The sequence below is a fragment of the Roseivivax sp. CAU 1761 genome (assembly GCF_054482755.1).
On the sequence record NZ_JBTLRM010000029.1, the window covers coordinates 1 to 48008 of the forward strand.

The 48008-nt window shown below is 72.2% G+C and carries 49 protein-coding genes, 1 tRNA gene, 1 pseudogene and 1 riboswitch; of the genes and pseudogenes, 24 read left to right on the forward strand and 27 right to left on the reverse strand.

Annotation, left to right across the window (positions count from 1 at the left end):
• Window positions 1-156 precede the first annotated feature (156 nt).
• Window positions 157-1032, reverse strand: a complete 876-nt coding sequence (ttcA, locus tag ACXYMW_RS15335; protein ID WP_459036203.1) for a tRNA 2-thiocytidine(32) synthetase TtcA — start codon at window positions 1030-1032, stop codon at window positions 157-159.
• 118 nt (window positions 1033-1150) lie between these two features.
• On the opposite strand from ttcA, the gene ACXYMW_RS15340 reads away from it, so the two are divergent.
• Window positions 1151-2278 (forward strand): superoxide dismutase family protein, encoded by a 1128-nt coding sequence (locus ACXYMW_RS15340; RefSeq protein ID WP_459036204.1) that lies wholly within the window; start codon window positions 1151-1153, stop codon window positions 2276-2278.
• A gap of 20 nt (window positions 2279-2298) precedes the next feature.
• On the opposite strand, the gene yidD is transcribed toward ACXYMW_RS15340, so the two are convergent.
• Genes yidD through rpmH form a run of 3 tightly spaced genes read right to left on the reverse strand, consistent with a single transcriptional unit; the run spans window position 2299 to window position 3160 of the window.
• Window positions 2299-2586: a membrane protein insertion efficiency factor YidD gene (gene yidD / locus ACXYMW_RS15345; RefSeq protein ID WP_459036205.1), complete on the reverse strand. Its 288-nt coding sequence runs from the start codon at window positions 2584-2586 to the stop codon at window positions 2299-2301.
• On the reverse strand, window positions 2583-3005 hold the full coding sequence (rnpA, locus tag ACXYMW_RS15350; RefSeq protein WP_459036206.1) for a ribonuclease P protein component: 423 nt from the start codon (window positions 3003-3005) through the stop codon (window positions 2583-2585). Before rnpA ends, yidD begins: the two co-directional genes overlap by 4 nt.
• A 17-nt stretch (window positions 3006-3022) precedes the next feature.
• Window positions 3023-3160: a 50S ribosomal protein L34 gene (rpmH, locus tag ACXYMW_RS15355; RefSeq protein ID WP_459036207.1), complete on the reverse strand. Its 138-nt coding sequence runs from the start codon at window positions 3158-3160 to the stop codon at window positions 3023-3025.
• A 669-nt stretch (window positions 3161-3829) separates the two neighbouring features.
• Here rpmH and ACXYMW_RS15360 point away from each other — a divergent pair.
• From ACXYMW_RS15360 to ACXYMW_RS15380, 5 genes are all read left to right on the forward strand, one after another.
• Window positions 3830-4588: a TVP38/TMEM64 family protein gene (locus ACXYMW_RS15360; protein ID WP_459036208.1), complete on the forward strand. Its 759-nt coding sequence runs from the start codon at window positions 3830-3832 to the stop codon at window positions 4586-4588.
• A gap of 3 nt (window positions 4589-4591) precedes the next feature.
• Window positions 4592-6016 carry a dihydrolipoyl dehydrogenase family protein gene (locus tag ACXYMW_RS15365; RefSeq protein WP_459036209.1) on the forward strand — a complete coding sequence of 475 codons (1425 nt, stop codon included), beginning with the start codon at window positions 4592-4594 and terminating at the stop codon, window positions 6014-6016.
• A gap of 8 nt (window positions 6017-6024) precedes the next feature.
• On the forward strand, window positions 6025-7407 hold the full coding sequence (locus tag ACXYMW_RS15370; protein ID WP_459036210.1) for a sensor histidine kinase: 1383 nt from the start codon (window positions 6025-6027) through the stop codon (window positions 7405-7407).
• Between the two features lie 59 nt (window positions 7408-7466).
• Window positions 7467-7543, forward strand: a tRNA-Arg gene (locus ACXYMW_RS15375).
• Between the two features lie 188 nt (window positions 7544-7731).
• On the forward strand, window positions 7732-8073 hold the full coding sequence (locus ACXYMW_RS15380; protein WP_459036211.1) for a hypothetical protein: 342 nt from the start codon (window positions 7732-7734) through the stop codon (window positions 8071-8073).
• Window positions 8074-8623: 550 nt separating this feature from the next.
• Here the strand turns inward: ACXYMW_RS15380 and ACXYMW_RS15385 are convergent.
• Both ACXYMW_RS15385 and hemC read right to left on the reverse strand, forming a co-directional pair.
• Window positions 8624-9121 carry a metallophosphoesterase family protein gene (locus ACXYMW_RS15385; protein WP_459036212.1) on the reverse strand — a complete coding sequence of 166 codons (498 nt, stop codon included), beginning with the start codon at window positions 9119-9121 and terminating at the stop codon, window positions 8624-8626.
• A 198-nt stretch (window positions 9122-9319) separates the two neighbouring features.
• Window positions 9320-10267 carry a hydroxymethylbilane synthase gene (hemC, locus tag ACXYMW_RS15390; RefSeq protein ID WP_459036213.1) on the reverse strand — a complete coding sequence of 316 codons (948 nt, stop codon included), beginning with the start codon at window positions 10265-10267 and terminating at the stop codon, window positions 9320-9322.
• A gap of 287 nt (window positions 10268-10554) precedes the next feature.
• Between hemC and hemE the strand changes: the two genes are divergently transcribed.
• From hemE to ACXYMW_RS15410, 4 genes are all read left to right on the forward strand, one after another.
• Entirely contained in the window at window positions 10555-11583 is a 1029-nt protein-coding gene (gene hemE / locus ACXYMW_RS15395) for a uroporphyrinogen decarboxylase (RefSeq protein WP_459036214.1), read from the forward strand.
• A gap of 204 nt (window positions 11584-11787) precedes the next feature.
• Window positions 11788-14529 (forward strand): type I DNA topoisomerase, encoded by a 2742-nt coding sequence (gene topA, locus ACXYMW_RS15400; RefSeq protein ID WP_459036215.1) that lies wholly within the window; start codon window positions 11788-11790, stop codon window positions 14527-14529.
• A gap of 148 nt (window positions 14530-14677) precedes the next feature.
• Window positions 14678-15382 carry a CoA transferase subunit A gene (locus ACXYMW_RS15405; RefSeq protein WP_459036216.1) on the forward strand — a complete coding sequence of 235 codons (705 nt, stop codon included), beginning with the start codon at window positions 14678-14680 and terminating at the stop codon, window positions 15380-15382.
• Window positions 15382-16011, forward strand: coding sequence for a CoA transferase subunit B (locus ACXYMW_RS15410; protein WP_459036217.1), 630 nt, complete (start codon window positions 15382-15384; stop codon window positions 16009-16011). Before ACXYMW_RS15405 ends, ACXYMW_RS15410 begins: the two co-directional genes overlap by 1 nt.
• Before the next feature lie 61 nt (window positions 16012-16072).
• Here the strand turns inward: ACXYMW_RS15410 and ACXYMW_RS15415 are convergent, their stop codons facing one another.
• The 7 genes from ACXYMW_RS15415 to ACXYMW_RS15445 form a co-directional block, all read right to left on the reverse strand.
• The gene (locus ACXYMW_RS15415; RefSeq protein WP_459036218.1) at window positions 16073-17107 is read right to left on the reverse strand and encodes a glycosyltransferase family 2 protein; all 1035 of its coding nucleotides are present in this window, start codon (window positions 17105-17107) and stop codon (window positions 16073-16075) included.
• The gene (locus ACXYMW_RS15420) at window positions 17104-17670 is read right to left on the reverse strand and encodes a class I SAM-dependent methyltransferase (protein WP_459036219.1); all 567 of its coding nucleotides are present in this window, start codon (window positions 17668-17670) and stop codon (window positions 17104-17106) included. The genes ACXYMW_RS15415 and ACXYMW_RS15420 overlap by 4 nt, the downstream gene beginning before the upstream one ends.
• Entirely contained in the window at window positions 17667-18380 is a 714-nt protein-coding gene (locus ACXYMW_RS15425; protein WP_459036220.1) for a PIG-L deacetylase family protein, read from the reverse strand. The genes ACXYMW_RS15420 and ACXYMW_RS15425 overlap by 4 nt, the downstream gene beginning before the upstream one ends.
• A complete protein-coding gene (locus ACXYMW_RS15430; RefSeq protein WP_459036221.1) occupies window positions 18377-19408 on the reverse strand; it encodes an acyl-CoA dehydrogenase in 1032 nt (343 codons plus the stop codon). Before ACXYMW_RS15430 ends, ACXYMW_RS15425 begins: the two co-directional genes overlap by 4 nt.
• A 1-nt stretch (window position 19409) precedes the next feature.
• Window positions 19410-19907, reverse strand: a complete 498-nt coding sequence (locus ACXYMW_RS15435) for a DUF421 domain-containing protein (protein WP_459036222.1) — start codon at window positions 19905-19907, stop codon at window positions 19410-19412.
• Window positions 19900-20946 carry a glycosyltransferase gene (locus ACXYMW_RS15440; RefSeq protein ID WP_459036223.1) on the reverse strand — a complete coding sequence of 349 codons (1047 nt, stop codon included), beginning with the start codon at window positions 20944-20946 and terminating at the stop codon, window positions 19900-19902. The genes ACXYMW_RS15435 and ACXYMW_RS15440 overlap by 8 nt, the downstream gene beginning before the upstream one ends.
• A gap of 205 nt (window positions 20947-21151) precedes the next feature.
• Window positions 21152-22120 carry a YihY/virulence factor BrkB family protein gene (locus ACXYMW_RS15445; protein WP_459036224.1) on the reverse strand — a complete coding sequence of 323 codons (969 nt, stop codon included), beginning with the start codon at window positions 22118-22120 and terminating at the stop codon, window positions 21152-21154.
• A 282-nt stretch (window positions 22121-22402) separates the two neighbouring features.
• On the opposite strand from ACXYMW_RS15445, the gene ACXYMW_RS15450 reads away from it, so the two are divergent.
• Genes ACXYMW_RS15450 through ACXYMW_RS15460 form a run of 3 tightly spaced genes read left to right on the forward strand, consistent with a single transcriptional unit; the run spans window position 22403 to window position 24787 of the window.
• On the forward strand, window positions 22403-23188 hold the full coding sequence (locus tag ACXYMW_RS15450; RefSeq protein WP_459036225.1) for a hypothetical protein: 786 nt from the start codon (window positions 22403-22405) through the stop codon (window positions 23186-23188).
• Window positions 23188-23622, forward strand: coding sequence for a phage holin family protein (locus ACXYMW_RS15455; RefSeq protein ID WP_459036226.1), 435 nt, complete (start codon window positions 23188-23190; stop codon window positions 23620-23622). The genes ACXYMW_RS15450 and ACXYMW_RS15455 overlap by 1 nt, the downstream gene beginning before the upstream one ends.
• Before the next feature lies 1 nt (window position 23623).
• A complete protein-coding gene (locus ACXYMW_RS15460; RefSeq protein ID WP_459036227.1) occupies window positions 23624-24787 on the forward strand; it encodes a DUF3618 domain-containing protein in 1164 nt (387 codons plus the stop codon).
• A gap of 78 nt (window positions 24788-24865) precedes the next feature.
• Here the strand turns inward: ACXYMW_RS15460 and dapA are convergent, their stop codons facing one another.
• On the reverse strand, window positions 24866-25741 hold the full coding sequence (gene dapA, locus ACXYMW_RS15465) for a 4-hydroxy-tetrahydrodipicolinate synthase (protein WP_459036228.1): 876 nt from the start codon (window positions 25739-25741) through the stop codon (window positions 24866-24868).
• A 220-nt stretch (window positions 25742-25961) separates the two neighbouring features.
• Here dapA and ACXYMW_RS15470 point away from each other — a divergent pair, with 220 nt between their 5' ends.
• The 3 genes from ACXYMW_RS15470 (at window position 25962) to ACXYMW_RS15480 (ending at window position 29722) form a co-directional block, all read left to right on the forward strand.
• Window positions 25962-27839 (forward strand): lytic transglycosylase domain-containing protein, encoded by a 1878-nt coding sequence (locus ACXYMW_RS15470; RefSeq protein ID WP_459036229.1) that lies wholly within the window; start codon window positions 25962-25964, stop codon window positions 27837-27839.
• 198 nt (window positions 27840-28037) lie between these two features.
• Window positions 28038-28796: an electron transfer flavoprotein subunit beta/FixA family protein gene (locus ACXYMW_RS15475; protein ID WP_459036230.1), complete on the forward strand. Its 759-nt coding sequence runs from the start codon at window positions 28038-28040 to the stop codon at window positions 28794-28796.
• Entirely contained in the window at window positions 28796-29722 is a 927-nt protein-coding gene (locus ACXYMW_RS15480; protein ID WP_459036231.1) for an electron transfer flavoprotein subunit alpha/FixB family protein, read from the forward strand. The genes ACXYMW_RS15475 and ACXYMW_RS15480 overlap by 1 nt, the downstream gene beginning before the upstream one ends.
• A gap of 81 nt (window positions 29723-29803) precedes the next feature.
• On the opposite strand, the gene ACXYMW_RS15485 is transcribed toward ACXYMW_RS15480, so the two are convergent.
• Complete coding sequence (locus ACXYMW_RS15485; protein WP_459036232.1) at window positions 29804-30649, reverse strand: DUF6473 family protein; 846 nt, start codon at window positions 30647-30649, stop codon at window positions 29804-29806.
• Window positions 30650-30802: 153 nt separating this feature from the next.
• Here ACXYMW_RS15485 and ACXYMW_RS15490 point away from each other — a divergent pair, with 153 nt between their 5' ends.
• The gene (locus ACXYMW_RS15490) at window positions 30803-31678 is read left to right on the forward strand and encodes a 3-hydroxybutyryl-CoA dehydrogenase (protein WP_459036233.1); all 876 of its coding nucleotides are present in this window, start codon (window positions 30803-30805) and stop codon (window positions 31676-31678) included.
• On the opposite strand, the gene ACXYMW_RS15495 is transcribed toward ACXYMW_RS15490, so the two are convergent.
• A complete protein-coding gene (locus ACXYMW_RS15495) occupies window positions 31645-32388 on the reverse strand; it encodes a DUF1194 domain-containing protein (RefSeq protein WP_459036250.1) in 744 nt (247 codons plus the stop codon). The two genes, ACXYMW_RS15490 and ACXYMW_RS15495, sit on opposite strands and share 34 nt — an antisense overlap.
• Window positions 32385-32819 (reverse strand): VOC family protein, encoded by a 435-nt coding sequence (locus tag ACXYMW_RS15500; protein WP_459036251.1) that lies wholly within the window; start codon window positions 32817-32819, stop codon window positions 32385-32387. Before ACXYMW_RS15500 ends, ACXYMW_RS15495 begins: the two co-directional genes overlap by 4 nt.
• Before the next feature lie 212 nt (window positions 32820-33031).
• Between ACXYMW_RS15500 and thyX the strand changes: the two genes are divergently transcribed.
• Window positions 33032-33958, forward strand: coding sequence for an FAD-dependent thymidylate synthase (gene thyX, locus ACXYMW_RS15505; protein WP_459036234.1), 927 nt, complete (start codon window positions 33032-33034; stop codon window positions 33956-33958).
• Window positions 33959-34057: 99 nt separating this feature from the next.
• Here the strand turns inward: thyX and ACXYMW_RS15510 are convergent, their stop codons facing one another.
• Together ACXYMW_RS15510 and ACXYMW_RS15515 are read right to left on the reverse strand one after the other, a co-directional pair.
• The gene (locus ACXYMW_RS15510; RefSeq protein ID WP_459036235.1) at window positions 34058-34498 is read right to left on the reverse strand and encodes a response regulator; all 441 of its coding nucleotides are present in this window, start codon (window positions 34496-34498) and stop codon (window positions 34058-34060) included.
• Window positions 34495-35547, reverse strand: a complete 1053-nt coding sequence (locus ACXYMW_RS15515) for a sensor histidine kinase (RefSeq protein WP_459036236.1) — start codon at window positions 35545-35547, stop codon at window positions 34495-34497. The genes ACXYMW_RS15510 and ACXYMW_RS15515 overlap by 4 nt, the downstream gene beginning before the upstream one ends.
• Window positions 35548-36026: 479 nt before the next feature.
• On the opposite strand from ACXYMW_RS15515, the gene ACXYMW_RS15520 reads away from it, so the two are divergent.
• Complete coding sequence (locus ACXYMW_RS15520) at window positions 36027-36386, forward strand: hypothetical protein (RefSeq protein WP_459036237.1); 360 nt, start codon at window positions 36027-36029, stop codon at window positions 36384-36386.
• A 123-nt stretch (window positions 36387-36509) separates the two neighbouring features.
• Here the strand turns inward: ACXYMW_RS15520 and miaB are convergent, their stop codons facing one another.
• Window positions 36510-37832, reverse strand: a complete 1323-nt coding sequence (gene miaB, locus ACXYMW_RS15525; protein WP_459036238.1) for a tRNA (N6-isopentenyl adenosine(37)-C2)-methylthiotransferase MiaB — start codon at window positions 37830-37832, stop codon at window positions 36510-36512.
• 113 nt (window positions 37833-37945) lie between these two features.
• Between miaB and ACXYMW_RS15530 the strand changes: the two genes are divergently transcribed.
• Window positions 37946-38815: a glycosyltransferase family 2 protein gene (locus ACXYMW_RS15530; protein WP_459036239.1), complete on the forward strand. Its 870-nt coding sequence runs from the start codon at window positions 37946-37948 to the stop codon at window positions 38813-38815.
• 37 nt (window positions 38816-38852) lie between these two features.
• On the opposite strand, the gene ACXYMW_RS15535 is transcribed toward ACXYMW_RS15530, so the two are convergent.
• Window positions 38853-39848 carry a TRAP transporter substrate-binding protein gene (locus ACXYMW_RS15535; protein ID WP_459036240.1) on the reverse strand — a complete coding sequence of 332 codons (996 nt, stop codon included), beginning with the start codon at window positions 39846-39848 and terminating at the stop codon, window positions 38853-38855.
• A gap of 521 nt (window positions 39849-40369) precedes the next feature.
• Between ACXYMW_RS15535 and ACXYMW_RS15540 the strand changes: the two genes are divergently transcribed.
• From ACXYMW_RS15540 to ACXYMW_RS15555, 4 genes are all read left to right on the forward strand, one after another.
• On the forward strand, window positions 40370-41350 hold the full coding sequence (locus tag ACXYMW_RS15540) for a glycosyl transferase family protein (RefSeq protein ID WP_459036241.1): 981 nt from the start codon (window positions 40370-40372) through the stop codon (window positions 41348-41350).
• Window positions 41340-42629 carry a chromate efflux transporter gene (chrA, locus tag ACXYMW_RS15545; protein ID WP_459036242.1) on the forward strand — a complete coding sequence of 430 codons (1290 nt, stop codon included), beginning with the start codon at window positions 41340-41342 and terminating at the stop codon, window positions 42627-42629. Before ACXYMW_RS15540 ends, chrA begins: the two co-directional genes overlap by 11 nt.
• 54 nt (window positions 42630-42683) lie before the next feature.
• A riboswitch (cobalamin riboswitch) is annotated at window positions 42684-42890 on the forward strand.
• Between the two features lie 34 nt (window positions 42891-42924).
• On the forward strand, window positions 42925-43107 hold the full coding sequence (locus ACXYMW_RS15550) for a CbtB domain-containing protein (RefSeq protein ID WP_459036243.1): 183 nt from the start codon (window positions 42925-42927) through the stop codon (window positions 43105-43107).
• 4 nt (window positions 43108-43111) lie between these two features.
• Window positions 43112-43813 carry a CbtA family protein gene (locus tag ACXYMW_RS15555; RefSeq protein WP_459036244.1) on the forward strand — a complete coding sequence of 234 codons (702 nt, stop codon included), beginning with the start codon at window positions 43112-43114 and terminating at the stop codon, window positions 43811-43813.
• A gap of 2 nt (window positions 43814-43815) precedes the next feature.
• Here the strand turns inward: ACXYMW_RS15555 and ACXYMW_RS15560 are convergent, their stop codons facing one another.
• The 6 genes and pseudogenes from ACXYMW_RS15560 to ACXYMW_RS15585 form a co-directional block, all read right to left on the reverse strand.
• A complete protein-coding gene (locus ACXYMW_RS15560) occupies window positions 43816-44169 on the reverse strand; it encodes a DUF1636 family protein (RefSeq protein ID WP_459036245.1) in 354 nt (117 codons plus the stop codon).
• The gene (gene cobF / locus ACXYMW_RS15565) at window positions 44166-44906 is read right to left on the reverse strand and encodes a precorrin-6A synthase (deacetylating) (protein WP_459036246.1); all 741 of its coding nucleotides are present in this window, start codon (window positions 44904-44906) and stop codon (window positions 44166-44168) included. The genes ACXYMW_RS15560 and cobF overlap by 4 nt, the downstream gene beginning before the upstream one ends.
• Entirely contained in the window at window positions 44899-45639 is a 741-nt protein-coding gene (gene cobA, locus ACXYMW_RS15570) for a uroporphyrinogen-III C-methyltransferase (protein ID WP_459036247.1), read from the reverse strand. Before cobA ends, cobF begins: the two co-directional genes overlap by 8 nt.
• Window positions 45636-46955 carry a cobyrinate a,c-diamide synthase gene (locus ACXYMW_RS15575; protein WP_459036248.1) on the reverse strand — a complete coding sequence of 440 codons (1320 nt, stop codon included), beginning with the start codon at window positions 46953-46955 and terminating at the stop codon, window positions 45636-45638. Before ACXYMW_RS15575 ends, cobA begins: the two co-directional genes overlap by 4 nt.
• Window positions 46956-47066: 111 nt before the next feature.
• Entirely contained in the window at window positions 47067-47861 is a 795-nt protein-coding gene (gene cobM / locus ACXYMW_RS15580) for a precorrin-4 C(11)-methyltransferase (RefSeq protein WP_459036249.1), read from the reverse strand.
• A pseudogene (locus tag ACXYMW_RS15585) lies at window positions 47858-48008 on the reverse strand (cobalamin biosynthesis protein); the annotation flags it as partial. The pseudogene ACXYMW_RS15585 and the gene cobM, both read right to left, overlap by 4 nt.

Below are 48008 nucleotides of genomic sequence, written 5' to 3' on the forward strand. Positions count from 1 at the left end.
GCCGGGGCCCGGCCGGGGGCGCGGGACCGCGGGCGCCGCTGCGCCCCGGGCCGCGGCGCGGGGCGCGGTGCGCGAGAAACCGGACCATTCTGGCACTCCCCACGAAGGCAGCTCGGGACACCGGGCGAGCCTAATCCGCAGGTGGTGAGCGAAGCGTTAACGCAGGCGCGGCGGCGCGGACTGCGCCGCCTCCGGCGCGGCGTCGCCGGCGCGGCGGGCGAGATTGGCGAAGTCGAACAGCGCCGGGTCGAGCAGGTGCGAGGGCCGCGCGTTCATCAGCGCGCGGAACATCACCTGGCGGCGGCCGGGGCTGTTCTTCTCCCAGCCGTCGAGGATCTGCTTGACCTGCTGGCGCTGCAGCCCGTCCTGCGACCCGCAGAGGTCGCAGGGGATGATCGGGTAGTCCATGGCGCGGGCGAAGCGCTCGCAATCGGCCTCGGCGACATGCGCCAGCGGGCGGTAGACGAAGAGGTCGCCCTCCTCGTTGACCAGCTTCGGCGGCATCGTCGCCAGCCGGCCGCCGTGGAACAGGTTCATGAAGAAGGTTTCGAGGATGTCGTCGCGGTGATGGCCGAGCACCACCGCCGAACAGCCTTCCTCGCGCGCGATGCGGTAGAGATGGCCGCGCCGGAGCCGCGAGCAGAGCGCGCAATAGGTGCGCCCGGCCGGCACCTTGTCCTTCACCACCGAATAGGTGTCCTGGTACTCGATGCGGTGCGGCACGCCCATCTTCTCGAGGAAGGCCGGCAGCACCGTGGCCGGAAATCCCGGCTGGCCCTGGTCGAGGTTGCAGGCGAGGATCTCCACCGGCAGCAGGCCGCGCCATTGCAGCTCGTGCAGGATGGCCAGAAGGGTGTAGCTGTCCTTGCCGCCCGACAGGCAGACCAGCCAGCGCGCGCCGCGCTCCACCATGCCGTATTGCTCCACCGCCTCGCGCACGGATTGCACCAGCCGCTTGCGCAGCTTCTTGAACTCGGTGCTCCGGGGGGCGCCGTGGAACAGCGGGTGAATGTCGTCGGCATCGTCGAGCATGGCCGCTGCAATACGCCCGCAGGGGAGCGGCGGCAAGTGGCGCAGCGGCGCGGCGCGGCGGAACGGCTGCGCCGGTCCCGGTGTTGGCCGGAAGGACAAGTCGGGAAGGAGACAGACGATGTTTGGCAGGACAATGACCGCGATCGGGTTGTGCAGCGCGCTTGCGGCGCCCGCCTTCGCCGATTCGCACGGCGCGCAGATGTCCGAGGAGACGATGCAGGCCCAGGAAGCCGAGAGCGACGGCGCCGCCACCGTGCCGGTGCAAGGCGAGACCCGGCTGCGCGACGGCGCCAGCAGCGTCGACGGCGGCACGGCCGGCCAGGGCGAGGCCTCGACGACCTCGGCCACCGAGGGCGCCACCGCACAGGCACAGGGCGAGAGCGACGCGACCATGACCGACGCGGGCGAGGGCGACAGCGACGCGGCTGCGGAGGGTGACGCCGCTGCCGAAGGCGACGCGGCCGCCGAAGGCGACGCCGCTGCCGAGGGCGACGCGGCCGCCGAGGGCGGCAGCGCCGGCGAGAGCGACGCGGCTGCCGGCGAGGCCGCCGACAGCGATGCCGCTGAGGGCGAGGCCGCCGACAGCGACGCGGCCGAGGGTGCGGCTGCCGAGGGCGACGCCGCCGAGGGCGAGGCTGCCGAGAACGAGGGCGCCGAGGCGGAGACCGAGGAGACGACAGCCGAGGACGCATCCGAGGCCGAGGCGGCCCCGGCGGACGCGCCGCAGGACGCCGCGGCAGAAGAGCAGCAGGCCCCGGCCGAAGAGCCGGCCTCCGAGGAGCAATCCGCGGGCGAGATGGCGCCGCGCGCGGTGGCCGTGCTGGTCGACCAGAGCGGCACCGAGACCGGCGAGGTGCGGATCTTCGAGACCCAGGACGGGCTGCTCTTCAGCCTCGCCGCGACCGGCGTGCCGGAAGGCGGGCACGGCTTCCACGTGCACGAGACCGGCGAATGCTCCGGCGACTTCACCTCGGCGGGCGACCATTACGCACCCGGCGGCACCAGCCACGGCCTGATGGCCGAGGGCGGCCCGCACGAGGGCGATCTGCCGAACGTCTTCGCCAGCGCCGACGGCAACCTGCGCGCCGACGTCACCAGCACCATGCTGACGGTGGAGGGCGGCGACGCGCCGCTGTTCGACGATGACGGCTCCGCCTTCATCCTGCACGAGATGCCCGACAGCTACGGCGCCGAGGCCGGCGCCGGCTCGCGCATCGCCTGCGGGGTCATCGAGCCCGCCTCCTGACCTGAGGGAGGCGCCGCGCGCTACGTCTTGGTCCGGCCGTCCGCAGCCCCGCGGGCGGCCGGTTCGCTTGCGGCGTCGGGGCCGTCGCTGCTGGGCACCGGGTCGAGGCCCGCCGCGCCCCAGGGATGGCAGCGCAGGATGCGGCGCAGCGCCAGCCAGCCGCCGCGGCCGGCGCCGTGCCGCTCCAGCGCCTCGAGCGCATAGGCCGAACAGGTGGGGTGGTAGCGGCAATGGTGGCCGACCCAGGGCGAGGCCAGGAGCCGGTAGGCGCGGACCGGCCAGGCCAGGGCGCGCGCCGCCGGGGTCATTTGCGGTGCAGGCGCCGCAGAGCGGTCGCCAGATCGCCCTTCAGCGCCTCGAAGGGGCGGCCCTCGGTGGCGCCGGCGCGGCCGATCAGCACGTAATCCCAGCCCGGGCGCCCCTGGAGGGCGAGCACCGCGCGCGCGGCCTCGCGCAGCCGGCGCTTGGCGCGGTTGCGGCGCACCGCGTTGCCGACCTTCTTGGAGCAGGTGAAGCCGACGCGGACGGCGTCGCTGCCGTCGTCGCGGCGGCGCGCCTGAACCAGCATCGAGGGCGCTCCCTGACGGGCCGCCCGCGCCGCGGCGAGGAAGTCGCGCCGCAGCTTCAGCGTCTCCAGCGGGGGGCCCCGCCGGCGCTCGTCCGGACGCGCGGAAGCCGCCGGATCACCGGCCCCCAGCGCATGTGCGGGAGCCTCCGGCGGCGTCATCTGCGGTCCGGTCCGGATCAGGCGCTGAGGCTCTTCCGGCCGCGGGCGCGGCGGGCGTTCAGGATCTTGCGGCCGGCCTTGGTCGCCATGCGGGCGCGGAAGCCGTGGCGGGCCTTGCGAACGTAGTTCGACGGCTGAAAGGTGCGCTTGGTCATCGCGGTTCGTCCTTCGTCTCGGGGTCCTCGGCGGACCGAAAGGCCCGGGCGCATCGGGCGCGCGGGCCGAACATGTCTCTTCGAAGCTGCGCCTTAGCGAAGCCCGCCGCGCGAGTCAAACGCCGTCTCGGGGCCGGGGCAACAAATCCCCGGCCGCGGCGGGAAATCGGCGCGCCCGGGCCGGGCGGACGGGTCCCCTCCGGCGGCGGCGCAGTCTTCGGCGCGGGACCGTCGCCCGCTGGCTGCCGGTGCGCGCGATGTTCCTTCCGCCCGCGCGGACCTGTGGCCGCCCCGGCCGGGGCGGGGCGCATCCGGCCTCTGCCAAGGTTGGCACGCCGGGTCGATGCCCCTCCGGGGGCGGCGCGCCCCGGATGACCCGGCCGCGGCGTGGAACTGTGCCCGCCGCGGCCGGCCGGACGGAGCCGGTCCCGCATCGGCGCGGGTCCCCCGCGCGGGCGCAGCGCCGGGCCGCGGACGGTGTAACAAACCCGCCGGGACCTGCGGGGAATTGTTACAGCCCTGACGGGCCGGGGCCGGCGACGCGGGGCTGGGGGCTCACCCGGCATCAAGGCGGCGTGATGCGCCTATCCCCGCGGCGCCGGAACCCGCATGTTGAAGGGCAGCCCATGGGCGGTCCGCGACGGCCGCCGCAGCCCGGAAAGGACCACCATGACGGATGCCACGCCCCGGACGCCCCCGAAGGCCGCGGAGGAGCCAGGGCGCGGCAGGCTCGTGCGGCACCTGCCGCTGGCGCTGATCCTGATCGGCGCGGTGGTGGGGTTCTTCACCCTCGGCGATTTCCTGAGCTTCGAGACCCTGCGCACCCACCGCGCGGCGCTGCTCGCGTTCCGCGATTCCCACTTCGTGGCGCTGCTCGCCGCCTATGCCGCGATCTACGTGGCGATGGTGGCCTTTTCGCTGCCCGGCGCCACCGTGGCGACGGTCACCGGCGGCTTCCTGTTCGGGCTCTGGACCGGGGCCGGGGTCGCCGTGGTCGCGGCGACGCTCGGCGCGGTGCTGATCTTCCTCGCCGCGCGCGCCGGGCTCGGCCGGGCGCTGGCGGCGCGCATCGATGCCTCCGACGGCGCCGCGCGGCGGCTGCGCGACCGGCTGCACGACAACGAGATCCCGGTGCTGTTCCTGATGCGGCTGATCCCGGTCGTGCCGTTCTTCGTGGCCAACCTCGTGCCGGCGCTGGTCGGGGTCCGGTTCCGCAACTTCCTGCTGACCACGGCGCTGGGCATCGTGCCCGGCACGCTGGTCTTCACCTCGATCGGGGTGGGGCTGGGCGAGGTCTTCGACCGCGGCGGCACGCCCGATCTCGACCTGCTCTGGACGCCGCAGGTGATCGGCCCAATTCTCGGCCTGATCGCGCTGGCGGCGCTGCCGCTGATCCTGAAGGCGTGGCGCGGGCGCAGGGGGCTCTGAGACATGCAGGTACTGACACCCGACCTCCTCGTCATCGGGGCCGGTTCCGGCGGCCTGTCGGTCGCCGCCGGAGCGGTGCAGATGGGCGCCTCGGTGGTGCTGGTCGAGCGCCACAAGATGGGCGGCGACTGCCTGAATTACGGCTGCGTGCCCTCCAAGGCGCTGATCCGCAGCGCCAAGACCGCCCATGCCATGCGCCACGCCTCGCGCTACGGCATCGCCGACGTGGTGCCCGAGATCGATTACGCCGCGGCCAAGGATCACGTCGCCGACGTCATCGCCTCGATCGCGCCGCATGACAGCGTCGAGCGCTTCGAGGGGCTGGGCGTGACGGTGATCCAGGACGAGGCGCGCTTCGTCTCCGAGGCGCCCGAACTGGTCGCGGGCGGCCACCGGATCCGGCCCCGCCGGGTGGTGCTGGCCACCGGTTCGCGGCCGCTGGTGCCGCCGATCCCGGGGCTCGACCGGGTGCCCTACCTGACCAATGAAACGCTCTGGGACCTGCGCGAGCTGCCCGAGCACCTGATCGTCATCGGCGGCGGGCCGATCGGCATGGAGATGGCGCAGGCGCATCTGCGGCTCGGCAGCCGGGTGACGGTGATCGAGGGCTCGAAGGTGCTGGGCAAGGACGATCCCGAACTCTCCGCAATCGCCGTCGGGGCGCTGCGCGCCGAGGGGCTGGAGATCCTCGAGGGCTCGGATGCCGGCGCGGTGCGCGGCGGCGAAGGGGCGCTCGAGGTCGAGACCAAGGACGGTCAGGTGGTGCGGGGCTCGCACCTGCTGGTGGCGGTGGGCCGGCGCGCCAATACCGAGGCGCTCGACCTCGACCGCGCGGGCATCGGCACCACCAAGTCCGGCATCCGGGTCGATTCCGGCCTGCGCACCACCAACCGCAAGGTCTACGCCATCGGCGATGCCGCCGGCGGGCTGCAATTCACCCATGTCGCCAATTACCATGCCGGAGTGGTTATCCGCTCCGCCCTCTTCGGGCTGCCGGCCAAGGCCAGCACCGCGCATCTGCCTTGGGTCACCTACATCGATCCCGAGCTCGCCCATGTCGGTCTGACCGAGGCCGAGGCCCGCAGCGAACACGGCGCCGAGAACATCGACGTGGCGCGCTTCGACTATGCCGAGAACGACCGCGCCCGGGCCGACCGGAACACCATTGGCATGATCAAGGTGGTGGTGCATCGCGGCCGCCCGGTCGGCGCCTCGATCGTCGGGCACCAGGCCGGCGAGCACATCGCGATTTGGGCGCAGATGCTGGCCACCGGGGCGAAGATGAAGGCGGTGAGCGACATGGTCGCGCCCTATCCCACCTATGCAGAACTTAACAAACGCGCCGCCGGGGCCTATTTCTCCCCGAAACTGTTCGAAAGTCCGGCAGTCAAGCGTGTCGTGGGCCTGATCCAGCGCTGGCTGCCCTGAAAGGGGCCATGCTGAATTCCCTCTCCGGGCGCTTCCTGATCCTCACCACGGTGTTCGTGATGCTGGCCGAGATCCTGATCTTCGTGCCGTCGGTCGCGCGCTTCCGCGAGGATTACCTGCTGAACCGCCTGGAGCGGGCGCAGATCGCGTCGCTGTCGCTGCTGGCCGCCGACACCATCGACCCGGCGCTCGAGGAGGAGCTGCTGCTGACCGCCGGGGTCTACAACGTCGTGCTGCGCCGCGACGAGGCCCGGCAGCTGGTGCTGTCCTCGCCGATCCCGGGGGAGGTCGCCTATACCTACGATCTGCGCGATGCCTCGGCGCTCGCCCTGATCGGCGACGCGCTGACCCGGCTGGTCACCGCCGAGCCGCAGCTTATCCGGGTGATGGGCAGCCCCTCCCAGGATGCCGGCCTGATGATCGAGGTGGTGATGGACAGCACCGATCTGCGCGCCGCGATGATCGAATACGGGCTGCGCATCCTGGTGCTGTCGGCGGTGATCTCGGTGATCACCGCGTTCCTGCTGTTCCTGGCGGTGCGCCGGCTCTTGGTGAAGCCGATCGCTGCGGTGGTCGGCGCCATGCAGCGCTACGCCGCGGCGCCCGAGGATGCCCGGCGCATCATCCAGCCCTCGGCCCGGGTCCGGGAGATCCGCGCCGCCGAGGCGGCGCTGCAATCGCTGCAGACCCAGCTCACCCAGGCGCTGCGCCAGAAGGAGCGGCTGGCCCAGCTCGGCGGCGCGGTGGCGCGGGTCAGCCACGACCTGCGCAACATCCTGACCTCGGCGCAGCTCTTCACCGACCGCATCGAGACCTCCGAGGACCCGATCGTCAAGCGCATGGCGCCGAAGCTGGTGAACTCGATCACCCGCGCCGTGTCGCTCTGCGAATCGACCCTCGCCTTCGGCCGCGCCGAGGAGCCGGCGCCGGCGCTGATCCCGGTGGCGCTGGCCAACCTGGTCGACGACGTGCTGGCCGCCGAGCGGCTGGCGGTGGGCGAGCACGACGTCTCGTTCTCCGCCGACGTGCCGGCCAACCTCGTGGTGCGCGCCGATCCCGAGCAGCTCTACCGGACGCTCACCAACCTGGTGCGCAATGCCCGCCAGGCGATCATCGGCACCGGCGCCCCGGGCGAGATCGCGGTGGCGGCGCGGGCCGAGGACACCGAATGGGTGATCGAGGTCAGCGATACCGGCCCGGGCCTGCCCGCCAAGGCGCGCGAACACCTGTTCCAGCCCTTCCAGGGCGGCGCCCGCAAGGGCGGCACCGGGCTCGGCCTCGCCATCGTCGCCGAACTGGTGCGCGGCCATGGCGGCCGCATCGAGCTCGACACTCCCGAGGGCGGCGGCAGCCGCTTCGTCATCCGCCTGCCGATGGGCGAGATCGACTGAGATTTTTTGCCCCCCGGCCCTTGCATCCCCCTCCGCGCAGGGGTAGATGCTCGCCCAACGGACCGATAGCTCAGCTGGATAGAGTACCTGACTACGAATCAGGGGGTCGGGGGTTCGAATCCTCCTCGGTCCGCCACCACCCCTCCCAGACCTGCCGTGATTGCGCTGAGTTTCAGCGCCGCTGTCTGAGGGTTTTCGAGCCCTGGACAATCCGACCTGCGTCGTCTGCTGCGTCTTTGACCTCCCCTGGCCGGATCGTCGCCGGGCTGGAGCGCGCCTTCGCCGCCCGCGGCGTCGCCGAACCCGGCGTCGAGGATCTGCGCGATGGGGCCGGCGTCTGCCCTCTGCACGTTCTGCAAATACCTGCCGTCGCGCGCCAACATGGTGCTGGCGGCACCGGAGCATCGCCCGGGGCGCGGCCTCTCGCACCTGGTCGACGCCTGCCGGATGCGCCGGAAGCTGCCCGAGCGGGTCGGGGCCTCGATGGCGACCGAGCCCTCGCATGGCTGCCTGTTCCCCGGCGCGGTCGCCGCGGACCCCGGCAGGGACGCGCTGCGCGGGGTGCTGGCGCGACACGAGGCCGAGATGGCCCGACGCGCCGCCGGCACGCCCGGACCCGGCGTCCGCGAGATCGATCCGCCGGTAATCCTGGAAGGTTTCAAGTAGGCTTGGTCGCCGCACCACGCCACCGCCGGGACCCGCGAGCAGCGGCTGGGGCGCGGCCTGCGGCAACGCAAGGCTGCGCGCCGGCGGAGTTCCCCCGGTGGATGCTAAATCATCTGGGCGCAACCGACCCAGCGACCCGCCTGATGCGCGCCGTGGCACGGGTTTGCGCAGACGTCATCCCGAATCCCAAGGACGACAGCGGCGCCACGACCCGACAGGTTCCCTATGGCCGTCCGCGAGGGCGATCCACGGCGGCACCATCTGGGCCGCTGACATGCGCTCGCGTCACCGGGATCGCCTTAACGCGAGATGCCGGACGTCAGCATCGCGGCGACCGGTTCCGGTCCGGGCCGGGCCGCGAGTGCAAAATCTACATGCGGTAAGGCTGCCGGCCGGCATGGTGACACGCGCCCGGCTCTCCCCGAGAGCATCGCGGCCTTCGCGAATGTCGCCCGCGGCACGCGCCCGGGACCTGGCTGACCGTTGCGGGCCGGCAGCGGCCGCTGCAGAACCGGCCCGGGGCCGCAAGGGCGCTGCGCTCAAACCTCGGTCACACAGGCAACGGGTGGATCGCAGCGCGGGGACGGCCGCCCTCATTCCACAGGAAGGCCAGCGTGATCGGCAGGCGGAAGCGGCGGGGGCCGGCAGCGCCGGGGTTCAGCCAGAGGAGGGTGCCCGTGTCCTCGATGCCGGGCCTATGGGAGTGCCCCGCGATCACCACATCCCAGCCCGCGGCTTCGGCATCGGCCTGCAAATCCTTGCGGTCGTGGATCATGTGGATGTGCAGGCCCGCAATCGTCAGGCTCACCGTCTCGGGCAGGCGATCGGCCCAGCTGCCCCGGTCGATGTTGCCGCGGATGGCCGTGACCGGGGCGAGGCGCGCCAGCTCCTCGAGATGCCCGGGATCGCCGATATCGCCCGCGTGCAGGATATGTCCGACGCCCCGGAGGGCCCTCAACGCCTCGGGCCGGAGCAGGCCGTGGGTGTCGGAGATGACGCCGATACGCTCTCCGGGAGGGCGGTGCACCGGGCCGTGGTCGTCGGTCATGGCAAATCCTCTCCGCACCCTGCCAGAGCCCGCGCATCCGGCCATGGCCGCTCTCGCGTGGGCCGTGATCGGTCTTTCCGCCGGGCAACGGCCCGGCATCGCCCGCCCGGATCGCGGCCCGCGGGCGCGGCGCCGGAGGGTTCACCCGCGCTGCGCCGACCTGCGCGACTCGGAGGCGTGGCGCCGGGCGCCGCCCCCTCAGCCGATCCAGTCGAAGAAGTTCGCCCCGGCGCGGCCCAGCAGCTCCTGCGCCAGGTCGCGGCCCATCGCCGCGCCGTCGGAGATCGCGCCGCGGCGCTCGCCGGCATGCGCCTCGGAGCCGTCGGGGCGCAGGATCTCGCCGCGCAGCCGCAGCCCGTCGCCGTCATGCTCGGCGAGGCCCGCGATCGGCGTCTCGCAGGACCCGTCGAGGGTGGCGAGGAAGGCGCGTTCGGCGGCCAGCCGCTCGCCGGTGGCGCGGTCGTGCAGCGGCGCCAGCAGCCCGGCCACCCGGTCGTCGTCGCCGCGCCGCTCGATGCCGATGGCGCCCTGTGCCACCGCCGGCAGCATGTCCTCGGGCGCGACCGGGGTCTGCGGCACCTCGGCCATGCGCAGCCGGTTCAGCCCGGCGCAGGCCAGGAAGGTGCAATCGGCCACCCCGTCGGCGAGCTTCTTCAGCCGCGTCTGGACATTGCCGCGGAACTCCACCACCCGGCAATCGGGCCGCCGGACCAGCACCTGCGCCCGGCGCCGCAGCGACGACGAGCCCACCACCGCGCCCCTGGGCAGGTCGCGGATCGAGCTCAGCGCAGACGCGATGAAGGCGTCGCGCGGATCCGCGCGCGGCAGGTAGCAGTCGAGGACCAGCCCCTCGGGCTGCAGCACCGGCATGTCCTTCATCGAATGCACCGCGATGTCGATGTCGCCCGACAGCATCGCCGCCTCGATCTCGCGGGTGAACAGGCCCTTGCCGCCGATCTCCTTCAGCGGCCGGTCGATGATGCGGTCGCCGGTGGTCTTGATCGCCACCACCTCGAAGGCCTCGTGCGGCAGGTCCCAGGCGGCGGCCAGGCGGTCGCGGGTCTCGTTGGCCTGGGCCAGCGCCAGCGGCGAGCCGCGGGTGCCGATGCGCAGCGGTTTGTCGGGGGCGGGAAGGGGCTGTGTCATGCGCGGATCCTTAGACCCCGCCCCGGGCGCTGGCAATGCCCGCCCATGCCCGCCCTCGACCGCGCGCGGCCCCGGTCTCCGCGCGTGGGGGGCCCGGCCCGCAACCGCCCCGGGCCTCCGCTCGGCATCCCCCGCCGCCGTGCCGCCGCCGCGCCGGCCCGCGCCCGGCAGCGGCGCGGTCCTGTCGGCGCCCCCGACCGCCGCGCCCCCTCCGCTGCGGCACTCTCCTTGACACTCCGGGGCGGAGCGGTGACCACGGGCGCCTGAGCGATCCCGGGGAGGCTTTCATGACCAAGACGATCCTGCGCGCGCTGGCCGGCGAACGGCTCGACACGCCGCCGATCTGGATGATGCGCCAGGCCGGGCGCTACCTGCCGGAATACCGCGCCACGCGGGAGAAGGCCGGCGACTTCCTGTCGCTGTGCTACAACCCCGAACTGGCCGCCGAGGTGACGCTGCAGCCGCTCCGGCGCTACGGCTTCGACGCCGCCATCCTGTTCGCCGACATCCTGCTCCTGCCGCAGGCGCTGGGCGCCGATCTGTGGTTCGTGACGGGCGAGGGGCCGCGGCTCTCCACCGTGACCTCGGAGGAGGATTTCCGCCGCCTGAAGCCGGTCCACGCCATCGACGAGACCCTGGCGCCGGTCTACGAGACGGTGCGCATCCTGGCGCGCGAACTGCCCCGCGACATCACCCTGATCGGCTTTGCCGGCGCGCCCTGGACGGTGGCCACCTACATGATCGCCGGCCGCGGCACCCCCGACCAGGGCCCGGCCCATGCGCTGAAGGACGGCAACCGCGCCGTCTTCGACGCGCTGATCGGCAAGATCACCGAGGGCACGATCGAATACCTGTCGCGCCAGATCGAGGCCGGCGCCGAGGCGGTGAAGCTGTTCGACAGCTGGGCCGGCTCGCTCACCGGCGAGGATTTCCAGCGCTACAGCGTCGAGCCCGCCCGGATCGTCACCGAGGCGCTGAAGCGCCGCCATCCCGGCATCCCGGTGATCGCCTTCCCGCGCCAGGCCGGCCAGGGCTATGTCGGCTTCCACCAAGCCACCGGCGCCGATTGCGTCGCGGTGGATGACAGCGTGAGCCCGGAATGGGCCGCCGAGCACGTGCAGGTCTCGGGCTGCGTGCAGGGCAACCTCGCCTCGCGCCACATGGTCACCGGCGGCCCCGAGCTCGTCGCCGAGACCCGCCGCATCGTCCGCGCCTTCGCCCGGGGCCCGCACATCTTCAATCTCGGCCACGGCATCACCCCGGACGCCGATCCCGACAACGTCGCGCGCATGATCGACGCCGTCCGCAGCGCCTGAGACCGCCCCAACCCCTTCTTCTGAGAGGAAATATCCCGGGGGGAATTGGCCTCCCCCTGCGGCCGAGAGGGGCAGCGCCCCTCCTCCGCGGCGGGTCCCGGCGGCCCGGCCCGCGCCGCCCATCCGGATTGACATTCCCCCCCGATACCCCACATGCCCTGACGCCATATCGCGCCCCTGATTGCCCGAAAGGTGATTGCCCCCATGCCCGTCGTCGTCGTCGAGTCCCCGGCCAAGGCCAAGACCATCAACAAGTACCTCGGCTCCGACTACACCGTGCTGGCCTCCTACGGGCATGTCCGCGACCTGCCGCCGAAGGATGGCAGCGTCGATCCCGAGCACGATTTCGACATGACCTGGGAGGTCGGCGCCGACAGCCGCAAGCACGTCAAGGCGATCGCCGACGCGCTGAAGGACGACAACGCGCTGATTCTCGCCACCGACCCCGACCGCGAGGGCGAGGCGATCTCCTGGCACCTCAAGGAGGCGCTGACCAAGCGCAAGTCGATCAAGAAGGACACCGAGGTCCGCCGCGTCACCTTCAACGCCATCACCAAGGCGGCGGTGACCGAGGCGATGCAGAACCCGCGCGAGATCGACGCGCCCCTGGTCGAGGCCTATCTGGCGCGCCGCGCGCTCGACTACCTGGTGGGCTTCAACCTCTCCCCGGTGCTCTGGCGCAAGCTGCCCGGCGCGCGCTCGGCCGGCCGCGTGCAATCGGTCTGCCTGCGCCTCATCGTCGAGCGCGAGATGGAGATCGAGGCCTTCCGCCCGCGCGAATACTGGTCGGTCAAGGCGCTGCTCTCCACCCCGCGGGGGCAGGAGTTCGAGGCAAGGCTGACGGTGCTCGCCGGCAAGAAGCTCGACCGCTACGACCTCGCCAACGAGACCCAGGCCGAGATGGCGGTGCAGGCGGTGGCGAGCCGGGCGCTGCACGTGGCCTCGGTGGAGGCCAAGCCGGCCAGCCGCAACCCCTCCGCGCCGTTTATGACCTCGACCCTGCAGCAGGAGGCCAGCCGCAAGTTCGGCATGGGCGCCAAGCAATGCATGGCGGCGGCGCAGCGCCTCTACGAGGCCGGCCACATCACCTACATGCGGACCGACGGCATCGACATGGCGCCCGAGGCGGTGCATGCCGCGCGCGACGCGATCAAGGAGCGCTTCGGCGCCGATTACGTGCCGTCGAGCCCGCGCATGTACAAGAACAAGGCCAAGAACGCGCAGGAAGCGCATGAATGCATCCGGCCGACCGACATGCGCCGCGACGCGCCCTCGCTGAAGCTCACCGATGCCGACCAGCGCAAGCTCTACGACCTGATCTGGAAGCGCACCCTGGCCTGCCAGATGGCTGCCGCGCGGATGGAGCGCACCACGGTGGAGATCGCCTCCAAGGACGGCGAGGTGGGGCTGCGCGCGACCGGTCAGGTGGTGCTGTTCGACGGCTTCCTGAAGGTCTACGAGGAGGGCCGCGACGACGTCGTCGAGGATGACGACCGCCGCCTGCCGCAGATCTCCGAGGGCGACGCGGCGAAGTTCGCCGGCACCTCGCTGCAGCCCGAGTTCGACAAGGCGGGCGAGAAGGAGGGCGCGACCCCGGCCCGCGACGGCCGCAACGGCGCCGCGGTGCTGGCCGGGAACGGCGCCGTGCTGGCGCTGCAGCACCACACCCAGCCGCCGCCGCGCTACACCGAGGCGACGCTGGTCAAGCGCATGGAGGAGCTGGGCATCGGCCGGCCCTCGACCTATGCCAGCGTGATCTCGACGATCCAGGACCGCGAATATGTCCGCAAGGACAAGAACCGCCTGATCCCCGAGGACAAGGGCCGGATCGTCACGATCTTCCTGCTGAACTTCTTCAAGCGCTACGTCGAATACGACTTCACCGCCGCGCTCGAGGAGGAGCTCGACGACGTCTCCGCCGGTAGCCGCGACTACAAGGAGCTCTTGGCCAAGTTCTGGCGCGACTTCTCTGCCGCCATCGCCGAGACCTCGGAGCTCCGGATCTCCGAGGTGCTCGACGTGCTCGACGACGCGCTGGCGCCGCAGCTCTACCCGCCCAAGGAGGATGGCAGCGACCCGCGCACCTGCCCGCTTTGCGGCGAGGGCAGCCTGCATCTCAAGACCTCGCGCTCGGGCGGCTTCGTGGGCTGCTCGCGCTACCCCGAATGCCGCTACACGCGGCCCATCGGCGGCGATGCCGCGGAGCAGGGCGACCGGGTGCTGGGCGTCGACCAGGGCGACGAGATCACCCTGCGCTCGGGCCGCTTCGGACCTTACGTGCAGCGCGGCGAGGCGACCGCCGAGCAGCCCAAGCCGCCGCGCGCCAGCCTGCCCAAGGGCTGGGCGCCGGATGCCATGGACCTCGAGAAGGCGCTGACCCTGCTGAGCCTGCCGCGCTTCATCGGCAGCCATCCCGAGGATGGCGAGCCGATCGAGGCCGGGATCGGGCGCTACGGGCCCTACGTCAAGCACAACCGTCTCTACGCCAACCTCAAGGAGGTCGACGAGGTCTTCGAGATCGGCATCAACCGCGCCGTCGACGTGCTGGCCGAGAAGGCGTCGAAGCGCGGCGGCGGACGCGCTGCGGCGAAGGCCCTGAAGGAGCTCGGCGAGCACCCCGAGGAAGGCGGCGCGGTCAATGTCATGGAGGGCCGCTACGGGCCTTACGTGAAGTGGGACAAGGTCAACGCGACCCTGCCCAAGGACACCGACCCGGCCGATGTCACCATGGACATGGCGGTGGCGCTGATCGCCGAGAAGGCGGCCAAGAAGGGCCCCAAGAAGAAGGCCGCGGTTAAGAAGCCGGCGGCCAAGAAGACCGCTGCCAAGACCGGCACCGCGAAGAAGGCCGCGGCGAAATCCTCCGGCAATGCCAAGACCGCGGCGAAGAAGCCGGCGGCGAAGAAGACCGCTGCCAAGGCCTCGGCCAAGACCGCGGACGAGTGAGCGCGGCCAGGCGGGCGCCCGGCCGGGGCGCCTGTCTGGCGGGCCGGGCGGGGGATCTCCCCCGATACCCCGGGTTAGCGCTGCCACGGTTTGACTTCGCTGCAGTGCCGCGTCACAAGGTCACGCATCACCGAGAGGGGAGAACTCCATGAAGAAGGTCTACGGATCGGCGGCCGAGGCGCTTGACGGGCTGCTGTTCGACGGCATGACCATCGCCGCCGGGGGCTTCGGTCTCTGCGGCATTCCGGAACTGCTGATCGCGGCCATCCGCGAGGCGGGCACCAAGGATCTGACGGTGGCGTCGAACAATGCCGGCGTCGACGGCTTCGGCCTCGGCGTCCTGCTGGAAAGCCGCCAGGTCAAGAAGATGATGTCCTCCTATGTGGGGGAGAACAAGGAATTCATGCGCCAGTATCTCGGCGGCGAACTCGAACTCGAGTTCAACCCGCAGGGCACCCTGGCCGAGCGCATGCGCGCCGGCGGCGCCGGCATTCCGGGCTTCTACACCAAGACCGGCTACGGCACGCAGATCGCCGAGGGCAAGGAAGTGAAGGAGTTCGACGGCGAGAACTACATTCTCGAGCGCGGCATCTTCGCCGACATCTCCATCGTCAAGGCGTGGAAGGCCGACACCACCGGCAATTGCATCTTCCGCAAGACCGCCCGCAACTTCAATCCGCCGGCGGCGATGTGCGGCAAGGTCTGCATCATGGAGGTCGAGGAGATCGTCGAGCCCGGCACCCTCGATCCCGACCACATCCACCTGCCCGGGATCTACGTGCACCGCCTGATCCAGGGCGAGCACGAGAAGCGGATCGAACAGCGCACCGTGCGCAAGCGGGAGGAAGCCTGATGCCCTGGGATCGCAACCAGATGGCCGCACGCGCGGCGCAGGAGCTCGAGGACGGCACCTACGTGAACCTCGGCATCGGCATCCCGACCCTGGTGCCGAACTACATCCCCGAGGGCGTGCACGTCACGCTGCAATCGGAGAACGGCATGCTGGGCATGGGCCCGTTCCCCTATGAGGGCGACGAGGATCCCGATCTCATCAATGCCGGCAAGCAGACCATCACCGAGCTGCCGCACACCTCGTATTTCGACAGCGCCACCAGCTTCGGGATGATCCGCGGCGGCAAGATCGCCATGGCGATCCTCGGCGCCATGGAAGTGGCCGAGAACGGCGATCTGGCGAACTGGATGATCCCCGGCAAGCTGGTCAAGGGCATGGGCGGCGCCATGGACCTCGTGGCCGGCGTCAAGCGGGTGATCGTGGTCATGGACCACACCAACAAGGCCGGCGAGGCGAAGCTCCTGAAGGAATGCACGCTGCCGCTGACCGGCACCGGCGTGGTCAACCGGATCATCACCGATCTCGGCGTCATGGACGTGGTCGAGGGCGGTCTGAAGATCGTCGAGCTGGCCCCCGAGGTCACCGAGGAGGAGCTGCGCTCCAAGACCGAGGCGACGATCGTCTCCTGACCGGATGAAGACCGGCCGCGCGGGTGCCGCCCGCGCGGCCTTTTTTGCACCGGCGGCGCGCCTAGAGCAGCGGCGCCGAGCCCGCCATGTCGGCCGCCGTCTCGACGCTGTCCGCCGGCGGGCCGCCGGCGAGGGCCCGCAACATGGTCCAGCGCGGTTCCCCGGGCGGCAGCGCCCGCAGGCGGTGCACGCAGGCATCGAGCCGCGGCAGGTCGGCCCGCGCCTGCGCCACGGTGAGCCGCGGCGGCGCGGTGGTCAGGCAATCGGGCGCCACCAGTTCCAGCAGCAGACGCTCGAAGGGCCGCAGCGAACTGTCGAGCGGGTCGTCCTCGGCGCCGCGGCGCAGGCGCAGCGTCTCGGCCATGCCGCCCGGCGCCCGTCCGTCGCGGCGGCAGGAGGCATGGACCACCGCCCGCGGCACCCAGGCCACGCGGTGCCCGGCGCCGCGCAGCCGCGCCACCAGCGTGCGGTCCTCCTGGCTCGGCAGGTGCGGCACGCCGCCCACCGCGGCGAGGATCTCCGGGCGGAAGCCCATATTGGCGCCGCCCACCTGCATGTCGTGGACCTCGCCCGGGCGGCGCAGGTCGAGCAGTTCCAGAAGCCGCCGGGTCTGCCGCGCGTAGCGGCTCTCGACCTCGATGGGCGGGTAATCGCCGCCGGTCGCCTCGAGGTCGTCGGCGGCGCCGAGGATGCGCCCGCAGGCCGCCGGGGCGGTGGTCAGCGCCGCCGCCATGCGCGCGGCCCAGGCCGGGTCTGCGACGCAGTCGGCATCGCTGGTCAGCACGATGTCGAGCGCGGGGCAGGCGGCCCGCGCGGCCTGCACGCCAAGATCGCGGGCGCGCCCGACGCCGCCCTTGCCCACCCGGCGGGTCAGGACACGGCCCGGCAGGCCCAGCCGGTGCAGCGCCGCGCGCGCCACCGGCGCGGTCTCGTCGGTGCAGCCATTGGCCACCACGAAGACGCCGAGGCCGAGCGCCGCGCGGTCCTCCTGCGCGGCCAGCGCCGCGAGGCATCGGGTGATGCGCTGGGCCTCGTTGCGGGCCGGGATCACCACGGCAAGCCGCAGGTCGGGCAGGATCGGGAAGGGGGCGGTCACGGCGCCGCTCCGGGCTCGGCACGCAGATCGATGCGGTAGCCCTCCGCCTGCCGGTGGCAGCGCCACGGCCCGCGCGTGGCCCGGCGCAGCGCGTCGAGCGCCTCGCCGCCCTGCAGCGGATTGCCGGTATCGCCGAGCCAGGTGACCACGGCGAGCCGGGCGCAGGGGCTCGCCGCGTCGAGGGCGCGGCCCAGCCGGGCGATGCCCGGGGCGTCGAGGAAGTAGAGGATCTCCGACAGGATCACGAGGTCGAACCGGCCCGCCGGCAGGTCGTCCGGCAGCCAGCCCTGCACGAAGCGCGCCCCGGGCACCGCGGCGCACGCCGCGTCGAGCGCCCGCGGCACCGCGTCGAGCCCGGTATAGGCGTCGCAGAGCGGCGCCAGGTGGCGCGCCAGCTCGCCGTTGCCGCAGCCCAGTTCCAGCGCCCGCAGCCAGCGCCGGTCGTCGAGCGCGGCGCGGGTGGCGCGGAACTTCTCCTGCTCGTAGGCGCTGGTGCGGAACACCCAGGGGTCGTCGGTCGCGGCATAGAGACGGTCGAGCGCCGCCGGCGGCACCGCGCTCATCGCGGCACCTCGTAGAAGCATTCGTCCTGATCGAGGAACATCCGGATGAAGTCGCGCGGCAGCACGAAGCCGTCGGCGTCGTCGCGCACCACCTTGCCGCGCTGGCTGCGATGCGCGGCCAGCGCATGCGCCTTGCGCCGCCGCGCCGGCGGGGCGGGCAGGCGGTGGCAGGGCGCGGCGCCCAGGCGGTCGCGGTAATCCGGGGCGGCCCAGCGCGACCAGACCGGGTAGAAGAACAGCCGCGCGCCGGTCTCCGCCGCCGCCAGCCGGGCGATGGCGGCGGAGGCCTGGTGGTCGCAATGCGGGTCGGTCGGCGCGGTGACGAAGATGCTTTGCGCGCCGATCCGCCGGGCGCGTTCGGCGATGCGGCTTGCAAGGGCCGGGAAGCGCTCGGGCCGCACCATGCCGCCATCGGGTTCCCCGAGAAAGCTCACATCCTGCGGGCCGCCGCCCAGCCGGGCCACGGCGCGGCGCATCTCCTCGGCGCGCAGCGCCGCCAGCCTATGCGGCGGCCATTCGGCGGAGCCGGGATGCGAGGCGGCGCCGTCGCTCATGCAGACGACATGCGCGCCGGGCCCGGCGAAGGCCGCCGCGAGCAGCGCGCCGCAGCCCAGCGTCTCGTCGTCGGGATGCGGTGCCAGGACGAGGATCGGCGCCGCGCCGATCAGGCAGTCGCGGCAATCGTCGGCGGCGCAATCCGGCCCGCTCATCGCGCGCCCCCGAGAAGCGGCCGCCCGTCCAGGAGGAAATGCTGCGCCACCCGGCGCAGGAAGGCGTCGCGCGCCACCTGCCGCATGTAGCAGGCGAGATCGCGCGCCGCCTCGCCGACCGGGTGGCCGCGGGCGAACATCTCGAGCCCGACGCTTTGCTCGACGGCCGGGATCGCCGCCTGGCCGATCTCCTCGGTCAGCAGTCGGCAGGCCGCCGACCCCGCCGCCGCGGCCTCGGGGTCGGCGCCGCCCGCGGCCCCGTCGGCGCGCTCCGCCGCGGCGGCGATGGCGGGCAGCGCGGCGCGGGCGCGGATCAGCACCGGGGTCAGGCGGATCAGGTGCGGCTCGGCCTCGAGATGGCCGCGGCCGCGCAGCAGTTCGGCGGCGCGCTCGATCAGGCCCAGCGTGGCGCCGGCCTGCAGCGCCGCGATGCGCCAGGTGCCGCCGACGAACCACGGCTCCCGCAGGTAGGCATCGGCGCCGCCGATCCGGGCCTCGGCGCCGGCGGGCAGGCCGGCGCAGTCGAACCCGCCCGAGCGCGAGGCCTGCATGCCGGCCATGTCCCAGTCCTCGGGGCGGTGGCGGCGGGTGTCCCCCGCCTCGACCAGAACCAGGTGCAGGCCCGCCGCGTCGCGGGCGCTGACCAGGGCGCGATCCACGAGGCCGAGCCCTGAGGCGTAGCGCTTCGCCCCTGTCAGCCGGTCGGCCTCGATCCCGGCCGGGCGGGCGCCATCGGCGCCCCAGACCCCGAAGAGCGCGCCGTCTTGGGCGGCGCGCCCCGCCGCGCGGCGCTGCGCCGCGCTGCCGTGCACGCGGATCAGGGTCAGGGCGTTGACGTGGCCCTCGACGAGCCGCGCCAGCGACAGGTCGCGGGCGGCGATCCCGGCCAGAGTCTCGGTCAGGGTTCCGGGCGCCTGCTCGGCGATCCGGCCCAGCAGGCCCTCGCGGCGCAACTCGTCCAGTCCGCGCGTCACCGCGTCGGATCCCTCCGGCCCGTCCTGCCGGGCAAAGCTTGCTGCGTCCTTCATGTCAGCCTCCTGTGCCGCGCACGCCGGCGAAAATGCGGGGGTCGATCCGGCGCTCGGGATCGGCGGCGATCACCGACACGTCGCCGGTGGTTTCGAGGATCACCGCCGCGGCGGCGTCGGGATCGGTGAGGCCGGCCATGCGCAGATGCGCGAAGAGGTCGCGCTCGCTGATCCGGCCGCGCCGCAGGTTGCGGTGCAGGATGCGCCCGTCGCGCAGCAGCAGGAGCGGGGCGTTGTCCACCGCCCGCTCGACGCTCTGCCAGCGGATCCGCGCGATCGAGATCGCCGCCTGCACGAGGTAGATCGCCACGAGCGCGCCGAAGGCCACGGCGGGGTCCTTGTCGGTGTCGATGATGGTGGTGGCGAGCACCGATCCCAGCGCCACGGTCAGCGCGAAGTCGAAGCTCGACATCTTGGAGAACGACCGCAACCCGTTCAGGCGCGTCAGGGCGATCACGGCCAGAACGGCGAGGGCGGCGCGCAGGATCGGCTCAAGCATAGCGCAGGTCCCGTGCCGTCGGGGCCGGGCCGAGCCGCAGCACCTCGCGCCAGCGGTCGAGCACCCGGGGCAGGCGGAACTCGTCCCGCGCGGCCACCGCCGGGGCAAGCTCGCGCCAGCGCCGCAGCCGGTCCGCCAGCTGGGCGTCGTCGGTGGTGTCGAAGACCTGCTCGGCGCTCGAGGCGACCTCGTCATTGGCGCCGAGCCCGCGATGCAGGATGGCCGGGCAGCCGACGGCGTTGGCCTCGGCGATGACCAGCCCGAAGGTCTCGGCAAAGGTGGTCTGGGGATAGAACAGGCAGAGCGCCCGGCGCATCTCATCGATGACCTGGGCGCGGGGCAGCGGCCCCAGTATCTCGGCGCCCTCGGGCGGGCGGCGCAGCGGCCAGCTCATGTAGCCGGGATCGGCGATGCGCAGCCGCAGGCCGGGAAAGTGGGCGCGCATCGCCTCGAAGCGGTCGAAGACCTCGGCCAGCCCCTTGTGCGGGGCGCTGGCGAAGAACAGCCGGTCGGGATCGCGCCGCGTGGCGTCGGGGCGGAGCGAATCCTCGATCGGGTTGGCGACGGTGAGAACGCGCGGCAGGGTTTCCGACTGCTCGCGCAGGAAGGTGACGAGACGCCGGCGCTGGCTGTCCGAAACCGTCAGCACCTCGATGCCTGCGGCGGCCAGTTCCTGCCCCATGCGCCGGTTGTGACGCCCGGGAATATTGTGCAGCCAAACGAGGATGCGCGCCTCGGGGTTCAGGCGGCGCAACCGCCGCGCCACCTTCCAGGAATTGATCACCACGATGGTGTCGGCGAGCCGCTCGCGGTGCAGCGCGATCTCCAGCGGGGCGAACCGCAGGGTGCCGTCGCAGGCCGGGTGGCCACGGCCGTGCTGGTAGTGGATGGTATCCGCCGCGCCGGCCAGCCCGCCGAACACCCGCAGCACCGTGGCCTCGGTCCCGCCCAGACCCCGGCCGTCGAGCGAGGCCATCGCGTAGGGCGCCGGACAGCAGGGATCGACCAGCGCCACGCGGGACGAGAACGGCCCGGTCATCTGCCGCGCCCGCACGCGTTGCCGCCGCCGACGGGGGCAGGGCGCAGGGGGGACGGGCGGCGCATGGCGGGGACCTTTCGCGGCTTCGGGTGGGTGTCTGGCGGGGTGGAAACCCGGCACGGGCGGGGTCGTTCCGTGCCGGATGTCAGGGCGATGTCTGGGCGATGTCGGGGGACCGATGTCAGGGCCCGGGGCGTCGCAGCGCTCAGGGCACCTCGCCCAGCGTGTCGGCCTTGACCGCGCCGCGTTCGCCCATCGGCTCGCGCGGGCCGGTGGTGGTGTCGCGCCGGGTCTGGTGCTCCATCTCGGAATTCAGCTCGGCGCCCAGAAGCACGATGAAGGCGGACAGCCAGAGCCAGGTCAGCAGCACGATCACCCCGCCGATGGCGCCGAAGGATTCGTTGTAGCTGCCGAAGTTCTGCACGTAGACCGAGAAGGCGAGCGAGCCGAGGATCCACAGGACCGTGGCCACCACGGCGCCGACGCTGACCCAGCGCCATTTCGGAGCGTCGCGGCTCGGCCCGTAGCGGTAGAGGATGGCGAAGCCGAGGATGGCGAGCCCGGCGAGGATCACCCAGCGGCCGACCGAGATCAGGGTTTCGACCGCGCCCGGCAGCGGCAGCGCCTCGAGCAGCGCCGGAACCGCGACGGTGGCGGCCAGCGCGATCACGGCGCCGACGATCAGCAGCAAGGTGAGCAGGAGCGCCGTGGCGTAGCGCGCGACGAAGCCCCGCGTCTCCTCCTCGTCATAGGCGATGTTCATGCCCTCCATCAGCGTCTGGGTGCCCTTCGAGGCGCTGTAGAGCGACAGCAGGAAGCCGAGGATGGCGGCCGCGCCGATGCCGGTTTCGGAGGCGCCGGCAACCTCCGTCATCTGGCTCTGCAGGATGTCGGCGGCCTCGGGCGGCAACACGCCGACCATGGCGTCGAACTGCGCCGCGACGGTGGCGGGCTCGAGGATCAGGCCGGCCAGCGCGACCAGCGCGCCGAGGGCGGGAAACAGCGCCAGCAGCCCGAAAAAGGCGGTGCCCGCCGCCACCACCGAGACGTGGTCGGCGGAAATCTCGGCGTAAACCCGCCAGAGAATGTCCCGCCATCCGGGTCCCGGAATCTCGCGCGGACGTTCGGCGCTGCGTCCACGGGTCTCGGATCGGGAGCGGGTATTGCGGGTCATCTCAAGCCTTTCTGCGGGTGACGGGGTCTTGGGGAGGCATGGGGGGAACCTGTGCGCGACTTGCCCGGTTCCGGGGCGGCACAGGCCCGGTCGGCCGTGACATTCGGCGGGTGGAACGTCGCGGTGCGAGCCGAGTTGAGCAGCAGAAGCCGTGGGAGGACCGCGGCAAACAGCGAGGACGAGACATGAACAGCCTCATCTATCTGGTCGGCCTGGTCGTCGTGGTCCTGTTCCTGGTGAACCTGATCGCATGACCCCCGCAACGGAATTGGAGCAATACCAATGACTCAAGACACCTCCCAGAACCGCGACGTCGGGTCGGAACTGCGCGGCGACGCGGAGCGCGCCGGCCAGCGTCTGGCCGACGACACCCGCGAATTCGCCCGCGACACCGCGGACCGGGTGCGCAGCGAAGCCGAAGGCCGCGCGACCCGCGCCAAGGACAGCGTCGCCACGGAAATGTCGGGCATCGCCAAGGCGCTGCGCACCGCCGCCGGCGAGCTGCGCGAGGGCTCGCCGCAGGAACGCACCTTCGCCCAGATCGCCGAAAGCTTCGCCGACGCGTCGGAAGCGGTCCGTGACCGCGATCTCGGGCAGATCGCCCACGATGTCAGCGGCTTCGCCCGCCGCAACCCGCTGGCCTTCCTCGGCGGCGCGGCGTTGGCCGGCTTCGCGGTGACCCGCTTTGCCAAGGCCTCGGCCAAGCCGCGCCCGGGCGAATACGGAACCGGCGGCAGCAGCTACGGCGACAGCGATCTGCCGCCGATGCCCGCCACGCCGAGCGCCAGCCCCGCGCCGACGCCGTCTTCCGCCACCGGGTCGATGACCGGTGCGCCCACCGGCACCACCGGCAGCAGCGCCGCGCAGGCCGCGACCGGGGCCAGCCCGGCGGCCAGCCGCAGCACGCCGTCCGGCAGCGCCGCTTCCGGCGGCAGCACCGGCGGGGACCCGGTCACGGCGCCCTACGTGTCGACGGCCGGCGGGGCCGCGGTGCCGCCGACCAACCCGGCCGGCACCGCCTCGCCCACGCCGCGCCCCGGCACCGGCAGCAATGATGGAGAGAAGTGATGGCCGATCCCCTGCACGACACGCCCCACACTCCGCGCGAGGAAGGCGTCCGCAGCCAGATCCGTGACACCGGCAACCTGCTGACCGACCTGATCAACCAGGTCACGCGACTGGTCCGGGGCGAGATCGATCTGTTCCGCACCGAGCTCGACGAGAACATGCGCAAGGCCGGCACGGCCATCGGCATGATCGTCGCCGGCGTGGTGATCTTCCTCGTATCGCTGAACGTCCTGGCCAGCGCGCTGGTCGTGGCCCTGACCGAGATCGGCATCGATGCCGGCTGGTCGGCGCTGATCGTCGGCATCGTCTTCGCCGTCGTGGCCGCGATCCTCGCCAAGAAGGGCGCCAACGACCTGAAGCTGAAATCGCTCGCTCCGACCCGCACCGCCAAGAACGTGCGGCGCGACAGCGAGACCGTCAAAGAGGCGATGTGACATGGCCGACAACAGAACTTCCGACGAAATCGAGCGCGATCTCGAACGCGAGCGGGAATCGCTGAAATCCACCGTCCACGAGCTCCAGGACACGTTCTCGACCGAGAATCTGGTGCGCGCGGTGGCCGACAACTTCCGCACCCATGGCGGCGATGTCGGCCGGTCGATCTCCACCGCCGCCCGCGACAACCCGCTGGCGCTGGCGCTGACCGGCATCGGCCTCGGCTGGCTGATCTTCGGTCAGGGCCCGAGCGCCGACCGCATCGAGGCGGCGCGCCGCCGCGGCGGCGACCGGCTGCGCAGCGTGCGCAGCACCCACCGCGACGACGGCCATCTGGAGCCGCGCGGCCCGGTCCCGGCCGGGGACGACCCGGATTGGGTGACCGGCGTGGATCGCGGGCCCAGCATGGGCCAGCGCGCGCGGGCAAGCTGGTACCGGACCACGCGCAGCACCAGCGAACGGCTGGGCGCCGCAGGGCAGTCGATGTCCTCGGGCATGCACAGCGTCTCCTCGGGCGTGTCCTCCGGAGCGCAGAGCGCCGGACGGTCGGTGTCCGATTCCGCCCGGGCCACGCGCGACCGGATGAATGCCGGTGCCGTGCGGGTGCGCGACCGCTCCAACGAGATCGCGCGCAGCCTCTCCGAGGGCACCCACAACATGAGCGAGGCGGCCCGCGAGCGGGTCATCGCCGCCCGCGAACGCGCCATCCTGGCCAGCGAGGCCGCGCGCCGCTCGGCGTCGCGCGGCATGGATCAGGCCGCCGACATGTTCGAGGAGCATCCGCTGGTGATGGGCGCGCTGGCCTTTGCCGTCGGGGCCGCGATCGCCGGCACCCTGCCGCGCACGCGCTACGAGGACGAGTATTTCGGCGAGGACAGCGACCGACTCTACCACGAGGCCGAGGAAATCTTCAACGAGGAGATGTCCAAGGCGCAGCGGGTGGCCGGTGCCGCGCTCGGCGAGGCCCGGCGGGTCGGCGAGGAGTTCCGCAGCGATGCCGAGACCGCGGCGCGCGACGCCAAGGCGCGGGCCGACCGCGACAGCCGCGGCGAGGGCAGCGCTGCCGATGCGCTGGTCGACCGGACCGAGGAAAGCGCCCGCCGGGTCGCCGATGCGGCCCGCAGCGAAGCCGAGAAGGAGCGCCTGGGCAAGCCCGGCTCCTGATTCGCCACCGGCATGACACGCGAAACGCCCGCACGGTCCCCGTGCGGGCGTTTCCTTATGCGCCGCGCGCGGTGTGGATCAGTTGATCAGCCCGGCATGGCGCAGGCCGTAATCGAGCTTCTCGCGCGTGGTCTCGGTGACCGTCAGCAGCGGCGGGCGCACCTCGTCGCCGCACAGGCCGAGCCGCGACATGGCGTATTTGGCGCCCGAGACGCCGGGCTCGGTGAAGATCGCGTGGTGCAGCGGCATCAGGCGGTCCTGCAGTTCCAGCGCCTTGGCGTAATCGTTGTCGAGCGTCGCCTTCTGCAGCGCCGCGCAGAGCCGCGGCGCCACGTTGGCGGTCACCGAGATGCAGCCCACGCCGCCCTGGGCGTTGAAGCCGTGCGCGGTGGCATCCTCGCCCGAGAGCTGGATGAAGTCGGTGCCGCAGGAGATGCGCTGGGCGCAGACCCGGGCAAGATCGCCGGTGGCGTCCTTGACGCCGACGATGCGCGGCAGCTTGGCCAGCTCGCCCATGGTCACCGGCGTCATGTCCACCGCCGAGCGGCCGGGGATGTTGTAGATGATGATCGGCAGCTCGCAGCAATCGTGCAGCATCTTGAAATGCGCGTAGAGCCCGGCCTGGGTCGGCTTGTTGTAATACGGCGTGACCACCAGCGCGGCACTGGCGCCGACGCGCTGGGCATGGGTGAGAAACCGCATCGCCTCGGTGGTGTTGTTCGACCCGGCCCCGGCGATCACCGGGATCCGTCCGGCCGCGGCCTCGACCACGGTCTCGACCACGGCCTCGTGCTCCTCGTGGGTCAGGGTCGGGCTCTCGCCGGTGGTGCCCACCGGCACCAGCGCCGCGGAGCCTTCCTGCACGTGCCAGTCGACCAGCCGTTTGAGCGTGTCGAAGTCCACCGCACCGTCCTTGAACGGGGTGACCAGGGCCGGCATCGAGCCTCTGAACATGACACGCTCCTCTCATTTGATCGCCGGGGCCGCCGGTTCGCGAGAAGAAAAATCTTTCTCGCCATCGTGAGTTGCCGGGGCCGCGGCACGCGATAGTATTCGCGGCGTGTCTATCCCTGTTCGACGCGGAAATTGCAAGCTGATGTCACGTCTCTCCGGGTGGCTCGCCCTACCGTTCTTTGTGTTGCTCCCGTACTCCGCCGCGGCCGCCGAGCGCCCGGTGGAGCAGGCCCTCGATTCGATGCGCGAAGGCAATTGGTCGGCCGCCATGATCGAGGCCCGCGGCGATGGCCAGGTGGCCCTCGACCTCGTGCTCTGGCACTTCCTGCGGGTCGGCAACGGCGACGCCGCGCAGATCCTCGATTTCGTCGACCGCAACCCGGACTGGCCGGGCATGGATTACCTGCGCGAGAAGAGCGAGGAGGCGATCACCGCCGCCAGCCACGAGGAGGTGCGCGCCTTCTTCGCCGATGCGCCGCCGCAGACCGGCACCGGCGCGCTGTCCTATGCCCGGGCGCTGCGCGACATCGGCGAAGACGGCGCTGCCGACGCCACGCTGGTGCTGGCCTGGCGCACCCTGGCGCTGTCCTCCGAGGAGGTGTCGACCTTCCTGCGCGATCACGGCGACCTGGTGCGGCCGCACAATGCCGCCCGGCTCGACATGGCGCTGTGGAAGGGCTGGACCAACAACGCCACGGCGATGCTGCGCCATGTCGACGAGGCACGCCGCAAGCTCGCCGAGGCGCGGCTGGCGCTGCAGGACCGGGCGCCCGGCGTCGACGCCAAGATCGAGGCCGTGCCGGCGGCGCTGGCGGACGATCCCGGCCTTGCGCGGGACCGCTTCGACTGGCGCGTTGCCAAGGGCCGCGACGGCGACGCGATCGAGCTGCTGCTGGAGCGCTCGACCGGGGCCGAGGCGCTCGGCGAGCCCTGGGCCTGGGCCTCGCACCGCCGCGTGCTGGCGCGCGAGAAGATGCGGGCCGGCGACATCGACACCGCCTACCAGATCGCCTCCACGCACCACATGCCGGCCGGGCAGAACTACGATTATGCCGATCTCGAATGGCTGTCGGGCTTCCTCGCGCTGCGCTTCATGGACAGGCCCGATCTTGCGGTGACGCATTTCCGGCGCATGCAGACCGGCGTCGACACGCCGATCTCGCTGGGCCGCGCCGGCTACTGGATCGGCCGCGCCGAGGAGGCGGCCGGCAACACCGAGGCGGCGCAGGCGGCCTATGAGGCGGGCGGGCGCTATCAGACCTCGTTCTACGGTCTCCTGGCGGCCGAGAAGGCGGGTCTCGCGCCCGACCCGCTGCTTGGCGGGCGCGACGACGTGCCGGCATGGAGTGGCGCCGGCTTCACCGACAGCACGGTCTACAAGGCCGGCATGCTGCTGCTCGAGGCCGGCGAGATGGAGCTGGCGGAGCGCTTCTTCACCCATCTCGCCGAATCGCTGACCCCGCTCGAGGTGGCGCAGCTCGGCGCCATGCTGGAAGAGCGCGAACATCCCCATCTCCAGGTCATGGTGGGCAAGCGCGCGGCGCAGTTCGGCCACGAGGTGCACGCCCCCTATTACGCCGTCCCGGCCTTCGCGAAGGGCGACTTCCCGGTGCCGACGGAACTGGTCCTGGCGATCGCGCGGCGGGAATCGGAATTCGATCCCGACGTGGTGTCGGGCGCCGGGGCGCGCGGCCTGATGCAGCTGATGCCGGGCACCGCGCGCGACGTCTCGGGCTGGCTCAACGAGACCTACCAGGTCGACCGGCTGACCGCGGACCCGGCCTACAATGCACGTCTCGGCTCGGCCTATCTGGCTTACCTGGCGCGCACCTTCGACGGCAATGTCGTGATGATGTCGGCAGGCTACAACGCCGGTCCGGGCCGCCCGCTGCAATGGATGGAGCGCTTCGGCGATCCGCGGAAGGGCGAGATCGACGTCATCGATTTCATCGAGTTCATCCCGTTCCGCGAGACCCAGAACTACGTCATGCGGGTGGCCGAAAGCCTGCCGGTCTACCGGGCCCGGCTGGGCCTCGATCCCCATCCGGTGCCGTTCAGCCAGGAGCTGGTGGGCAGCACGCTCGCCGGCACGCCGTGAGCGCGGCGCTGCGGCGACGCGTCGCGGCGCCATAGGTTTGGGCGGGGGGCGGCACCGAACAACGCGACGTTCCCGGGCGCCGACGTGACGATTTTGCGCTGTTTCCCCAGGGTGCGAGCCTGTATCACGACGCCTGATGCGTAAAGTGTCCGGGCTCTGCCCGTCCGCGCAACAATGCTGTGAGGAGGCTGAAGGCACATGAAGGTACTCGTCCCCGTCAAGCGGGTGATCGACTACAACGTGAAGGTCCGCGTGAAGGCGGATGGCAGCGGTGTCGATCTTGCCAACGTCAAGATGAGCATGAACCCCTTCGACGAGATCGCCGTCGAGGAGGCGATCCGGCTCAAGGAGGCGGGCAAGGCCGAGGAGGTGATCGCGGTCTCGATCGGCGTCAAGCAGGCGCAGGAGACGCTGAGGACCGCGCTCGCCATGGGCGCCGACCGGGCGATCCTGATCGTCGCCGCCGACGACGTGCACCAGGACATCGAGCCGCTCGCCGTGGCCAAGCTGCTGAAGGCGGTGATCGACGCGGAGCAGCCGGGCCTGGTGATCGCCGGCAAGCAGGCGATCGACAACGATCTGAACGCCACCGGCCAGATGCTCGCGGCGCTGACCGGCTGGGCGCAGGCCACCAACGCCAACACGCTCGACATCGAGGGCGAGCACGCCACCGTGGCGCGCGAGGTCGATGGCGGCCTGCAGACCATCAAGGTCAAGCTGCCGGCCATCGTCACCACCGACCTGCGCCTCAACGAACCGCGCTACGCCTCGCTGCCCAACATCATGAAGGCAAAGAAGAAGCCGCTCGAGGAGAAGACGCCCGAGGATTACGGCGTCGACGCTGCCCCGCGTCTCGAGGTCGTCAAGACCGCCGAGCCGCCGGAGCGCGCGGCGGGCGAGATCGTGCCCGATGTCGACACGCTCGTGGCGAAACTGAAAGAGAAGGGGGTGGTGTGATGGCGGTTCTTCTGCTGGCCGAGATCAATGACGGGCATCTGTCGATGGACGCCACCGCCAAGGCGGTGAACGCCGCCAAGGCGCTCGGCGACGTCACTGTGCTGGCGATGGGGGCCAAGGCCTCCGAGGCCGCCAAGGAGGCCGCCACCATCGACGGCGTGGCCAAGGTGCTGGTGGCCGAGGATGCGCGCTACGGGCATCGCCTGGCCGAGCCCTCGGCGGCGCTGATCGTCTCGCTCGCGGGCGATTACAGCCATATCTGCGCGCCGGCCACCACCGACGCCAAGAACATCCTGCCGCGCGTTGCGGCGCTCTTGGACGTCATGGTGCTGACCGACGTCACCGGCATCGTCGACGGCGACACCTTCGAGCGGCCGATCTATGCCGGCAACGCGGTGCAGACGGTGAAGTCGAAGGACGCGACCAAGGTGATGACGATCCGCACCTCGACCTTCGAGGCCGCCGGCACCGGCAATTCGGCCTCGGTCGAGCCGGTCGCGGCGGGCGACGATCCGCAGCTCTCGCAATGGCTCGAGGACAAGCTGGCCGAGAGCGACCGGCCCGAGCTGACCTCGGCGGGGATCGTGGTCTCGGGCGGCCGCGGCATCGGCTCCGAGGAGAATTTCGCGCTGATCGAGAAGCTGGCCGACAAGCTCGGCGCGGCGGTCGGTGCCAGCCGCGCCGCGGTCGATTCGGGCTACGCGCCGAACGACTGGCAGGTCGGCCAGACCGGCAAGGTGGTGGCCCCCGACCTCTACATCGCCGTCGGCATCTCCGGCGCCATCCAGCACCTCGCGGGGATGAAGGATTCGAAGGTCATCGTGGCGATCAACAAGGACGAGGAGGCACCGATCTTCCAGGTCGCCGATTACGGCCTCGTCGGCGACCTCTTCGAGATCGTGCCGGAGCTGACCGAGAAGCTCTGATCGGCCTTTGCCAGCCGAACGGGGAGGGCGCGGGGCCGTGACGGTCCCGCGCCCTTTGCGGTTTCGGCGCCGGGGCCGCGCTCAGGCATGCGCCGGCAGGGCCGCCAGCGCCTCGGTGAGGGCCGCGGCAATGTCGCGATGCGCCGCCGGTCCGAGCACCCGTTCCGCCGCCGCGGCGTCGAAGTCGGAATGCACCAGCCCGTCGGCGGCCATGGCGCGCGCCTCGGCGCTGCGCACCGAGACGACCACCGCGCGCAGCCGCGGCCGCAGCGCCTCGAGCATCTCCCCGGTGATGAAGAGCGGGCCGATGTCGAGCGCCTCGTGGCGGCGCGGGTCGATCTGCTCGGGCGGCGGGCTGTCGGCGCACCAGAGCAGCGTGGCCTCGCCCGGGAACTGCGCGAGAAGCTGCTTCATCCGCGCCATCCAGCCGGCCTGCGCCTCCGCCACGACCTGCGCGAAGCGCTCGCAATCCGCGGCCTGCAGGGCCTGCAGCATGGCCCGCGTGAAGGCGAAATCGGTGAAGTCGATCTCGGGGTAGAGCGCGGTCAGCAGCGGCGAGGCCTTGACGAAGCGGTCGTTGCGGCGCGGATGCACCGAGTAGAACCGGTTCGACATGTTCTGCGCGCCCATGACCTCGATGATCACCCGGCGGGCGTCGCAGGCCAGACCCAGCACGGTCGGGTCCTGCAGGTAGACGTCGAGCCCGGCATTGACCACGCCGAGATTGACCGAGGGAATGCCCGTCGCCGTCTCGAACAACGACACGAACGGTTCCGGCACGAAGCGTCCGAAGGTCTCGGTGCCGCCGAGGAAGGCGGCGTAGTCGCCGCGGCAGCTCTTGCGGGGCCCGCGGAACGCGATCCGGGAGGCGCCGTAGCGGCACGGCGCATAGTCCAGCCCGCCACGGCCATCACAGCCATAGGTCATCTCACACCCTTTCATTCACCCGGGGGCGAGACTGGCCGAATCGGCTTGCCGAATGGCTAAAGCGAAAAAGCCCGGGGATTTGTTAGGCCCGCCTTGCCCCTCCCTTGGGGGCGTGCCTATGGTTCCCCCGGTTCGGGAGACGAAAGGCAGAACATGGAGATCAAGACGGTCGGCGTCGTCGGCGCAGGGCAGATGGGCAACGGCATCGCGCATGTGATGGCGGTCGCGGGATACGACGTGCTGCTCAACGACATCGACGCCGAGGCGCTGGAGCGCGCCCTGGCCGCGATCGACCGCAACCTCGACCGCCAGGTCGGTCGCGAGAAGATCTCCCAGGCCGACAAGGACGCCGCCATGGCGCGCATCCGCACCACCCGGGAGCTGACCGATCTGGGCCAGGCCGAGCTGGTGATCGAGGCCGCGACCGAGCGCGAGGAGGTCAAGCACAAGATCTTCGCGGCGCTGGTGCCGGCCTGCAAGCCGGAGACCATCCTGACCTCGAACACCTCGTCGATCTCGATCACCCGGCTGGCCAGCCGCACCGACCGGCCCGAGCGCTTCATGGGGTTCCACTTCATGAACCCGGTGCCGGTGATGCAGCTGGTGGAGCTGATCCGCGGCATCGCCACCGACCAGGAGACCTACGAGACCTGCCTCGCCGTGGTCGAGAAGCTGGGCAAGACCGCCGCCTCGGCGGAGGATTTCCCGGCCTTCATCGTCAACCGCATCCTGATGCCGATGATCAACGAGGCGGCCTACACGCTGCTCGAGGGCGTCGGCAACGTGAGCTCGATCGACCAGGCGATGAAGCTCGGCGCCAACCACCCGATGGGGCCGCTGGAACTGGCCGATTTCATCGGGCTCGACACCTGCCTCGCGATCATGAACGTGCTGCATGACGGGCTCGGCGACACCAAGTACCGGCCCTGTCCGCTGCTGTCGAAATATGTCGAGGCGGGCTGGCTCGGCCGCAAGACCAAGCGCGGCTTCTACGATTACCGCGGCGAGGTGCCGGTGCCGACGCGCTGAGCCTCGGGCGCCGCCCCGCCCCGCGCCGCCGCCGCGGGCGCGCCCAGCATCAAGGTGTTGGTCTCGCGGAACAGCTTGCGCGTCATGGCGTTGCGGAAGCCCTCGTAGCCTTGGGAGAGCTCCACGAAGGCGCCGGGGCCGTGGCGCACCACCTCGCTGTAATAGGCCTCCACCGTCGGGTCGGCGCCGAGCACGGCGAGCCCGTTGACGGTGACCCCGGCGAAGGGGAAGTGGCGGTAGGCCAGCTGCGGCCCGAAGCCGTCATTGGTCACCCCGTCGCCGGATATGTCGATCACCGCGCGCAGGCAGTCGGGGCCGCGCTCCAGCAGCGTCGCGCCGAAGCCCAGCGCGTAGCCCATGGCGGTGGGAAACCGGTTCTGGCTGCGAGGCGTGGTGCGCAGCCGCGTCGTGACCCGGTCGATATCGGCGGGGATGTGGAGCATCGTCCAGTCGAGCACCAGCGCGTTCTGGCGCCGGCCGCTCCATTCGTAGATCGCCAGCGCCACCGGGCCGGCGCCGCCGAGGATGGCGCCGCGCACCTCCGGATCCTCGAGCGCCAGGGCCAGCCCCTCGCGCTGCAGCGCGTATTCGGAATCGTCCACCGAGGACGACACGTCGAGGGCGAGCGCCAGCGCCAGGCGGCAGCCCGCCTGGGCCCAGGCGGCCTCGGTCCAGAGCGCCGCCGCCAGCGCCAGCGCCCCGAGCCTCACCAATGCCCGGTATTCTCCATGCTGGCCCAGGGCTCGCGCGGCTCCTGCGCGTCGCCGCGCTGCAGCAGCTCGACCGAGACGTTGTCGGGAGAGCGCACGAAGGCCATGTGGCCGTCGCGCGGCGGCCGGTTGATGGTGACGCCGTTGGCCTGGAGCTTCTCGCAGAGCGCGTAGATGTCGTCGACGCGGTAGGCGACATGGCCGAAATGCCGGCTGTCGTCGGGCAGCGCGTCGTCGCCGTCCCAGTTGTAGGTCAGTTCGAGATCGGCACGGCCGTCCTCCTGGCCGGGCGGGCACATGAAGACCAGCGTGAAGCGGCCCTTGTCGTTCTCCACCCGGCGGCGTTCCGTCAGCCCCAGCATCCCGTAGAAGGCCATCGAGGCCTCGAGATCCTTCACGCGCACCATCGTGTGCAGGTATTCGATCGCCATGCGTTCGCGTGCTCCCATCGCTTGTCTCGGCCCCGGCGGGACCCGTCCATGTGCAGGCACAGGGTAGCGGGCAGGGGGGCGTTGTCGATAGGCTTGCATCGCCCCGCCACCGTGCCCCGACCGACCCGGCGCGCCGCCGCGGCGCGGCGTGGTCTTGCCCGCCGCCGGCGGGGCGGCTACTCCGGGCGGGCAGCGAGGAATGGAGACCGTCGATGACCCTGAGCGCGGACCAGAAGGCCGAGATCGACGCCCAGCGCGCGGAGCCGCGGCAGACCCTGCGGGCCACCGCGCCGGGGCTCGAGCGCCATCTCTACGCCGCCCGCCCGGTGCTCGACCACGGCTTCGTGCGGGTGGTCGACTACATGGGCGACGACGCCGCGATCTGTCAGGCGGCGCGGGTCTCCTACGGCCGCGGCACCAAGTCGGTGTCGAACGACGAGGGTCTGATCCGCTACCTGATGCGGCACTGGCATTCGACGCCGTTCGAGATGTGCGAGATCAAGCTGCACGTGAAGCTGCCGGTCTTCGTGGCCCGGCAATGGATCCGCCACCGCACCGCCAACGTGAACGAATATTCGGCGCGCTACTCGGTGCTCGACAGGGAATTCTACATCCCGGCGCCGGAATCGCTCGCCGCGCAATCCGCGGTCAACAACCAGGGCCGCGGCGCGCCGCTTTCCGGCGAGGAGGCGGAGCGGGTGCTGCGCTGGCTGCGCGAGGACGCGATGCGGGCCTACGACCATTACGAGGAGATGATCTCCACCGAGGGCCAGCAGGGCCTCGCGCGGGAGCTGGCGCGGATGAACCTGCCGGCCAACGTCTACACCCAGTGGTACTGGAAGACCGACCTGCACAACCTGCTGCACTTCCTGCGGCTGAGGGCCGATTCCCACGCGCAATACGAGATCCGGGTCTATGCCGAGGCGATCGCCGAGATGGTGCGCGACTGGGTGCCGGCGGCCTTCCGCGCCTTCGAGGATTACCGCATGGGCGGCGCCACCCTGTCGGCGACCGCGCTGTCCTGCATCCGGCGCATGCTGGAGGGCGAGCGGGTGACGCAGGAAAGCTCGGGCATGAGCAAGGGCGAGTGGCGGGAATTCCAGGCGGTGCTGGCGGCGGACGACGACGCCCTGGCCTGACAGGGCCGGCCCGTCCGGCCCCCCGCGGGGGCCGTGCGCGGGGGCGCGGGCGGGGGCCATCGCCTCGGGACGGGGGCGCCCCTCGCGACCGGGGCGCAGTCAGTTCGATGGGCGCGGGCCGCCCTCCAGAAGCTCGGCGATGAGCGCCTGGTACGCGCTGGTCTGCGCCGGCTTGGTGACCACCGGGCGGTGATTGTGGCGCGCCGCCAGCCCCTCGCTGCCATAGCCGGTGGAGAAGGCGAAGGGCACCCGCCGCTCCGCCAGCACGTCGGCGATCGCGTCGGAGCGGGCATCGCCGAGATTGACGTCGAGAATGGCGCAGTCGAAGCGGCCCGATCTCGCCGCCTCCAGCCCCTCGCTCAGCGTGCCCGCCACCACCACGTCGGCGACGCCCGCATCCTGCAGGTATTCCTCGATCAGCAGGGCGATCAGCGCCTCGTCCTCGACCAGCAGCGCGCGGAGCGGCCGCGCGACAGGGGCGGGATCGGCCGAGGGGCGGCCCGGCTGCATGGTGGAACCCTCCGGATCGGGACGTCTCAAGGGGTGTCCGTTCCCAACGGCCCAAGAGGGAATTCGATCCGGCAGCGCAGTCCCTCGGGGGCAAAATCCAGCGCCACCGTGCCGCCGAGGTCGGCCGGGACAATGCGCTCCAGCAGGGTCGTGCCGAAGCCGCTGCGGGGGCCGCGCTCGGCCGGCGGCCCGCCGCGCTCCTCCCAGAGCAGCCGCACCCGCGGGCCGGCCGTGCCGCCGGCCGCGTCCGGGGCGGGCTCCGGGACGACCTCCCAGCTCAGCGACAGGGTGCCAGCGGGCCCGCTCAGCGCGCCGTGCTTGACGGCGTTGGTGGCCAGTTCGCCGATCGCCATGGACAGCGTCACCGCGGCCCGGGCGGGCAGCTCGACCGCCGGTCCGTCGCAGCGGATGCGGTCGCCGGCGCCGGCCTCGCGGTAGGGGGCGAGGCCGCGGGCGGCGACCTCGGCGAGCGGCGCCCCGGCCCAGTTGCGCTGGGTCAGCAGGGCATGCGCCGCGGCCAGCGCGTCGATGCGGCCGAGGAAGGCCGCGCGGCCCTCGGCCACACCGACATCGTCGGGGAAGGACCGCGCGGCGATCGAATGCACCACCATCAGCGTGTTGCGCACCCGGTGGTTCAGCTCGTCGAGGACCGACCGCAGATGCTCCTCCTTGCGCTTGGTATGGGTGACGTCGATGACATGGCCGATCAGCGTGGTGATGCGGCCCTCCGGGTCGGTGATCGGCCGGCCGGAGGCCGAGATCCAGCGCAGCGCGCCATCGGCGCGGCGGATGCGGCATTCGAAGGACCAGGGCTGCCCGTTGGCCAGCGCGGTGCCGTAGCGTTCGTCGAAATAGTCCCGGTCGGCTTCGAGCACGTGGGCGCGGCACATCTCGAAGGTCCATTCCGGCAGCAGTTCGGCATAGCCGAAGATCTCGTCGTGGCGGTCGTTGCGCCAGGCCCGGCCGGTTTCGACGTCGAGTTCCCAGACGCCGACATCGGCGGTTTCGAGGATCAGCTCCAGATGCTCGGACCGGGTGCGTTCCGGCACCGATCCGCGCCGCGGCAGGGTCTGGTTCAAACCGAACTCCTTCTTCCCACAAACGGGCCGGGTGGCGGCCGGGGATAGCTGGGCCCGCACCACCGGCGCATGGCTCCGCGCACGAAGCGCGCGGCATCGGCGGGGACGCCGGCCACATGGCGCGGAACCGCGCGGGCACACCCCGTTCCGGCACGGGCGACCGTGCCCGTCAGCCTAGCCATTTCGATTCGCATTGAAAGGAAAAACCGCGCCGCCGCAATTACAATCAAAGCGGGAATTGATTTGCGCTCACATTCGTATTGATCGCGGTTCGCCGCCATTCCGGTTTCGCCCGGGGCGACAATCTCGGCCCGCGGTCGCGCACTGGCATCTTGCGGGCGACCTTTCGCGAAAAATATTGGGCAGAACTGCGGCAGAGATTAATATCTCGCTAACGCGCTGCGAGGGCCATGCCGCGGCCGCCGAGGGCGCCGCGGGCCGCGCGCATCGCCTCGCAAATCTGCTACGGAGGACGTGGAATGAAGAAGTTACTGGTCATGGCGGCGCTGGCAGCGGCGGTCGCATCGCCGGCACTGGCCGATCACAGCCACGGCAGGTCCCACGCCCACAAGCAGGCGGCGGCCGACGTGCCGCGCTTCAAGGGCGGCACCATCGTGGTGAGCTGTTTCCGCGGCCCGTGGAAAGAGGTGATCTGGGATCGCCCGAATTCGAACTTCGTGCAGTCGCTGGTCGCCATCGGCTACGATTACCCAACGGCCCATGCGGTGGCGGAACGGGTCTGCCGCGACGACGAACTGGTCAACAACCCCGAGGGGCTGAAAGCCGAGATGCGGCGCATCTATTACGACGCGCGGTCGCGCAAGCCGCTGCCGCACTGAGACCCGGGCACCGGGGGGTGGACGGGGAAGGGGGCGCGCCTGCGGGCGGTGCCCCCTTCGCGTGTCCGCGGCCGGCCGGCAGGGCTTGGGTCGAGCCCGGGCAGGAGCGGCCCGGCGCGGCGGTCAGATCAGCGCGCCGGACAGCGAGTTCGGCCCGCTCTCGGTGATCCGCACGCGGCGCAGGTCGCCGGGGCTCACCGCGTCGGTCTCCACATGCACCGCGTGCAGGTATTCCGACTTGCCGACCATCTGCCCGGGGAAGCGGCCGGGCTTCTCGAACAGCACCGAGACGTCGCGGCCGACCATCGAATCCTGCACCGCCTTCTGCTGCACCTTGAGCAGGGCCTGCAGACGCTGCAGGCGGTCGTCCTTGACGTCCTCGGGTACCTGGTCGCGCTCGGCCGCGGGGGTGCCGGGGCGGGTCGAGTACTTGAAGGAATAGGCCGAGCCGTAATTCACCGCCGCGATCAGGTCGAGCGTGGCCTGGAAATCCGCCTCGGTCTCCTCGGGGAAGCCGACGATGAAGTCGCCCGACAGGTGCAGGTCGGGGCGGGCGTCGCGCAGGCGCTCGATCAGCCGCAGGTAGCTCTCGGCGGTGTGGGCGCGGTTCATCCGCTTCAGGATGCGGTCGGAGCCGGCCTGCACCGGCAGGTGCAGGTAGGGCATCAGCTTGGCGCAATCGCCATGCGCGGCGATTAGGTCGTCATCCATGTCGTTCGGATGCGAGGTGGTGAAGCGGATGCGCTCCAGCCCGTCGATTTCGGCGAGGTCGCGGATCAGCCGGGCGAGGCTCCAGTCGCCGCCCTCGGGGCCGGTGCCGTGATAGGCGTTGACGTTCTGGCCCAGCAGCGTGATCTCGCGCACCCCGCGCTCCACCAGGTCGCGCGCCTCGGTGCGGATCTGCGCGACCGGGCGCGACACCTCGGCGCCGCGGGTATAGGGCACGACGCAGAAGGCGCAGAACTTGTCGCAGCCCTCCTGCACGGTGAGAAAGGCGGTCGGCCCGCGCTTGGCCTTGGGCCGGCCGGTGAGGCGGGCGAACTTGTCCTCCTCGGGGAACTCGGTGTCGAGCGCCTTGACGCCGCCGCCGGCGCGCGCCTCGAGCTCGGGCAGGCGGTGGTAGCTCTGCGGCCCCACCACGAGGTCGACCAGCGGCTGGCGGCGCATGATCTCCTCGCCCTCGGCCTGCGCCACGCAGCCTGCGACGCCGATCTTCAGGTCGGGCCGGGCCTCCTTCAGATCCTTGTAGCGGCCAAGCTCGGAATAGACCTTCTCGGCGGCCTTCTCGCGGATATGGCAGGTGTTGAGCAGGATCATGTCGGCATCGTCGGCCGAGGCCGTCGGCACGTAGCCCTGTCCGGCCAGCGCCTCGGACATGCGTTCGCTGTCATAGACGTTCATCTGGCAGCCATAGGTCTTGATGAAGAGCTTCTTCGGCTGGGTCATCGCGCGCGCTCCGGCTCGGGCAATTGAGCGTGGTCCTTACCGCAGGCGCCCCCCGGCTTGCAATGCGCGCGGCTCTGGCCGACCTTCGGCGCGAGGCTCAGGCGGGATCACGAATGCATTACACATCGCTCGAGGCGTTCCTGAAGCGCGGCGCGGCGGCGCTGCGCCCGGGCCCCGCCGCGCTGATCTTCGCCGAGGACGCGGCGGAGCTCGAGACCACCCTGCGCCATCACCAACAGATCGGCTTTGCCAGCGTGGTGCTGCTGGGCGCGCCGGTCCACCGGCTGCCCGCCGACCTGGCCGGGGCGGTCGTCCGCGTCGATTTCGATCCGCACCGGCCCGGCGCGGTGGCCGCGGCGGTGACGCGGATCGCCCGCCGCGCCGCCCCCGGGACCTGGCTGTTCTACTGCTACAACGCGGAATTCCTGTTCTATCCCTTCGCCGAGACCCGCACCGTGGGGGAGATGCTGGCCTTCCATGCCGAGGAACGCCGCGACGCCATGCTGACCTACACCATCGACCTCTACGCCGACGATCTGGACCGGCATCCCGATGCCGTGTCGCTCGACCGCGCGCATCTCGACCGGGCGGGCTATTACGCGCTGGCGCGCCCCGACCCGACGACCGGGCACCCGAAGGAGCGCCAGCTCGACTTTTTCGGCGGGCTGCGCTGGCGCTTCGACGAACATGTCCCCGCGGACCGCCGCAAGATTGACCGGATCGCGCTGTTCCGGGCGCGCCGCGGGCTCACCCTGCGCCCCGATCACAGCTTCGACGTGGAGGAATACAACACCTATTCCTGCCCCTGGCACCACAACCTGACGGCGGCGCTGGTCTCGTTCCGAGCCGCCAAGGCGCTGCAGCGCAACCCCGGCTCCTCGGCCGGGATCGACAGCTTCATGTGGGCCAATTCGGTGCCGTTCGAGTGGAGCTCGCGGCAATTGCTGGAGCTCGGCCTGATGGAGGCCGGGCAGTGGTTCTGAGGACGGGGCGCCCGCACCGGGCGCCCGGCGGGCGGCCTCAGCCCTGTCCGGCCTCGTATTCCGCGACCTTCTCCTGCAGGGCGCGGTAGATCTCGCGGGCATTCTCCACGCCCTCGGCCTCGACCTGTTCGAGATAGGCCTCGACCATCGGGTCGAGCGCGGCGCGCCAGCGCTCGCGCTCGGCGGCGCTCAGCGTCACGATCTCGTGCCGGGCCGCCTCGGCGCCGGCGCGGCCCGGCGCGTCCCAGGCATCCCACCAGGCGTCGAACTTCGCCACCAGCGCATCGCCGGATTCGGCATCGATGCAGGCCTGCAGCGCGGGGTCGAGCCGGTCGTAGCTCTGCTGGTTCATCACGAAGAAGAACGACACGGTGTAGGCGCCGGTCTCGAGATGGTGGTCGAGCACCTCGTTCAGCCCGAAGGAATGGACCGGGTCCCAGGGAAACACCGCGCCGTCGAGCACGCCGCGCTGCAGGCTCTCGTAGACCTCGCCGGGCGGCAGGCCCTGCGGCGTCGCGCCGAGATGGTCGAGCATCATCGACACCGCGGGCGAAGGCGTGCGGATGCGCAGCCCGCGCAGATCCTCCATGGTCTCGACCGCCTTGCCCCGGGTGTGGATCAGCCCGCCGTTATGGGCGTGCAGCGCCAGCACCTTGAGGCCGCGATATTCCTCGGCCAGGTGGTCCGGCAGCAGCTGCCAGAGCGCGTAGGTCGCGGCGCCGGCATCCTCGGTCAGGAACGGCATGTCGATCAGCGAGGTGCGCGGGAAGCGGCCGCGCGGAATCCCATGCAACCCGTGCGCGATGTCGACGATTCCCGCCATGACCTGTTCCTGCTGGCGCGCCACATGGCCGAGCTGGCTGCCCGCCCCGGCGATCTCGAAGCGCAGGTCGCCGCCGGCGCAGGCGCTGACCGCCTCGGTCCAGGGCACGATGAAATCGCGGTGAATGCCGTGCATGGCGGGCACGAAATGGCTGATCTTCAGAACCGTCTCGGCCTGCGCGACGGCGCCCGTCAGCAGGGCCGTCGCCAAGGCGGCCGGCGCGATCATTGTCCGCAACAAAAGGATGCTCCTCGCAAATGGCCCGGAAGGGGGTCCGGGACAGAAAGAGGCCCGCCCAGACCGGAATTGATCTGGGCGGGCCGGGCAAGCGAGGGGCGGGACGCGATCCCGGGGGTGGTCGCAAGAAGGCGGATCGCACCTGCCCACAGTTCCAAGAGTGTGCCTGCCGTCATTCGTCGATATTTTGCGACAAATTTTAACGAAGTCGCATATCTGTTCTCCTGTATACAAGAGTTCAGCGACGGTGGTTTGTCAAGCTTAATGATCAAACCGGTCCAACGGCGGCAGATCGGCCGTGGCGGATGATCCGCGCGGATGCAGGAACGGCGCCTGCGCAAAGCGCGTGCGGGCGGGACGGGGCGGGGCGGGGGGCGCAGGCGCCGCAAGGGCTTTGACCCGGCCGAGCGGGGCAGTAGAAGGGGCAGGGCGTGCCGGGCGCCCCGATCCGGCGCCGGATGCGGCACTGCCGCGGCCGCGAAACGGAGTTCGCCATGAGCCTTGCCCCCTATGTGCGCATCCTCGGCCGCGGCCAGGGCCGGGCGCGGTCGCTGACCTTCGAGGAGGCCCGCGAGGCGATGGCCCTGATGCTGGGCCCCGACCCCGAGCCCGAGGCCTTGGGCGCGATCCTCATGCTGCTGCGCATGAAGGGCGAGACCGCGGACGAGATCGCCGGCCTCACCGCCGGGGCGCGGGCGGCGCTCGGCGACTGGCCGGGCGCTGGGCCGGGGCTCGACTGGCCGTCCTACGCGGCCGGCCGGACCCGCGGGCTGCCCTGGTTCCTGCTGGCGGCGCGGCTGGTCGCCGCCGCCGGGGTGCCGGTGCTGCTGCATGGCTGGAACTCGCACCAGGCGCCGGCGGCCTCGGTGCGCGGCGCGCTCGGCCATGCCGGCATCCCGAGCGCCGGCGATCCGCGCCACGCCGCCGATCTGGTGGCGGCGCAGGGCATCGCCTACCTGCCGCTCGAGGCGCTGTCGCCCGGGCTCATGCGGCTGCTGCAGCTGCGCGCGGTCTTCGGATTGCGCTCCTGCGTCAACACCGTGCTGCGGATGCTCAATCCCGGCGGTGCCGCGGCCGCGGTGCAGGGCGTCTTCCACCCGCCCTACCGCGAGATCCAGCGCGATGCCGCGGCGCTGCTGGGCCTCGAACGGCTGACCGTGCTGAAGGGCGGCGGCGGCGAATTCGAGCACCACCCGGTCAAGGACATCCAGCTTTTCGGGCTGCGCGGCGGGGCGCCCTGGGAGGGCCGCAGCGGCACCCTCGCCGAGGGGCACCGGCGCCTTGGCGAGGCCGGCGGCGCGCCGGAGGCGCTGGCCGCGCTCTGGCAGGGCCGGCGCGAGGACGACTTCGCGCTGGCGGTGGTGCTGGGCACCGCGGCGCTGGCCCTCGAGACGGCCGGGCTGGCGGCGGAGGGCGAGGGGATCGCGCGGGCCGAGGCCCTCTGGCAGGCCCGCGACCGCCGCCTTGTCGCCTGAGCGTCCCGGATCCGCGCCCGGCCCCCAAGCCGCCGAAGGAGCTGCCGCCGAAGGTGCTGCCGCCGACGGGGCCGCCGTCGAGGCGTCGGGCGGGGACCGTCCGCCGGGCCGTGCCGCCGAGGTCTTCGCCGCCTTCGCGCGGCTCGGGCTGACCTCCTTCGGCGGGCCGATCGCCCATATCGGATATTTCCATGCCGAGTTCGTGCTGCGCCGGCGCTGGCTGGGCGAGGCCGCCTTTGCCGACCTGGTGGCGCTCTGCCAGTTCCTGCCCGGGCCTGCCTCAAGCCAGGTCGGCTTCGCCATCGGCCTGCTGCGCGCCGGCCTGCCCGGGGCGCTGGCGGCCTTCGCCGCCTTCACCGCGCCCTCGGCTGTGGCGCTGGTGCTCTTCGCCTTCGGCGCCGCGCATCTCGGCGGCCCGCTCGCCGAGGGCGCGCTGGCGGGGCTGAAGATCGTCGCGGTGGCGATCGTCGCGCAGGCCGTCCTGGGCATGGCCCGCAGCCTCTGTCCGGACCTGCCGCGGGCCGCCATCGCGGTGCTCGCGGTGGCGGTGCTGGCGGCGTTGCCGGGCGGCGCCGGGATGGTCGCGGCGATCGCCGCCGGGGCGGCGGCGGGACTGGCGCTGATCCGGCCCGGCCCGCATGCCGGGGGCGTGCTGCCGGCGCCGATCTCCCGGCGCACCGGGCGGCTGTGCCTGGCGCTCTTCGCGCTGTTCTTCGTGGCGCTGCCGCTGACCGCCCCGCTGGCGCCGGCGCTGGCGGTCTTCGACGCCTTCTTCCGCGCCGGGGCGCTGGTCTTCGGCGGGGGCCACGTGGTGCTTCCGTTGCTCGAGGCGGCGGTGGTGCCGCCGGGCTGGATCGACCGCGACACCTTCCTCGCAGGCTACGGCGCGGCGCAGGCGGTGCCGGGGCCGCTCTTCACCTTCGCGGCCTATCTCGGCGCGCTGATCGAACCCGGCCCGAACGGGCTGGCCGGGGCCGGGCTGGCGCTGCTCGGCGTGTTCCTGCCCGGGGCGCTCCTGCTGCTCGGCGTGCTGCCGCGCTGGAGCGAGCTGCGCGGGCGGCCGCGGATGCGCGCCGCGCTGGCCGGGACCAATGCCGCGGTGGTGGGCATCCTCGGCGCGGCGCTGCACGACCCGGTCTTCGTCAGCGCCGTGCACGGGCGCGGCGACCTGGCGCTGGCTTTGGGCTGTTTCGTGCTGCTCACGCTGGGCCGCCAGCCGCCCTGGCGGGTGGTGCTGCTGGCCGCCGCGGCGGGCGCGGCCCGGACGGCACTGGGCTGACCGCGCCGCCGGCGCCCGGCTTTTGCCGATTGACTTTGGCGGCTGCACTCTGGCACTCCCGAAGGCGTGATCGGTCCCGCGCCGCCCCCGGGCGGACGGGCGCAAAAGGGAACGCAGTGCGGCCCGCCCGGGCCAAGGCTGCGGCTGCCCCCGCAACTGTGAGCGGCGAGCGCGGCTGACGATGCCACTGGAGCGATCCGGGAAGGCCAGCCAGAGCAACGACCCGCAAGCCAGGAGACCTGCCGGTCGCGTGACATGAACCCGCCCTCGGGTGTGACGGCAAGGAGACCTGACCATGACGACCCAGACCATCGACCGTTCGCAAGCTGCCGACGCGGCACGCACCGGCCTGATCCCGGCCATCGCCGCCGCGCTGATCGGCCTCGGCGTGATCGTCGCCGCCGGCCATCTGCAGGCCGGGCCGCTGCACGACGCCGCGCATGACATGCGCCACGCCACCGGCTTCCCCTGCCACTGAGCCGATGTTTTCCAGATTGCTGACCAGCGCGCTGTTCGCTGGGGCCGCTGCGGGGCTGATCGCCGCGCTGCTGCAACTCGTCTTCGTGCAACCCGTGCTGCTGCATGCCGAGCTCTACGAGACCGGCCTGCTCGAGCATTTCGGCGCCGGCGCGCCGGCCGCAGCGGTGCAGCCGCTGCCGGGGCCGGATCTGGGCCGCGACGGGCTGACGGTGCTCTTCACCATGCTGGTCTACAGCGGCTACGCGCTGGTCCTGACCGCGCTGATGTCGCAGGCCGAGGCGCGCGGCGCGCGGATCGACGCCCGCAGCGGGCTGCTCTGGGGCGCGGCGGGTTTCGTCACCGTGCAGCTGGCGCCCGGCTTCTCGCTGGCCCCCGAAGTGCCCGGCGTCGCCATGGTCGACCTCGCCGCGCGGCAGGTCTGGTGGACCGCGACGGTGCTGGCCACCGGCGCAGGCCTGGCGATGCTGGCCTTCGGGCGGTCCTGGCGGGTCTGGCTGCCGGCGCTGGCGCTGCTCGCCGCGCCGCATCTCTGGGGCGCACCGCAGCCCGCGCAGTTCAACGGCCCGGTCCCGACCGAGCTCGGCGCGCTGTTCGCGGCCCGCAGCCTCGGCGTCGGGCTGGCGGCCTGGATCGCGCTGGGCGGCTTTGCCGGCCTGTTCTGGCAGCGTGGCGCGCTGCCCGCCGCCGCCCCGGCGCGGGGCTGAGCTCAGCCGGCGCCGCCTTCGGGCAGCGCCGGCACCCGGCCGATCAGGCAGAAGCGCAGCCGGCCGCAGGGCCGGGCATCCTCGATCCAGCCCGCCGGCGCGGCGCGCCAGGCCCGGATCGTGGCGGCAAGATCGGCCCGGTCGGCCTCGGGCCGGGTCTCCACGAAGAGGCAGGTCGCCCGGCCCGGCCCCTGCAGGGCCAGCGTCACCGGCCGGCCGCAGGCATTCAGGCAGGGCTGCCCCGCCACCACAATCGCGGCGCCCGCCGCCTCCAGCGCCCGGGCCAGCGTCGCGCGCCCCGCGGCGTCCGGCGCGCCGGCGCAGCTGGTGCAGATCAGCAGCCGCTCGCGGCTCATGCCGCCCCGGCCGGACGCAGCAGGTAGCAATCCATGATCCAGCCGTGCCGCGCCCGCGCCGCGGCGCGGGCCCGCGCGATGCGCGGCCCGGCCTCGGCCACCGGGCCGTGGTCGAGGATCTGCTCGGCCATGCAGAGAAAGTCGCCCCACCAGATCTCGAGGTCGTCGCGGCCGAGCGCGCGGAAGCTCAGCTCGCCGTCGAGCATCACCGCCACGCTCTCGGCGCCCTCGGGCCAGCCGCGGTCGCGCAGCCGCCGCCCGGTGGTCACCGTGACCGGCCCGTTCAGGGTGTTGAGCGGGATCGCATGCGCCGCGGTCAGCGCCTGCAGCGCGGTGATCCCGGGCACCACCCGGAGCCGCGGCGCGCGCTCGAGCCGGGCGGCGATGCGCAGCGTCGAATCGTAGAGCGAGGGATCGCCCCAGACCATCAGCGCCACCGGCCCCTCGGGCGCCGCGGCGAGCGCCTCGGCCCAGCGCCGGGCGATCTCGTCGTGCCAGGCCAGCACCCGGGCGCGGTAGGGCAGGGCGGGGTCGCGCACCGGCATGTCGAAGGGCAGGACCCGCGCCGCGCTGCCGCTGCGGCCGAGGATGGTCAGCCGCAGCTCGGCCAGGTCGGCCTTGTCCGGCCCCTTGCGCGGCACCAGCACCGCCGCGGCGTCGCGCAGCGCCGCCTCGGCCTCGCGGGTGACGTGGTCGGGATTGCCGGTGCCGATGCCGATCAGCCAGAGATCACGCATCGAGCCCCTCCTCGGGCGCCGCCAGCGGGCCGTAGAGGATGAGCGCCGGCACCGGTTTCGGCCCGCCGGCGCGCAGCCGCTCGGCCAGCGCCGCGACGGTGGTGCGGAGCAGCGCCTGCTCCGGCGTGCTCACCGCCTCGGCGAGCAGCGCCGGGGTCTCCGGCGGCAGCCCGGCACCGATCAGCCGCGCCGCCAGCGCCGGGAAGGTGCGCTGGCCCATATAGACCACGGTGGTGGCGGCGGGATCGGCCAGAGCGGCGAGGTGGACGTCCTCGGGCAGGCCGCCGGCGGCGTCGTGGCCGGTGACGAACTGCACCCGGCGCGCGGTCAGCCGCCGGGTCAGCGGCAGGCCGGCGGCGGCGGCGGCGGCGCAGGCCGAGGGCAGGCCGGGCACGATCTCGTATGGAATGCCGGCGGCGCGCAGCGCCACCAGCTCCTCCTCGAGCCGCCCGAAGAGCCCGCCATCGCCGGATTTCAGCCGCACCACCCGGCCGCCCTCGCGGGCGTAATCGACCAGCAGGCGGCTGACATGGTGCTGCTTGGGCGACGGCCGGCCGGCGCGCTTGCCGACGCCCACCAGATCGGCGCCGGGGCGGGCATGGGCGAGGATCGGCCCCGCCGAGAGGTCGTCGAAGAGCACCGCGTCGGCGCGCGCCAGCCGGTCCACCGCCTTCAGGGTCAGCAATTCGGGATCGCCGGGGCCGGATCCCACGAAGGAGACGAAACCGCTCATGAAGCCTCCGCGGCGATCAGGTGGAAGAAGGTGCCGGTCACCTGGCCGCGGCGCGAGCCGGATTCGGGCACCTCGGCGCCGTCGGCATCGGCGACCCGCGCCAGTGGCGCGTCGGGCGCCTCGAGGATGGTGGAATAATGGAATTCGTGGCCGCGGAGCGCCCGGCCCGGCGCGAGCCCGGGCATCGGCGCCTCGAGCACCGCGCGCCGGTAGCCCAGATGCAGCTTGCGGCTGGCATAGCTGGTCACCAGGCCCAGGAGGCCCGCCATCTCGTGGCGCGCGCCGTCGCGGTCGACCAGCGCCTGGCCGAGCGCCATGTAGCCGCCACATTCGCCGTGCACCGGGCGGGTCTCGGCGTGGCGGCGGAGCGCCGCGCGGAAGCGGGTGGCGGCGGCCAGTTGCCCGGCATGAAGCTCCGGGTAGCCGCCCGGCAGCCAGACCAGGTCGGCGGCGGGATCCGGCGCTTCGTCGGCCAGCGGCGAGAAGGGCAGGATCTCCGCCCCCGCCGCCCGCCAGGCCTCCAGGAGATGCGGATAGGTGAAGGAGAAGGCGGCGTCGCGGGCCAGCGCGATGCGCTGCGCCGGCGGCGGCGGCAGCGCCGTCCCGGCCGGCGCCGCCGCGCCGCCGCCCGCCGCCGCGGCGCGGATCGCGGCGAGGTCGACATGGTCGCGCAGGAAGGCCGCGTAGCCCGCGATCGCAGCCTCGAGATGGGGATGCTCGACGGCCTGGATCAGCCCCAGATGGCGCTCCGGCAGGGCCAGGTCGCCGCGCCGCGGCAGGGCGCCCAGGACCGGGATCCCGGCCGCCGCCATGCCGGCCCGGACCAGCCGCTCGTGGCGCGGGCTGGCGACCCGGTTCAGGATCACCCCGGCCAGGTCCAGCCCGGGATCGTAGCGCGCGAAGCCCAGCGCGGTGGCCGCCGCCGATTGCGCCTGGCCGCTCACGTCGAGCACCAAGAGCACCGGCCAGCCCATTCGCCGCGCCGTCTCGGCGCTCGATCCGAAGCCCGCGCGGCCGCGGGTGGCGACGCCGTCGAAGAGCCCCATCGAGCCTTCGGCGAGGCAGAGATCGGCCCCCGCCGCGCGCCCCGCGAGCCCCGCCAGCAGGTCCTCGTCCATCGCCCAGCTGTCGAGGTTGAAGGAGGTCCGCCCGGCGGCGGCGAGGTGGAAGGCCGGGTCGATGTAGTCCGGCCCGCTCTTGAAGGGCTGCACCGCCAGCCCGTCCTCGCGGAGCGCCCGCAGGAGCCCCAGCATCACCGTGGTCTTGCCGGTCCCCGAGGCCGGGGCCGAGACCAGAAGCCCGCCCGGCCCCCTCATCCGAGCCTCCCGCGGACTTCTTCTTCTGAGCCGAAATATCCCGGGGTGAATTTGCCGCCCCCGGCGGCAAAGAGGGGCAGCGCCCCTGCGACCCCCGTCCGGCCGCCGCGCTCAATCATCGCCATGCCGCCACTCCGCCCAGGGGCTGTCGGCGCTTTGCGGCCGGTAGCGCCGGTCGTAATCCGCGGCGTAGAGCCGGCTCTCCTCGAAGCCCTCGCCCGCGAGCACCCGGCCAACCAGGATCAGCGCCGTGCGGCTGATCCCGTCGCCCACCCGCCCGGCAATGTCGTCGAGCCGGCCGCGGATCACCTGCTGGTCGGGCCAGCTCGCGCGGTAGACCACCGCGATCGGGCAATCGGCCCCGTAATGCGGCACCAGTTCGGCGGAGAGCGCCGCGAGCTTCTGCACCGAGAGGTGCAGCGCCAGCGTGGCGCCGGTGGCGGCGAAGGCGGCGAGCCGCTCGCCCGCGGGCATCTGCGAGGCGCGGCCCGGGCTGCGGGTCAGGACCAGCGATTGCGCCAGTCCCGGCAGGGTGAGCTCGGCCTCGAGCGCCGCGGCGGCGGCGGCGAAGGCCGGCACGCCGGGGGTGACCGAGACCGCGATGCCCTCGGCGCGCAGCCGGCGCAGCTGCTCGCCCATCGCCGACCAGACCGAGAGGTCGCCGGAATGCAGCCGCGCCACGTCCTGCCCGGCCGCGGTGGCGGCGCGGCATTCGGCGATGATGGCGTCGAGATCCATCGCCGCGGTGTTGATCACCCGGGCGCCCTCAGGGCAATGCGCCAGCACCGCCTCGGGGATCAGCGAGCCGGCATAGAGGCAGACCGGGCAGGCGGCGATCAGGTCGCGGCCGCGCAGCGTCAGCAGGTCGGGGGCACCGGGCCCGGCGCCGATGAAATGGACCGTCATGCTTCCTTTCCTTGTGCCAGCGCGCAGGTGGCGCACCCGTCGGGCGAGACCGCGCGCGGCCCCAGCAGCCGCGCCCCGGGACCCGCGGCGGCGAGCGCCGCGGCCTCGGCGACACTGCCGGTGTCGTAGCGCGCCGGCAGCGCGGCA

Bases quoted from the DNA above. Each gene is read 5' to 3' on its own strand.
- ACXYMW_RS15450 (WP_459036225.1), top strand. From the start codon at position 22,403: ATGACTCAAGACACCTCCCAGAACCGCGACGTCGGGTCGGAACTGCGC.
- ACXYMW_RS15360 (WP_459036208.1), top strand. From the start codon at position 3,830: ATGACGGATGCCACGCCCCGGACGCCCCCGAAGGCCGCGGAGGAGCCA.
- ACXYMW_RS15480 (WP_459036231.1), top strand. From the start codon at position 28,796: ATGGCGGTTCTTCTGCTGGCCGAGATCAATGACGGGCATCTGTCGATG.
- ACXYMW_RS15410 (WP_459036217.1), top strand. From the start codon at position 15,382: ATGCCCTGGGATCGCAACCAGATGGCCGCACGCGCGGCGCAGGAGCTC.
- thyX (WP_459036234.1), top strand. From the start codon at position 33,032: ATGACCCTGAGCGCGGACCAGAAGGCCGAGATCGACGCCCAGCGCGCG.
- ACXYMW_RS15560 (WP_459036245.1), bottom strand. From the start codon at position 44,169: ATGAGCCGCGAGCGGCTGCTGATCTGCACCAGCTGCGCCGGCGCGCCG.
- ACXYMW_RS15455 (WP_459036226.1), top strand. From the start codon at position 23,188: ATGGCCGATCCCCTGCACGACACGCCCCACACTCCGCGCGAGGAAGGC.
- ACXYMW_RS15435 (WP_459036222.1), bottom strand. From the start codon at position 19,907: ATGCTTGAGCCGATCCTGCGCGCCGCCCTCGCCGTTCTGGCCGTGATC.
- topA (WP_459036215.1), top strand. From the start codon at position 11,788: ATGCCCGTCGTCGTCGTCGAGTCCCCGGCCAAGGCCAAGACCATCAAC.
- ACXYMW_RS15475 (WP_459036230.1), top strand. From the start codon at position 28,038: ATGAAGGTACTCGTCCCCGTCAAGCGGGTGATCGACTACAACGTGAAG.
- ACXYMW_RS15500 (WP_459036251.1), bottom strand. From the start codon at position 32,819: ATGGCGATCGAATACCTGCACACGATGGTGCGCGTGAAGGATCTCGAG.
- hemC (WP_459036213.1), bottom strand. From the start codon at position 10,267: ATGACACAGCCCCTTCCCGCCCCCGACAAACCGCTGCGCATCGGCACC.
- ttcA (WP_459036203.1), bottom strand. From the start codon at position 1,032: ATGCTCGACGATGCCGACGACATTCACCCGCTGTTCCACGGCGCCCCC.
- yidD (WP_459036205.1), bottom strand. From the start codon at position 2,586: ATGACCCCGGCGGCGCGCGCCCTGGCCTGGCCGGTCCGCGCCTACCGG.
- miaB (WP_459036238.1), bottom strand. From the start codon at position 37,832: ATGACCCAGCCGAAGAAGCTCTTCATCAAGACCTATGGCTGCCAGATG.
- ACXYMW_RS15365 (WP_459036209.1), top strand. From the start codon at position 4,592: ATGCAGGTACTGACACCCGACCTCCTCGTCATCGGGGCCGGTTCCGGC.
- cobF (WP_459036246.1), bottom strand. From the start codon at position 44,906: ATGCGTGATCTCTGGCTGATCGGCATCGGCACCGGCAATCCCGACCAC.
- ACXYMW_RS15520 (WP_459036237.1), top strand. From the start codon at position 36,027: ATGAAGAAGTTACTGGTCATGGCGGCGCTGGCAGCGGCGGTCGCATCG.
- ACXYMW_RS15530 (WP_459036239.1), top strand. From the start codon at position 37,946: ATGCATTACACATCGCTCGAGGCGTTCCTGAAGCGCGGCGCGGCGGCG.
- ACXYMW_RS15405 (WP_459036216.1), top strand. From the start codon at position 14,678: ATGAAGAAGGTCTACGGATCGGCGGCCGAGGCGCTTGACGGGCTGCTG.
- ACXYMW_RS15490 (WP_459036233.1), top strand. From the start codon at position 30,803: ATGGAGATCAAGACGGTCGGCGTCGTCGGCGCAGGGCAGATGGGCAAC.
- cobA (WP_459036247.1), bottom strand. From the start codon at position 45,639: ATGAGCGGTTTCGTCTCCTTCGTGGGATCCGGCCCCGGCGATCCCGAA.
- rnpA (WP_459036206.1), bottom strand. From the start codon at position 3,005: ATGACGCCGCCGGAGGCTCCCGCACATGCGCTGGGGGCCGGTGATCCG.
- hemE (WP_459036214.1), top strand. From the start codon at position 10,555: ATGACCAAGACGATCCTGCGCGCGCTGGCCGGCGAACGGCTCGACACG.
- ACXYMW_RS15380 (WP_459036211.1), top strand. From the start codon at position 7,732: ATGGGGCCGGCGTCTGCCCTCTGCACGTTCTGCAAATACCTGCCGTCG.
- ACXYMW_RS15420 (WP_459036219.1), bottom strand. From the start codon at position 17,670: ATGAGCGCGGTGCCGCCGGCGGCGCTCGACCGTCTCTATGCCGCGACC.
- ACXYMW_RS15485 (WP_459036232.1), bottom strand. From the start codon at position 30,649: ATGACCTATGGCTGTGATGGCCGTGGCGGGCTGGACTATGCGCCGTGC.
- rpmH (WP_459036207.1), bottom strand. From the start codon at position 3,160: ATGACCAAGCGCACCTTTCAGCCGTCGAACTACGTTCGCAAGGCCCGC.
- ACXYMW_RS15550 (WP_459036243.1), top strand. From the start codon at position 42,925: ATGACGACCCAGACCATCGACCGTTCGCAAGCTGCCGACGCGGCACGC.
- ACXYMW_RS15340 (WP_459036204.1), top strand. From the start codon at position 1,151: ATGTTTGGCAGGACAATGACCGCGATCGGGTTGTGCAGCGCGCTTGCG.
- ACXYMW_RS15540 (WP_459036241.1), top strand. From the start codon at position 40,370: ATGAGCCTTGCCCCCTATGTGCGCATCCTCGGCCGCGGCCAGGGCCGG.
- ACXYMW_RS15555 (WP_459036244.1), top strand. From the start codon at position 43,112: ATGTTTTCCAGATTGCTGACCAGCGCGCTGTTCGCTGGGGCCGCTGCG.
- ACXYMW_RS15445 (WP_459036224.1), bottom strand. From the start codon at position 22,120: ATGACCCGCAATACCCGCTCCCGATCCGAGACCCGTGGACGCAGCGCC.
- ACXYMW_RS15430 (WP_459036221.1), bottom strand. From the start codon at position 19,408: ATGAAGGACGCAGCAAGCTTTGCCCGGCAGGACGGGCCGGAGGGATCC.
- ACXYMW_RS15440 (WP_459036223.1), bottom strand. From the start codon at position 20,946: ATGACCGGGCCGTTCTCGTCCCGCGTGGCGCTGGTCGATCCCTGCTGT.
- cobM (WP_459036249.1), bottom strand. From the start codon at position 47,861: ATGACGGTCCATTTCATCGGCGCCGGGCCCGGTGCCCCCGACCTGCTG.
- ACXYMW_RS15370 (WP_459036210.1), top strand. From the start codon at position 6,025: ATGCTGAATTCCCTCTCCGGGCGCTTCCTGATCCTCACCACGGTGTTC.
- ACXYMW_RS15425 (WP_459036220.1), bottom strand. From the start codon at position 18,380: ATGAGCGGGCCGGATTGCGCCGCCGACGATTGCCGCGACTGCCTGATC.
- ACXYMW_RS15575 (WP_459036248.1), bottom strand. From the start codon at position 46,955: ATGAGGGGGCCGGGCGGGCTTCTGGTCTCGGCCCCGGCCTCGGGGACC.
- ACXYMW_RS15385 (WP_459036212.1), bottom strand. From the start codon at position 9,121: ATGACCGACGACCACGGCCCGGTGCACCGCCCTCCCGGAGAGCGTATC.
- dapA (WP_459036228.1), bottom strand. From the start codon at position 25,741: ATGTTCAGAGGCTCGATGCCGGCCCTGGTCACCCCGTTCAAGGACGGT.
- ACXYMW_RS15460 (WP_459036227.1), top strand. From the start codon at position 23,624: ATGGCCGACAACAGAACTTCCGACGAAATCGAGCGCGATCTCGAACGC.